This window comes from Micromonospora sp. CPCC 205546, from assembly GCF_036902715.1.
Taxonomy (GTDB): domain Bacteria; phylum Actinomycetota; class Actinomycetes; order Mycobacteriales; family Micromonosporaceae; genus Micromonospora.
Window position 1 is genome coordinate 1 of sequence record NZ_JBAKHL010000043.1, and the last position, 56,357, is coordinate 56,357.

Annotated in this window: 54 protein-coding genes; 29 read left to right on the forward strand and 25 right to left on the reverse strand. The window is 73.9% G+C overall.

What is annotated here, in order from left to right:
* The first annotated feature begins 122 nt into the window (after window positions 1-122).
* The gene (locus V6U77_RS19895) at window positions 123-629 is read left to right on the forward strand and encodes a hypothetical protein (protein WP_334607907.1); all 507 of its coding nucleotides are present in this window, start codon (window positions 123-125) and stop codon (window positions 627-629) included.
* Between the two features lie 9 nt (window positions 630-638).
* Complete coding sequence (gene pheA, locus V6U77_RS19900; protein WP_334607857.1) at window positions 639-1,592, forward strand: prephenate dehydratase; 954 nt, start codon at window positions 639-641, stop codon at window positions 1,590-1,592.
* Between the two features lie 94 nt (window positions 1,593-1,686).
* Here the strand turns inward: pheA and V6U77_RS19905 are convergent, their stop codons facing one another.
* The 3 genes from V6U77_RS19905 to V6U77_RS19915 all read right to left on the reverse strand — a co-directional run bounded on the left by V6U77_RS19905 (window position 1,687) and on the right by V6U77_RS19915 (window position 3,451).
* A complete protein-coding gene (locus V6U77_RS19905; RefSeq protein WP_334607858.1) occupies window positions 1,687-2,409 on the reverse strand; it encodes an AIM24 family protein in 723 nt (240 codons plus the stop codon).
* Between the two features lie 136 nt (window positions 2,410-2,545).
* A complete protein-coding gene (locus V6U77_RS19910; protein ID WP_172896728.1) occupies window positions 2,546-2,890 on the reverse strand; it encodes a metallopeptidase family protein in 345 nt (114 codons plus the stop codon).
* Between the two features lie 129 nt (window positions 2,891-3,019).
* Complete coding sequence (locus V6U77_RS19915) at window positions 3,020-3,451, reverse strand: OsmC family protein (RefSeq protein WP_334607859.1); 432 nt, start codon at window positions 3,449-3,451, stop codon at window positions 3,020-3,022.
* 111 nt (window positions 3,452-3,562) lie between these two features.
* On the opposite strand from V6U77_RS19915, the gene V6U77_RS19920 reads away from it, so the two are divergent.
* The 3 genes from V6U77_RS19920 (at window position 3,563) to V6U77_RS19930 (ending at window position 6,158) form a co-directional block, all read left to right on the forward strand.
* Window positions 3,563-4,351: a hypothetical protein gene (locus V6U77_RS19920; RefSeq protein WP_334607860.1), complete on the forward strand. Its 789-nt coding sequence runs from the start codon at window positions 3,563-3,565 to the stop codon at window positions 4,349-4,351.
* Window positions 4,352-4,524: 173 nt separating this feature from the next.
* Window positions 4,525-5,346 (forward strand): HAD family hydrolase, encoded by an 822-nt coding sequence (locus V6U77_RS19925; RefSeq protein ID WP_334607861.1) that lies wholly within the window; start codon window positions 4,525-4,527, stop codon window positions 5,344-5,346.
* Window positions 5,346-6,158: an HAD family hydrolase gene (locus V6U77_RS19930; RefSeq protein WP_334607862.1), complete on the forward strand. Its 813-nt coding sequence runs from the start codon at window positions 5,346-5,348 to the stop codon at window positions 6,156-6,158. Before V6U77_RS19925 ends, V6U77_RS19930 begins: the two co-directional genes overlap by 1 nt.
* A gap of 82 nt (window positions 6,159-6,240) precedes the next feature.
* Here V6U77_RS19930 and V6U77_RS19935 read toward each other — a convergent pair whose 3' ends face one another.
* Window positions 6,241-6,849: a bacterial proteasome activator family protein gene (locus V6U77_RS19935; RefSeq protein WP_334607863.1), complete on the reverse strand. Its 609-nt coding sequence runs from the start codon at window positions 6,847-6,849 to the stop codon at window positions 6,241-6,243.
* An 83-nt stretch (window positions 6,850-6,932) separates the two neighbouring features.
* Here V6U77_RS19935 and V6U77_RS19940 point away from each other — a divergent pair, with 83 nt between their 5' ends.
* Both V6U77_RS19940 and V6U77_RS19945 read left to right on the forward strand, forming a co-directional pair.
* A complete protein-coding gene (locus V6U77_RS19940) occupies window positions 6,933-7,730 on the forward strand; it encodes an alpha/beta hydrolase family protein (protein WP_334607864.1) in 798 nt (265 codons plus the stop codon).
* A 79-nt stretch (window positions 7,731-7,809) separates the two neighbouring features.
* Window positions 7,810-9,006 carry an ABC transporter substrate-binding protein gene (locus V6U77_RS19945; protein ID WP_334607865.1) on the forward strand — a complete coding sequence of 399 codons (1,197 nt, stop codon included), beginning with the start codon at window positions 7,810-7,812 and terminating at the stop codon, window positions 9,004-9,006.
* A gap of 81 nt (window positions 9,007-9,087) precedes the next feature.
* On the opposite strand, the gene ddaH is transcribed toward V6U77_RS19945, so the two are convergent.
* A complete protein-coding gene (gene ddaH / locus V6U77_RS19950; RefSeq protein ID WP_334607866.1) occupies window positions 9,088-9,921 on the reverse strand; it encodes a dimethylargininase in 834 nt (277 codons plus the stop codon).
* A gap of 59 nt (window positions 9,922-9,980) precedes the next feature.
* Here ddaH and V6U77_RS19955 point away from each other — a divergent pair, with 59 nt between their 5' ends.
* The gene (locus V6U77_RS19955) at window positions 9,981-10,439 is read left to right on the forward strand and encodes an Lrp/AsnC family transcriptional regulator (protein ID WP_334607867.1); all 459 of its coding nucleotides are present in this window, start codon (window positions 9,981-9,983) and stop codon (window positions 10,437-10,439) included.
* 85 nt (window positions 10,440-10,524) lie between these two features.
* The gene (locus V6U77_RS19960) at window positions 10,525-12,399 is read left to right on the forward strand and encodes a beta-propeller domain-containing protein (RefSeq protein ID WP_334607868.1); all 1,875 of its coding nucleotides are present in this window, start codon (window positions 10,525-10,527) and stop codon (window positions 12,397-12,399) included.
* Between the two features lie 74 nt (window positions 12,400-12,473).
* Here V6U77_RS19960 and V6U77_RS19965 read toward each other — a convergent pair whose 3' ends face one another.
* The 3 genes from V6U77_RS19965 to mobA form a co-directional block, all read right to left on the reverse strand.
* Window positions 12,474-13,580, reverse strand: a complete 1,107-nt coding sequence (locus tag V6U77_RS19965) for a T3SS (YopN, CesT) and YbjN peptide-binding chaperone 1 (protein ID WP_334607908.1) — start codon at window positions 13,578-13,580, stop codon at window positions 12,474-12,476.
* 80 nt (window positions 13,581-13,660) lie between these two features.
* Window positions 13,661-13,927 carry a DUF6457 domain-containing protein gene (locus tag V6U77_RS19970; RefSeq protein WP_334607869.1) on the reverse strand — a complete coding sequence of 89 codons (267 nt, stop codon included), beginning with the start codon at window positions 13,925-13,927 and terminating at the stop codon, window positions 13,661-13,663.
* A complete protein-coding gene (gene mobA, locus V6U77_RS19975) occupies window positions 13,924-14,625 on the reverse strand; it encodes a molybdenum cofactor guanylyltransferase (RefSeq protein WP_334607870.1) in 702 nt (233 codons plus the stop codon). Before mobA ends, V6U77_RS19970 begins: the two co-directional genes overlap by 4 nt.
* A gap of 50 nt (window positions 14,626-14,675) precedes the next feature.
* On the opposite strand from mobA, the gene fdhD reads away from it, so the two are divergent.
* Complete coding sequence (gene fdhD / locus V6U77_RS19980; protein ID WP_334607871.1) at window positions 14,676-15,545, forward strand: formate dehydrogenase accessory sulfurtransferase FdhD; 870 nt, start codon at window positions 14,676-14,678, stop codon at window positions 15,543-15,545.
* Between the two features lie 208 nt (window positions 15,546-15,753).
* Here fdhD and V6U77_RS19985 read toward each other — a convergent pair whose 3' ends face one another.
* Both V6U77_RS19985 and V6U77_RS19990 read right to left on the reverse strand, forming a co-directional pair.
* Entirely contained in the window at window positions 15,754-16,449 is a 696-nt protein-coding gene (locus V6U77_RS19985; protein ID WP_334607872.1) for a GAP family protein, read from the reverse strand.
* Between the two features lie 165 nt (window positions 16,450-16,614).
* Complete coding sequence (locus V6U77_RS19990; RefSeq protein WP_334607874.1) at window positions 16,615-17,121, reverse strand: VOC family protein; 507 nt, start codon at window positions 17,119-17,121, stop codon at window positions 16,615-16,617.
* Window positions 17,122-17,260: 139 nt separating this feature from the next.
* Between V6U77_RS19990 and V6U77_RS19995 the strand changes: the two genes are divergently transcribed.
* Window positions 17,261-17,992 (forward strand): AraC family transcriptional regulator, encoded by a 732-nt coding sequence (locus tag V6U77_RS19995; RefSeq protein ID WP_334607909.1) that lies wholly within the window; start codon window positions 17,261-17,263, stop codon window positions 17,990-17,992.
* A gap of 34 nt (window positions 17,993-18,026) precedes the next feature.
* Here V6U77_RS19995 and V6U77_RS20000 read toward each other — a convergent pair whose 3' ends face one another.
* The gene (locus V6U77_RS20000; protein WP_334607876.1) at window positions 18,027-19,064 is read right to left on the reverse strand and encodes a DUF4192 domain-containing protein; all 1,038 of its coding nucleotides are present in this window, start codon (window positions 19,062-19,064) and stop codon (window positions 18,027-18,029) included.
* 353 nt (window positions 19,065-19,417) lie between these two features.
* Here V6U77_RS20000 and V6U77_RS20005 point away from each other — a divergent pair, with 353 nt between their 5' ends.
* The 5 genes from V6U77_RS20005 (at window position 19,418) to V6U77_RS20025 (ending at window position 26,209) form a co-directional block, all read left to right on the forward strand.
* Window positions 19,418-20,332 carry a fructosamine kinase family protein gene (locus tag V6U77_RS20005; protein WP_334607877.1) on the forward strand — a complete coding sequence of 305 codons (915 nt, stop codon included), beginning with the start codon at window positions 19,418-19,420 and terminating at the stop codon, window positions 20,330-20,332.
* Complete coding sequence (moaA, locus tag V6U77_RS20010) at window positions 20,329-21,342, forward strand: GTP 3',8-cyclase MoaA (protein ID WP_334607878.1); 1,014 nt, start codon at window positions 20,329-20,331, stop codon at window positions 21,340-21,342. The genes V6U77_RS20005 and moaA overlap by 4 nt, the downstream gene beginning before the upstream one ends.
* A gap of 74 nt (window positions 21,343-21,416) precedes the next feature.
* Entirely contained in the window at window positions 21,417-21,656 is a 240-nt protein-coding gene (locus V6U77_RS20015) for a MoaD/ThiS family protein (protein WP_334607910.1), read from the forward strand.
* Window positions 21,657-21,669: 13 nt separating this feature from the next.
* Window positions 21,670-22,914, forward strand: a complete 1,245-nt coding sequence (locus tag V6U77_RS20020; RefSeq protein WP_334607879.1) for a metallophosphoesterase — start codon at window positions 21,670-21,672, stop codon at window positions 22,912-22,914.
* Between the two features lie 100 nt (window positions 22,915-23,014).
* The gene (locus V6U77_RS20025) at window positions 23,015-26,209 is read left to right on the forward strand and encodes a UvrD-helicase domain-containing protein (protein ID WP_334607880.1); all 3,195 of its coding nucleotides are present in this window, start codon (window positions 23,015-23,017) and stop codon (window positions 26,207-26,209) included.
* A 50-nt stretch (window positions 26,210-26,259) separates the two neighbouring features.
* Here the strand turns inward: V6U77_RS20025 and V6U77_RS20030 are convergent, their stop codons facing one another.
* Window positions 26,260-26,925 (reverse strand): prepilin peptidase, encoded by a 666-nt coding sequence (locus V6U77_RS20030; RefSeq protein ID WP_334607881.1) that lies wholly within the window; start codon window positions 26,923-26,925, stop codon window positions 26,260-26,262.
* 9 nt (window positions 26,926-26,934) lie between these two features.
* The gene (locus V6U77_RS20035; protein WP_334607883.1) at window positions 26,935-27,228 is read right to left on the reverse strand and encodes a hypothetical protein; all 294 of its coding nucleotides are present in this window, start codon (window positions 27,226-27,228) and stop codon (window positions 26,935-26,937) included.
* Between the two features lie 313 nt (window positions 27,229-27,541).
* On the opposite strand from V6U77_RS20035, the gene V6U77_RS20040 reads away from it, so the two are divergent.
* The 3 genes from V6U77_RS20040 (at window position 27,542) to V6U77_RS20050 (ending at window position 30,539) form a co-directional block, all read left to right on the forward strand.
* Window positions 27,542-27,976: an LppU/SCO3897 family protein gene (locus V6U77_RS20040; RefSeq protein WP_442934467.1), complete on the forward strand. Its 435-nt coding sequence runs from the start codon at window positions 27,542-27,544 to the stop codon at window positions 27,974-27,976.
* Between the two features lie 700 nt (window positions 27,977-28,676).
* The gene (locus V6U77_RS20045; RefSeq protein WP_334607911.1) at window positions 28,677-29,144 is read left to right on the forward strand and encodes a PT domain-containing protein; all 468 of its coding nucleotides are present in this window, start codon (window positions 28,677-28,679) and stop codon (window positions 29,142-29,144) included.
* Window positions 29,145-29,297: 153 nt separating this feature from the next.
* A complete protein-coding gene (locus V6U77_RS20050; RefSeq protein WP_334607884.1) occupies window positions 29,298-30,539 on the forward strand; it encodes an ATP-binding protein in 1,242 nt (413 codons plus the stop codon).
* Between the two features lie 49 nt (window positions 30,540-30,588).
* On the opposite strand, the gene V6U77_RS20055 is transcribed toward V6U77_RS20050, so the two are convergent.
* Window positions 30,589-31,143: a GNAT family N-acetyltransferase gene (locus V6U77_RS20055; RefSeq protein WP_334607912.1), complete on the reverse strand. Its 555-nt coding sequence runs from the start codon at window positions 31,141-31,143 to the stop codon at window positions 30,589-30,591.
* A 125-nt stretch (window positions 31,144-31,268) separates the two neighbouring features.
* On the opposite strand from V6U77_RS20055, the gene V6U77_RS20060 reads away from it, so the two are divergent.
* Both V6U77_RS20060 and V6U77_RS20065 read left to right on the forward strand, forming a co-directional pair.
* The gene (locus tag V6U77_RS20060) at window positions 31,269-31,814 is read left to right on the forward strand and encodes a DoxX family protein (RefSeq protein ID WP_334607885.1); all 546 of its coding nucleotides are present in this window, start codon (window positions 31,269-31,271) and stop codon (window positions 31,812-31,814) included.
* A 215-nt stretch (window positions 31,815-32,029) separates the two neighbouring features.
* Entirely contained in the window at window positions 32,030-33,472 is a 1,443-nt protein-coding gene (locus V6U77_RS20065) for a glycosyltransferase 87 family protein (RefSeq protein WP_334607886.1), read from the forward strand.
* Window positions 33,473-33,529: 57 nt separating this feature from the next.
* Here V6U77_RS20065 and V6U77_RS20070 read toward each other — a convergent pair whose 3' ends face one another.
* The 4 genes from V6U77_RS20070 to moaC all read right to left on the reverse strand — a co-directional run bounded on the left by V6U77_RS20070 (window position 33,530) and on the right by moaC (window position 36,244).
* Window positions 33,530-33,958, reverse strand: a complete 429-nt coding sequence (locus V6U77_RS20070) for a molybdenum cofactor biosynthesis protein MoaE (RefSeq protein WP_334607887.1) — start codon at window positions 33,956-33,958, stop codon at window positions 33,530-33,532.
* A complete protein-coding gene (locus V6U77_RS20075) occupies window positions 33,955-35,214 on the reverse strand; it encodes a molybdopterin molybdotransferase MoeA (protein ID WP_334607888.1) in 1,260 nt (419 codons plus the stop codon). Before V6U77_RS20075 ends, V6U77_RS20070 begins: the two co-directional genes overlap by 4 nt.
* 71 nt (window positions 35,215-35,285) lie before the next feature.
* On the reverse strand, window positions 35,286-35,756 hold the full coding sequence (locus V6U77_RS20080; protein ID WP_334607889.1) for a MogA/MoaB family molybdenum cofactor biosynthesis protein: 471 nt from the start codon (window positions 35,754-35,756) through the stop codon (window positions 35,286-35,288).
* A complete protein-coding gene (gene moaC, locus V6U77_RS20085; protein ID WP_334607890.1) occupies window positions 35,753-36,244 on the reverse strand; it encodes a cyclic pyranopterin monophosphate synthase MoaC in 492 nt (163 codons plus the stop codon). The genes V6U77_RS20080 and moaC overlap by 4 nt, the downstream gene beginning before the upstream one ends.
* A 697-nt stretch (window positions 36,245-36,941) precedes the next feature.
* Here moaC and V6U77_RS20090 point away from each other — a divergent pair.
* From V6U77_RS20090 to V6U77_RS20110, 5 genes are all read left to right on the forward strand, one after another.
* Window positions 36,942-39,461: a putative bifunctional diguanylate cyclase/phosphodiesterase gene (locus V6U77_RS20090; protein WP_442934465.1), complete on the forward strand. Its 2,520-nt coding sequence runs from the start codon at window positions 36,942-36,944 to the stop codon at window positions 39,459-39,461.
* Between the two features lie 35 nt (window positions 39,462-39,496).
* Window positions 39,497-40,801: a glycosyltransferase 87 family protein gene (locus tag V6U77_RS20095; RefSeq protein WP_334607892.1), complete on the forward strand. Its 1,305-nt coding sequence runs from the start codon at window positions 39,497-39,499 to the stop codon at window positions 40,799-40,801.
* 9 nt (window positions 40,802-40,810) lie between these two features.
* The gene (locus tag V6U77_RS20100) at window positions 40,811-41,443 is read left to right on the forward strand and encodes a phosphoribosyltransferase (RefSeq protein ID WP_334607894.1); all 633 of its coding nucleotides are present in this window, start codon (window positions 40,811-40,813) and stop codon (window positions 41,441-41,443) included.
* A 22-nt stretch (window positions 41,444-41,465) separates the two neighbouring features.
* Window positions 41,466-41,885 (forward strand): TFIIB-type zinc ribbon-containing protein, encoded by a 420-nt coding sequence (locus V6U77_RS20105; protein WP_334607895.1) that lies wholly within the window; start codon window positions 41,466-41,468, stop codon window positions 41,883-41,885.
* Window positions 41,886-41,994: 109 nt separating this feature from the next.
* The gene (locus V6U77_RS20110) at window positions 41,995-42,675 is read left to right on the forward strand and encodes a maleylpyruvate isomerase N-terminal domain-containing protein (protein WP_334607896.1); all 681 of its coding nucleotides are present in this window, start codon (window positions 41,995-41,997) and stop codon (window positions 42,673-42,675) included.
* Window positions 42,676-42,999: 324 nt separating this feature from the next.
* Here V6U77_RS20110 and dnaB read toward each other — a convergent pair whose 3' ends face one another.
* On the reverse strand, window positions 43,000-44,391 hold the full coding sequence (gene dnaB / locus V6U77_RS20115; protein WP_442934468.1) for a replicative DNA helicase: 1,392 nt from the start codon (window positions 44,389-44,391) through the stop codon (window positions 43,000-43,002).
* Between the two features lie 412 nt (window positions 44,392-44,803).
* Between dnaB and V6U77_RS20120 the strand changes: the two genes are divergently transcribed.
* Entirely contained in the window at window positions 44,804-46,453 is a 1,650-nt protein-coding gene (locus V6U77_RS20120) for a hypothetical protein (protein WP_334607899.1), read from the forward strand.
* Window positions 46,454-46,559: 106 nt separating this feature from the next.
* Here V6U77_RS20120 and rplI read toward each other — a convergent pair whose 3' ends face one another.
* The 4 genes from rplI to rpsF all read right to left on the reverse strand — a co-directional run bounded on the left by rplI (window position 46,560) and on the right by rpsF (window position 48,210).
* Complete coding sequence (rplI, locus tag V6U77_RS20125; protein WP_334607900.1) at window positions 46,560-47,006, reverse strand: 50S ribosomal protein L9; 447 nt, start codon at window positions 47,004-47,006, stop codon at window positions 46,560-46,562.
* 14 nt (window positions 47,007-47,020) lie between these two features.
* Complete coding sequence (rpsR, locus tag V6U77_RS20130; protein ID WP_007073789.1) at window positions 47,021-47,260, reverse strand: 30S ribosomal protein S18; 240 nt, start codon at window positions 47,258-47,260, stop codon at window positions 47,021-47,023.
* A 41-nt stretch (window positions 47,261-47,301) separates the two neighbouring features.
* Entirely contained in the window at window positions 47,302-47,838 is a 537-nt protein-coding gene (locus V6U77_RS20135; protein WP_334607901.1) for a single-stranded DNA-binding protein, read from the reverse strand.
* A gap of 81 nt (window positions 47,839-47,919) precedes the next feature.
* Window positions 47,920-48,210: a 30S ribosomal protein S6 gene (gene rpsF, locus V6U77_RS20140; RefSeq protein ID WP_121397433.1), complete on the reverse strand. Its 291-nt coding sequence runs from the start codon at window positions 48,208-48,210 to the stop codon at window positions 47,920-47,922.
* 640 nt (window positions 48,211-48,850) lie between these two features.
* Between rpsF and V6U77_RS20145 the strand changes: the two genes are divergently transcribed.
* Both V6U77_RS20145 and V6U77_RS20150 read left to right on the forward strand, forming a co-directional pair.
* Entirely contained in the window at window positions 48,851-49,642 is a 792-nt protein-coding gene (locus tag V6U77_RS20145; RefSeq protein ID WP_334607902.1) for a deoxyribonuclease IV, read from the forward strand.
* Window positions 49,639-52,131, forward strand: a complete 2,493-nt coding sequence (locus V6U77_RS20150) for a hypothetical protein (protein ID WP_334607903.1) — start codon at window positions 49,639-49,641, stop codon at window positions 52,129-52,131. Before V6U77_RS20145 ends, V6U77_RS20150 begins: the two co-directional genes overlap by 4 nt.
* A 48-nt stretch (window positions 52,132-52,179) precedes the next feature.
* On the opposite strand, the gene V6U77_RS20155 is transcribed toward V6U77_RS20150, so the two are convergent.
* A complete protein-coding gene (locus tag V6U77_RS20155; RefSeq protein ID WP_334607904.1) occupies window positions 52,180-53,685 on the reverse strand; it encodes a glycosyltransferase family 87 protein in 1,506 nt (501 codons plus the stop codon).
* A gap of 117 nt (window positions 53,686-53,802) precedes the next feature.
* Window positions 53,803-56,115, reverse strand: a complete 2,313-nt coding sequence (locus V6U77_RS20160) for a transglycosylase domain-containing protein (protein ID WP_442934466.1) — start codon at window positions 56,113-56,115, stop codon at window positions 53,803-53,805.
* Between the last annotated feature and the right edge of the window lie 242 nt (window positions 56,116-56,357).

The following is a 56,357-nucleotide window of genomic DNA, read 5'->3' on the forward strand; positions in this document are numbered from 1 at the left end:
GACTTGCGGGCCGGCCGCGCGCCCGCCCCGACCGGCCGTCGGGGCCGCCCCGGCCGGTCGTCGGCGCGCCGTGCCCGGCCCCGGCGCCGGAGGACCGCCGGGCGTGGGACGCCCGGCGGTTCGTGGCCGTCCTGCTGCTGGCCGCGCTGCCCCTGGTCGGCTGCGGCACCCCACCGGAGTTGCGCGGCCCCGCCCCGACCGCCGCCCCGAACCGCACCGCCGTCCCCACCGCGTCCAGCGCCGCACCGACACCCCCACCCGCCACGAGCCTGCCCGGGGCCGGGGCGGTCACCCCCACCGTCGACCCCGGCCTCGTCGCGGCCCCCTGCCCGGACGGCCCCTCGGGGGCCCGGATCGTCGACCTGGTGCGGGGCCGGGGTGGCGTGCTGCCCGACGGCGTCCGGGTCAAGGTGCGCACCGGGCCGCTCTGCGCCGGTGACTGGCACTACACGGTGCTCGAGGTGACCGGGCACGAGACGCTCCAGGTGGTCACGCAGGGCCGCCCGGGTGCTCCGCGCCTGGTCACCGCCGGCACCGACGTCTGCACCGCCGAGGTCCGCGCCGCCGGTCCGCCCGGCATCCGGACGCGCGTGTGCGACGGCGGGTCGCTCGGCGTACCGGGTGCGTAGGCTGTCGCCATGCCGGGAACACCGCCGACGCGCTTCGTCTACCTCGGACCCGAGGGCACCTTCGCCGAGCAGGCGTTGAACAGCATCCCCGCCGCCGAGCGGGGCAGCCGCACGCCGGCCCGCAGCGTGCCGGAGGCGCTGGAGGGCGTACGGACCGGGGAGGCGGACGCGGCCCTGGTGCCGCTGGAGAACTCGATCGGCGGTGCGGTCGGGGTGACCCTGGACGAACTCGCCGAGGGCGACCCCCTGGTGATCACCCGCGAGGTGATCCTGTCGGTCGAGTTCGTGCTCGCCGCGAAGCCCGGCACGAACCTCTCACGCGTACGCAGCGTCGCCGCCCACCCGCAGGCGTCCACCCAGTGCCGGGGTTGGCTGCGCGCGCACCTGCCCGACGCGGTCGTGGTCGACGTGCTCTCCAACGGCGCCGCCGCCGCGGGGGCCGCCGCCGGCGAGTACGACGCGGCGATCTGCGCCCCGATCGGGGCCGGTCGACACCGCCTCGACGTGCTCGCCGACAAGATCGCCGACCACCCGGACGCGGTGACCCGCTTCGCGCTGGTGTCCCGCCCCGGGCCGCCCCCGCCGCCGACCGGCGACGACGTGACGTCCCTGGCGGTCTACATCGCGCACGACCGGGTGGGCGCGCTGCTGTCGGTGCTGATGGAGCTGGCCGTCCGCGGGGTCAACATGAGCCGGATCGAGTCCCGCCCGACGGGGGAGGCGCTCGGCCGGTACGTCTTCTTCCTCGACTGCACCGGGCACGTGGCGGACGTACGGCTCGGCGAGGCGTTGCAGGGGCTGCGCCGGGTCTGCGCCGACGTGCGCTTCCTGGGCTCGTACCCCCGGCACCGGTTCTCCGGCGCGGGCGACCGGCCGGTGCCGGCCCCGGCCGGCCTCTCGGACGCCGACTACGCCGACGCCGCCGCCTGGCTGGCCCGGCTGCGCAGCGGCGACTTCGGCTGACGGCGGCCCCGTGACGGCACCCGCCCCCGACCGGAACGCGATCCGGCGGGGCCGGTCGACGCGGACGGGGGCGGTGCGACGAAGGTGGTGCGGGTCAGCTGAGCAGGCCGCCGAGGATCCCGCCCTGCTGCTCCTGGGTGCCGCTGCCCATGATGGGTGGCTCCTCGGAGGGCTGGACGACGACGAAGCCCTGACCGGCGAAGCTCATCGTGAACGACTCGCCGGTGCGTCGGCCGAGCAGCGTGCCGAGACCGAGCTGCTCGGCGCGGTGGTAGCCGGTCTGGAGGTTGGCCGACCAGCAGACCGCCGCCTGCGGGTCGACGTAGGTGGGGGCGTCGACGTTGAGCACCACCGGGGTGCCCTTGGTGGTGATGGCGATCCGGCCGTGACCGCTGAAGACGCAGTTGAACAGGCCGGACGAGGACGCCATCCCAGCCCCGCCGACCATCCGGATGTCGTACTGGAGGGTGGAGTCGAAGGCCAGCACGCTGGAGCCGTTGATGGAGAGCGCGTCGCCGGGCTCCAGGTCGATGACGTGCACGTCCTTGGCGAAGTCGGCGAGGAAGACGTCACCCCGGCCGACGACCTTCATCAGCGGGACGCCCTCGCCGGTCAGCTTCTGCTTGAGGAACTTGCCGAGCCCGCCGGAGCCGAGCGCCTGGAACTGCACCTGCCCCTGGTAGGCGACCATCGACCCGACCCGGGCCATCGCCTCGCCGTTGAGTTCGATCTTCAACATCTTGGAGTTCTGCAGCCGCATGCCGGGCTGCGCGGACTCCTTCTCAAGGTTCTCCGCCGAGAACAGCTCGCTGCGCATGGAAGTGCCTCCTGAGTTCGTGGTACCTGGACCGACGGTAGGCGACCCTGGCAACCGCCGACACCGACCGAGCGGCCCGCCGTGCCCACCGGTCCGGCGCCGCGGCCACCGGCCGCCCGTCGGGTGTCGCTGCCGGTCAGCCCCAGCCCAGCTCGTGCAGGCGGGCGTCGTCGATGCCGAAGTGGTGGGCGATCTCGTGCACCACCGTCACCGCGACCTCGTCGACGACGTCCTCGTCGTCGTCGCAGATGCGCAGGATGGGGTTGCGGTAGATCAGGATGCGGTCCGGGAGCACACCGGCGTAGTCCCAGCCCCGCTCGGTGAGGGCGTGCCCCTCGTAGAGGCCGAGCAGGTCCTCGCCCGGGGGCGGGTCGTCCTCCACGAGGATCACGACGTTGCTCATCAGGGCGAGGAGTTCCTCGGGCACCTCGTCGAGCGCGTCGCCGACCAGCTCCTCGAAGCGCTCGCGACTCATCTCCACCGGCACCCCGCCCATTCTGCCCCACACCACGGCCCGCCCGCGCCGGTCGGGACCGGCGGGCCGCCACGGGGCCGGCGCGGCTACCCGTGGCGACCCGCCGACGGCGGGACGGTCAGGAGGCGGGACGGGTCAGGAGGCGAGGCGGGCGGTCAGGCTGATCTGGGCGCCCGGGGCGAGCAGGCGGGAGATCGGGCAGTTGTCCTTGGCGGTCTCCGCGAGCTTGGCGAACTGCGCCTCGTCGATGCCGGGCACCTGGCCGACGGTGTCCAGCTCGATCCGGGTCACCGCCATTCCGGCGTCGGTCTTGTCGAGGTGGACCTTGGCGGTGGTCTCCACGGAGGTGGGCGGCGAGCCGGCCTCGGCGAGCGCCTTGGAGAACGCCATCGAGAAGCAGCCGGCGTGTGCCGCGCCGATCAACTCCTCGGGGTTGGTCCCCTCGCCCTCCTCGAAACGGGACTTGAAGGAGTAGTTCCCCTGCAACCCGCCCTTGCCGGTGCGGATGGTGCCGGACCCCTCGGTGAGGTTGCCCTGCCACTGTGCGGAAGCGGTACGGATAGGCATGCACCCGACGCTAGCCGAACGGGCAGCGGCCGGCGACCGTTCACGCTCCGCGTCGCCAGGTGCGTACTGTGTCATGATTCGGGCAGGCCCGCGAACGCGGAAGGGTGGCCGATGTCCCAGGAATCCCCCATCCCCCGGCAGGAACACCGCTCCGACGGTGCGGTCGTCCTGGAGTGGGGCACGGCGGAGCCGGACGGGCGACGCCGGTTCGGGCGTACGTTCTCGGGCCTGGGCCGGGACCGGCGGCTCCCGATGCTGCTCGCGGCGCTCGGCGCGGTGGCCGCCCTCGCCTCGATGCTCGGCGAGTGGCAGGTGATGACCATCCCCAACGCCGGGCCGCAGGGCAACACGCCGCTGCGGGTGCCGGGCGGGGTGTCCGACATCGGCGGCTTCGGAGTGGGCTACCTGGTCGGGCTGCTCGCCCTGGTCTGCGCGGTGGCGCTCACGCTGCGCGGCACTGTCGCGGTGCGCTCGAACGCCCGGCTCGCCGGGCTGGCCCTGGCCGCGGCGCTGCTGGGGCTGCTGGTCGCGACCGCCGCCTCGCTCGACGAGGCCGGGCAGCGGGTCTTCTTCTACTCGACCGACGACGGGTTCCGGGTCGAGTACGGCCGCGGCCTGGTGATGGCGTTCCTGGCCTGCGCCCTCTTCGGGGCGGCGTTGAAGCTGGCCCCCGCCCGGGTGGTCCCGTTCCCCCGCGAGGCGGGCGGCCACCGGGAGGCGGACGCGTCCCGGGAGCCGGACGGCGGGGACGAGGCAGCCGGCGGGGACGAACCCGGCACGACGGGCTGGCGCCGACGCGCTCGCGGGTCGCGGGACGCGGCGGACGACGGGCCCCCCGCCCCGGCCGACCTGACCGTCGGGCCGGCCGCCCCCTTCGCCCGGCCCGAACCCCGGGACTGACCAGCCGCGCCCTGACGCGCCTCCGGCAGTCGTCGTCCGTTGGCACGGCATTCGCCGGAACGCCATGGCCGGTGCCCGTTGTGCGAGGTACGGTTGCTGCCCGCCGTCACTAGGGGTCGAGGCACCGAGGACCGAGACGGCTGGCTGCGACGGCGGCGGGCGAAGGAGGAACGATGACCCGCCCGGGGCTGCCCAAGCTGATCGCCACGGATCTCGACGGGACGCTCGTCCGCAGCGACGAGACCGTCTCCGCGTACACCCATCAGGTGCTCGACCGGGTGCGGGCCGCCGGGATCCCGGTGGTCGGCGCGACAGGTCGCGGGCCCCGGCTGGCCGAGTTGACCCGCAACGACATCCGGGCCGCGGACTTCCTGGTGATGGCCGGCGGCGGCCGGGTCGTCGACCAGAGCGACCCCTCCGGGCCGGTGGTGCTGCGCGACGAGCGCCTCCCCGCCGAGGTGCTGGCCACGCTGCTGGCCGACCTGGAGGCGGCCGTCGGGCCGCTGACCGTGATGGTCGAGGCGTCGGACGAGCACGACGCCCCGCTCTGGGGCGACTACCACCCGAGCTGGCCCTACCAGGACGCGTTCGAGACGCGCAGCCGCGCCGAGTGCCTCTCCTGCGACGTGATCAAGGCGTTCGTCCGCACCGCCGACCACCACGTCGACGAGTTGCTGGCGGTGGCCCGGCAGATCGTCCCGCCAGGGGTCGCCACGCTCACCCAGGCCGGGCTGGGCTTCGTCGAGATCTGCCCGCCGGGGGTCGACAAGTCCACCGGGCTGACCGTGGTGGCGCAGCGCCTCGGCGTCGACCCGGCCGAGGTGCTGGTCTTCGGCGACATGCCCAACGACCTGCCGATGTTCGAATGGGCCGGCTGGGCCCGGGTCGCGGTCTCCAACGCCCACCCGACGGTGCGGGCCCTCGCCGACGAGGTGACCCTGCGCAACGACGACGACGGGGTGGCGGTCTACCTCGATCGGCTACTGTCCCGCTGATGGGAGAGGCACCACGGCTGATCGCCACCGACATCGACGGCACCCTGCTCAGGGACGACCGCACGCTCAGCCCGCACACCATCGAGGTGCTGGCCCGGCTGTCCGCGCGGGGCACGCCGGTCGTGCTGGTCACCGGCCGTCCCATCCGCTGGCTCAAGATGGTGTACGAGCAGCTCGCCGAGCCGCTGCCGGCGATCTGCGCCAACGGGGCGGTGGTCTACGACCCGGTCGCCGACGAGGTGCTGCGCGCCGACCCGCTCGCCCCGCAGCTCCTCGCCGAGGTGGCCCGGCGGCTGCGTGCCGAGGTGCCCGAGGTCAGCTTCGCGGTGGAGATCGTCGACAGCCGGCAGATGCGGCACGAGGCGCACTACCCGCTGCGCTGGGACGCCGACCACGACGCGATCCGGGCGGTCGAGACCCCCGAGGAGCTGCTGGCGGCGCCGGCGGTGAAACTGCTGGCCCGGTCCGCCGAGCAGGACCCCGACGCGTTCGTCGCGCTGGTGGCCGCGGCCCTGCAGGGGCTGGCCGAGGCGACCCACTCGTCGTACTCGGGGCTGGTGGAGATCTCCGCGGCCGGCGTGACGAAGGCGGCCGGGCTGGCGTGGTACTGCGCGCGGCTCGGCATCGACGCCCGGGACGTGCTCGCCTTCGGCGACATGCCCAACGACGTGCCGATGCTGACCTGGGCCGGGCGGGGGGTGGCGGTGGCGAACGCGCACCGTGCCGTCCTGGAGATCGCCGACGAGGTCACGGCGGCGAACTCGGCGGACGGCGTGGCGGCGTACCTGGAGAAGGTCTTCGGGGTGGGCTGAGCGTACGACCGGCGTCCCCGCCGGCCGCACACCCGGAAGAAGGGGCCGGACCGGGCCGGGTGACCCGATCCCGCCCGTACGGTCAGAGGTACTGGCCGGTGCTGTGCCCCTCGCCGCCCTGCGGCGGCTGGCCCATCCCCGGCATGCCCGGCAGGATGCCCGCGCCGGGGCCGCTGGGCAGCGCCTGCCGGCCGGAGCGCATCTGCTCCAACTGCACGCGGGCGGCCATCTGCTGCGCCACCAGGGCCGCCTGGATGCCGTGGAACAGACCCTCCAGCCAGCCGACGAGCTGGGCGTGCGCGATGCGCAGCTCACCCTCGCTGGGTGCCTTCTCCTCGGTGAAGGGCAGCGAGATGCGCTCCAGCTCCTCGCGCAGCTCGGGGGCCAGCCCCTCCTTCAGCTCGACGATCGACCGCTCGTGGATCTCCCGCATCCGGTGCCGGCTGGCGTCGTCGAGCGGGGCGGCCTTGACCTCCTCCAGCAGCTGCTTGATCATGCTGCCGATCCGCATCACCTTGGCCGGCTGCTCGACCAGTCGGGTGGGGTCCTCGCCGTGTGCCTCGTCGGTCTGCACGGTGCCGACGGGCCGCCCGTCCGGGCCGACCACCACCACCGTTCCGGAGCGACCGGTGCCATCCTGGCCCGGCTCGTCGTTGTGTCCAGCGGAGTGTGCTTCGGTCATGGGATCCATCTTTACCCAGCCGCGAGCGCCCATGCGCCCCGGGACCGGTCCCCGGCCCCGGAACCGCGGGTGATCCGCGCTACGGTCGGGCCATGCCCGCCGACCCCCGCGACGTGCTCAGCCGGCCCGCTCCGGCCCCCGACGTCACCGTCTCCTACGGCGACCACCCGGACCAGATCGCCGACCTGCGCCGCCCCGCCGGGTCGGGCCCGGCCCGGCGGCTCGTCGTGGTGGTGCACGGCGGTTTCTGGCGGTCCGGGTACGACCTGCGGCACACCGATCCGCTGGCCGTCGCGCTGGCCGCGCTGGGCCACCCGGTGGCACAGGTGGAGTACCGCCGGACGGGGCAGCCGGGTGGCGGCTGGCCCGGGACGCTGACCGACGTGCTGACCGGCGTGACGGAACTGCCCCGGCTCGCGGCCGAGGCGCTGCCCGGCCGGGTCGCCGCCGCAGCGCCGCTGCTGGTGGGCCACTCGGCGGGGGGACACCTGGCGTTGTACGTGGCGACGGCCGCCCCGGCCGCCGTCGGCGGCGTGCTGGCGCTGGCCCCGGTGTCGAACCTCGCGGAGGCGTACCGGCTGGATCTGGACGACGGGGCGGTGGCGGCGCTGCTGGGCGGCGGGCCGGCGGACGTCCCCGAGCGGTACGCCGACGCCGATCCACGTTCGTCAGTGCCGATTCCAACACGCACGGTAGTTATCCATGGTGCGCTGGACCAGCAGGTGCCGGTCGGGATGAGCCGGGAGTTCGTGGCCGCCAGCCGCGCGGCGGGCGGCGATATCCGCCTACTTGAGCTGCCGGAATGCGAACATTTCGGGCTCATCGATCCGCTGTCGGCGGCATGGCCGCAGATCACGGCTGCTTTTCGATCTCTCCAGGAAGATCGCTAAGCATTGACGCAGCGTCGCTGACCGGGTAGAACGCCGAGGGGGCGTGATCCGCCCTGCAACGTTCCCCGGAAGGAACTCGGTGTCGCAGATGAACCGCAGGCGGGCCCTCCAACTGCTGGCCGCGCTCGGTACGGCCGGACTGGTCGCCGGGTGCGGCACCGATGACGCCGACGGCGAGTCGGCCAGTCCGGGGAGCCCGATCAAGATCGGCCTCGTGGCGCCGACGAGCGGCGGCCTGAAGGCGATCGGCGACGAGATCACCAACGGCTTCCAGCTCTTCCTCGACCTCAACGAGAAGCTGCTGGGCGGGCATCCGACCACCCTGCTCACCGCCGACGAGGGCGAGAGCGTCAAGACCGGCAAGGCCGCCGTCGAGGGGCTGCTGAAGCAGGGCGTGCTCGCCCTCACCGGCGTGGTCGACGCGAACGTCATGTCGGGCATCCGGGACACCGTCGAGCAGGCCCGGGTCCCCCTGATCGGCTCCAACGCCTCGCCGTCGAGCCTCCAGAGCGTCGTCTACATCTGGCGGACCTCGTACGTGCTGGACGAGGCGGGGCGTGCGCTGGGCCGCTACCTGCGCGAACAGCTCGAACCGTCGGCCCGGCTGGCGATCATCGCACCGGACAGCGTCGGCAGTCAGGACGTGGTGCGGGGCTTCCGGCAGGAGTTCGGCGAGTCCGATCCCCGGATCAAGGACGCGGTGACCCTGACGGAGGTCTTCACCAACCCGTCGAAGACCGCGTACCGCGCCGACATCCGCAAGGCGCTGGGCCGGGACCCGTCGGCGGTGTTCTGCTTCTTCGCGGGACCGGCGGCGGTCGAGTTCATCAAGCAGCTGCGCCTCGAGGGCTTCACCGGCAAGGTCTACGCCCCCGGCTTCCTCACCGAGGGCGCGGTGCTGAGCACCGTCAAGGCCGAGGACGCGCTGGGCATCCAGACGGCGCTGAACTACTCGTCCGACCTGAACAACACGGCCAACCGCCGGTTCGCCTCGGCGTACCGCAAGAAGCACGGCACCTCGCCCACCACCTACGCGATGGCCTCGTACGACGCCGCCCAGGTGCTCGACCAGGCGATCCGGATCGCCGGCGGGTCACCCAACCCGCAGCAGGTCAACCTGGCCCTCGGCAAGATCGGCCAGATCGACAGCCCGCGCGGGGTGTGGCAGTTCAACCAGCCGCGTACGCCGCAGCAGAAGTGGTACCTGCGGGAGGTCCAGCTCGACGGCCAGGTCCTGTCCAACGTCCTGGTCACCGAACTGGCCACCCTCGGCTAGCCCCATCCAAGCCCCCACCCAGCCCCGCCCTCGCTGTCGGTCATGCAGTTGTGGTGGGGGATGGGCGAGCGGGGCGGGGGGTTAGGGGCGGAGTTCGGCGATGCAGCACTTCACGCTGCCGCCGCCCTTCTTCAGCTCGGCCAGCTCGACCGGGACGGGGTGGTAGCCGGCCGCCTTCAGCTTGCCGGCCAGCCGGGTCGCCTCGCTGTTGAGCACCACGTTGAGCCCGTCGCTGACCAGGTTCAGCCCGAAGGCCAGGGCGTCCTCGGCATCGGCGACCACCGCGTCGGGGAAGAGCTGCGTGAGCACCCGCTGGCTGGCGGCGGAGAAGGCGCCCGGGTAGTAGACGACGTTCCCGTCGTCGATCGAGGCGAGCGCGACGTCCAGGTGGTAGAAGCGCGGGTCGACCAGGCGCAGCGACACCACGGGTCGACCGAGCGCCTCCTGCGCCTCGGCGTGTGCCGGCAGCTCCGTACGGAAGCCGTGCCCGGCGAGGATCAGCCCGCCGTGCGCCTCCGGCAGGTACGCGAAGTCGCCCTCGCCCTCGTTGGTCTCGATGGGCGCGATGAACCGCCAGCCCTGCGACTCGTAGAACGCGCGGTGCGCGGCGGCCTCGGTGGCCCGCTGCTCGTGCTTGAACTGCGCGCCGTAGACCGTGCCGTCGACGACGAACGCCCCGTTGGCCGCGTAGACCATGTCGGGCAGGCCCCGTTCGGGGTTCAGCAGGTGCACCTCGTGGCCGAGACCGGCCAGGGTCTCCCGCAGCCGGTCCCACTGCTTGACCGCGAGCGCCGAGTCGACCGGGGTGGTCACGTCCATCCACGGGTTGATCGCGTACTCGACCGCGAAGTGCTCAGGCGAGCACATGAGATATGTCCGCTTTCGCGCGACTCGCTGCTGGTTCACGATGACCAAGGGTAGGTACCCTCGAACTTTGGTAACAGCCACAACCATTGCTTCCCAGAGGCGGAACGTTGCAGATAGATGCCGTCGACCAGCGGATCATTGCGTTGCTCGTCGCGGACGCCCGTGCCTCGTACGCCGACATCGGTCAGCGGGTGTCGCTCTCCGCCCCGGCGGTCAAGCGACGGGTGGACCGGCTGCGCGCGGCCGGCGTGATCCGGGGCTTCACCGCCGTCGTCGACCCCGCCGCCGTCGGCTGGACCACGGAGGCGTTCGTCGAGCTGTTCTGCGCCGGGCGGACCACGCCGGCCCAGATCGGGGTGGCCACCCGCCGGCACCCCGAGGTGGTCGGTGCGTACACCGTCTCGGGCGAGGCCGACGCGCTCGTACACCTGCGGGCCGCCGACATCGCGCACCTGGAGGCGGCGCTGGAGCGGCTGCGGGCCGAACCCTTCGTGACCTCGACCCGGAGCACCATCGTGCTCTCCCGGCTGGTCGAGTCCCCCGGCGTCGGCCCCTCCCCCCGCTGACCCTCGTCGGCCTCGCGGCCTGCGGAGGCCGGAAACCGGGCGTGGGAGCGGGAACCAGGTGTCGGCCGGGCGCGTCGAACCGGCCATGACACGGGGAGCCCCCATCTTCGCGGTCGGCACGCTGGCCGCGCTCACCCTGCTCGGCGGCAGTGCTTTCCCGGCGGTGCCGCCCGACCCACCGGCCCCGGGGCGGCTGACGGCCGCGCCGGTGCTGGTCTCCTACGACTCCTGCGCCCAGGCGCTGGCCGGGTTGCGTGCCGCCGCCGAGGCGTCCGTCGGCCCGTGGGGCTTCGGGCACGGCTGGCGCACCGGGGTCCCCTTCGGCGGCGTCGCCAAGAACGCCCGGGCATCGGTCGAGTCCACCCAGCCCGCGCAGGAGCACTCCACGACCAACGTGCACGAGGCGGGCGCGGACGAACCGGACCTCGTCAAGACCGACGGGCGACGGATCGTGACCGTCACCCGGGGCGTGCTGCGGGTGGTGGACCCGGCCGCCCGGCGGGAGACGGGCCGCCTCGACCTCAGGCGGGCGACGCCGGAGCTGACGTTGGGGGAGCAGGCCACCCTGCTGTTGCAGGGCGACCGGGCGCTGGTGCTGACCCAGGTGGGCCCGGACCTCAAGCCGGCGACCCGCGCCGCGCGGCCCCGTACCGCGCCGAGCCTGGTCCTGGTCGACCTCGCGGGCCCGCCACGGGTGCTCGGCACCTACCGGATGGACGGGGACCTCGTCGACGCCCGGCAGACCGGATCCACCGCGCGGGTCGTGGTCCGCACGCGCCCCCGGCTGGTCTTCCCGTACGCCGAGCGGGGCACCGACGCCTTGCGGACCGTCGCCAACCGGGCGGTGATCGCCAGGGCGGGGATGGAGGCGTGGCTGCCGACGTACGAGTGGACCGCCGGGGCGGAACGGCACACCGGCCGGGTCGGGTGCGACCGGCTGAGCCGGCCGCCCGTCCTGTCGGGTACGTCGATGCTGACCGTGCTGAGCTTCGACCTCGCCAGCGACCGGCTCGGTGACGGCGACCCGGTCAGCGTCGCCGCAGACGCCACCACCGTCTACGGCACCGGGAGCAGCCTCTACCTCGCCGGGGACCGCCCGGAGGTGGCCCGGCCCGGCTCGCCCCGTGAAGGCGTCTGGCGGCCGGGCCCGCAGGTCACCGAGATCCACCGGTTCGACACCGGCGCGCCCGGGCGTCCCCGCTACGTGGCCTCCGGTTCGGTGCCCGGTTCACTCGTCAACCAGTACGCCCTCTCCGAGTGGCGGGGTCACCTGCGGGTGGCCACCACCACCGGCGACGCCCGGGGCAGCCGGGCCGTCTCGGAGTCCGCCGTGTACGTGCTGCGCCCCGAGGGGAACGCGCTGGTCCGCACGGGCACGGTCACCGGCCTCGGCCCCGGCGAGCGGATCTACTCCGTACGCTTCCTGGGCGGCTCCGCGTACGTGGTGACGTTCCGGCGCACCGACCCGCTCTACGCGCTCGACCTGACCGACCCGGCCGCGCCCCGGGTCACCGGCGAGCTGAAGATCACCGGGTACTCGGCGTACCTGCACCCGCTGCCGGAGGGCCGGCTGCTCGGGGTGGGCCAGGAGGCCGACCGGCGGGGACGGACGCAGGGGCTCCAGGTCTCGCTGTTCGACGTCCGCGACCCGGCCCGCCCGACCCGGCTCGACCAGTGGCACGTGCCGAGGGCGTACTCCGCGCTGGAGCACGACACGCACGCCTTCCTGCACCACCCGGAGACGGGCCTGGTCGCCCTGCCGGTCGGCGACGACGTACGCCTGCTGCGGGTGTCCGGGACCGACATCGGCGAGGTCGGCACGGTCACCCACGCCGGCCCGTCGGGCCCGGTCCTGCGGTCGTTGCTGGTCGGGGACGTGCTCTGGACGGTCTCCGCCGCCGGCCTGCGGGCCACCGACCCGGCCACCGCCCGCAGCCTCGACTGGCTGCCCGTGACCTGATCCTCCCTCCCCGGCGGGTGGGGCCCGGTTCCTCGGGGTCTCCGGGCCCCACCCGTCACCAGCGGGGGCGTGGATCAGAGGTACATGCCGGTGCGGTGTTCGCCCTGTTCCCGCTTGACCGGTTTGTCGCCCTCGCCGAAGAAGCGCTTCCCGCCGAACTCGCCGTGCAGGCGGTCGTCCAGCTCGTCCGCGAGCCCGGTCATCACCTGGACGGCGAGCATGAGGTGGGTGGCCTGGAAGTTGCGGCCGAAGACGGGGATGGACGCCCACACGGTGTCGTCGGCGCAGTAGAGCCGGCCGATCGGCATCCGGTTGGTCAGCTCGGAGAGCTTGACGTAGAGCCGCTCGGTCGGCTCGACCTCGGTCAGCACGGGGGAGAAGACGTCCACCAGCGGCGGGTTGTCGCGGACCCGGACGAAGACCATCGCCGAGCCGGCACGGATGTTGATGTCACCGTCGGAGTCGATCTGCAACCGGTCCGGCTCCGACTTGAGCATGGTGGAGACGACCGTACGGACCTGCTCGGCGAGCGCGGCCACGTCGTGCTCGGGCGCCTGGGCCGCGGCAGCGGCGGCGAGCGCCTCGTCGAGGTCGGCCTCGACGTTGCGGTCGGGACCGAACTCGCTGCGCGCGGTGCCCAGCGGCTCCACCGGCAGCGGCTCGCCCCCGGCGTCGTGGATGAGGTAGACGAGGAACGCGGGGTGCGGGGCGCCGTAGACGTCGCGCAGCGTCCGGGTGAGCAGGGCCGCCAGCCGGGTCGCCTCGGCGGTGCCGCTGTCCAGCCCGAAGTGCTCGCCGGAGCCCTCCACCACCCCGGGCGGCGACCAGCCGAGCGCGATCATGTCCGCCACGGCGGCCCGGTCCAGCCGGTAGCCCTCGGGCAGGGTCGCGTTGCCGACCGCGCGGGCGGCCAGCCGGCCTCCCTCGCCGACGTCGATGCTGACGGAGTAGACCGCATCGCCGGTGCCGGAGGCGGTCGGGTCGAGGGTCAGCTCGACGTGCGTGCCCGTGGGCAGCGCCGCCAACCGCCCGGCCAGCGCCCGCGCGAACTCGTGCCAGGCCTGGGTCACCTTGGCCCGCAGGTCGGCAGTGCTGGGTTCGTCGAGCAGAATCGGCTCGTGGTGCGCCGGCAGGGTGCCGGGCGAGTCGCCGCCCGGCGCCGAGGGGTGGTCCGCCGTCATGATCGTCTCCATCCGTCAAGGTCACCCTACCCACGGGACGGGGGAGTCGAATCAGCCCGACCGTGATCGGACAGCGGAGGTCAGGCGGAGGTTCCGCCCGGTCGTTCGGCGCCGAGCCCGACCGGCCAGGAGGCGGCCAGCGCGCTGAGCCGGGCCGCGGCGCCGGCCGGGTCCGCGCCCCGCCCGACCGCCAGCCCGAGCAGGTACGCGGTGACGGGCGCGCCCGGTCGCAGCACCTGGTGCGCCACGTCCTTGGCCAGGTCGAGCACGGCCGGCACCGGCACCCGCGCGGGGTCCAGGTCCAGCTCGGCACAGGCCGCCGTCACCCAGTCGTCCATGACCGTCATCGCGTCCACTCCTCCGCCCGGCGTACGTCCTCGTCAGTGTCGCAGTCGAACCAGGGCGGCGGGCCGGCACCGGTCCACGGCACCTCGCACACCCGCAGCCCGGCCAGCAACGCCCTGATCGGTGCTCCCGCCAGCGGCGCGGCGGGGGCGTCGGGACGCCTGCCGGCGCGCTCGGCGGACCCGTCGGGACGCCTGCCGGCACGCTCGGCGGCGAGGCGGTCCAGGGCGGCGCGCAGCGGGGCTACCCGCCACACGCCGCAGAGGGTCTGCCGCCGCCCGTCGCCGTCGACGTAGCAGGCGCCGTCGTGGCCGGCGGCATCGTGACCGGTGCCGTCGTCACCAGCGGCGGCTAGACCGGCGGCGTCGAGATGGTCGAGCAACTCCCCGACCGCCGCGCGGGTGAGCAGGGGCAGGTCGGCGGCGAGCAGGGCGACCACCGGCGTACCGGGGTCGAGCAGGGCCAGCCCGGCCGCGGCGGCGGCGACGGGGCCGCCGCCCGGCGGTTCCTCCCGGGTCACCCGCACCCCGGCGGGCACCGGTCCGGGCGGGCCGACCAGGATGCGCGGCGCGGCGTCGGCCACCGCGGCCAGCACCCGGTCCCGCATGGGCAGGCCGCCGACCGTCCGGGCGGGCTTGTCCACGCCCCCCATCCGCCGCGCGGCCCCGCCCGCCAGCACCACCGCCGCGTACGCGTCCACCGGGCCACGGTAGCCGCGCGGCCGCCCGGGTCGGGGTGCAGGATGGCGGGATGGGACGGGCGACTGACCGGCGCGGCGTGCTCCGCATCGACCTCGACGCGGCGGCGACCGGCCGCACCTCGGTACGCCGGCAGGACAGCCTGGCCGTGGAGGAGCCGCTGGAGATCCGGGTCGGTGCGGCCGGCCCCGGCCGGCGACGGCCGCTCGCGGTGACCATGCGTACGCCCGGCGACGATCTCGACCTGGCGATCGGTTTCCTGCTGACCGAGGGGCTGATCCGCTCCACCGACGACGTACGCACCGCGCAGCTCTGCGCCGGCGCGGAGACGCCCAACACGTACAACGTGGTGGACGTGGTGTTGTCGCCCGGCGTGCCCGAACCCACCGTCGATCCGTCGCGGAACTTCTACACCACCAGCTCCTGCGGGGTGTGCGGCAAGGCGAGCATCGACGCTGTGCGTACCCGATCGGTCTTCGCGGTGGGCGACGACCCGCTGACGGTGCCGGCGGCGGTCCTGACCGCGCTGCCGGACCGGCTGCGCGCGGCCCAGCGCGGCTTCGACCGCACGGGCGGCCTGCACGCGGCGGGCCTGTTCACCGCCGACGGCGACCTGGTGGTGCTGCGCGAGGACGTCGGCCGCCACAACGCCGTCGACAAGGTGGTCGGCTGGGCGGTCCGTGAGCGGCGGCTGCCGCTGGCCGGGCACGTCCTGCTGGTCTCCGGGCGGGCGAGCTTCGAGCTGACCCAGAAGGCGTGGATGGCGGGGGTGCCGCTGCTCGCGGCGGTCTCCGCGCCGAGCACCCTGGCGGTGGAGCTGGCCGAGGAGGCCGGGCTGACGCTGGTCGGCTTCCTGCGCGGCGACGCGATGAACGTCTACGCCCGCCCCGACCGCGTGACCACCGCCGGAACAACCACCTGATCCCTGCGTCGTCGGAGTTCGAGGCGCCCCGCCACTACTCCAGGTAGTCGGGGACGCCGCCACGCGGTGGGACCTCGGCCACGGGCCTCGACGGCCGGTGGTGTGGTTCTCCCGCCTCGATACCACACAGGTATCTTTATGCCACACAGGTATCAGCGTTCCCGGCGGCAGTGGTCCACCAGTCTCCACGCGTCCTCTGAGATACGCCCTAGCCGAACAGCCCCAGCCGGAACGCGGCGTCGCGGGCCAGCAGGAAGCCGGCGATGCCGAGGATCCAGCCGAGCATGCTGCCGGAGGTCCGCATGATCCAGGCGTTGAGCCGGGCCAGCACCGGCTCGACCAGCCTCGGCAACGCCATCCGGGCCGCGAGCAGCAGCACCGCCGGCAGGACCATGACCAGGCAGTAGGCGGCCAGCAGCCCCACCATCTGCGCCGCGCCGAGCCCGGAGGTGGTCAGCAGGCCGACCGCGCCGAGGTACGGCAGCATCGTCGCCACCTCCGCGAGCGCGGCGAGCAGCGCCAGCCCGACCAGCCACCGCGCCGAGGAGTCGCCGGCGGTGGCCCGGTCCCGCCAGCGCAGCACGCCCCCGCTGCGCGGACGCCGCTTGCCGTCGTAGCGGAAGCTGAGCACGAAGAGCCCGACCCCGAGGACGAGCTGCGCCCAGAGCACCGGCCGGTTGTCCATCGCCCCGCCGAGGACGTCGGCCAGCCGGCTGCCGCCGAGGGCGAGCAGCAGCCCGACGCCGAAGTAGAAGACGGCGATCGTGCCGAGGTAGACGAGGATCCGGCGGGCGTTGACCGGCCCGGGGGCGAGCAGCAGCCAGACCGGGATGAAGAGGGTGCCGATGCTCGTGCTGTCGACCAGGGCCAGGCCGGCGAGCGACAGCAGCAGTCCGACGCTCATGCGGGGCTTACGATAGGTAGGGGCACCGAAACATTCTGCGGCGTCGTCGGTCCCGTCGGCTCGTCCCGGGGAACGAAGTTCCGGTACGTCTCTCGACGGAGACCGCCGGGCCGATGTTCTCGCCGCGGAATCAGCGCGGGCGGGCCCAGCCGGTGAAACGCTCGGTCAGCTTGCCTGGTTCTGCTGCTCTGCCCACTCGGCGACCCGCCGCGCGCTCTCCTCTTCGGAGAGGTCCTCGACCCGGGTCATGACCGACCACCGTACGCCGAACGGGTCCCGGATGCTGGCGAACCGGTCGCCGGACACGAACGTCGACGGTGCCTCACGAACGACGGCCCCGGCCGCCTCGGCACGGGCGACGACGGCGTTGACGTCCGGGCAGTAGAGGCCGATGGAGTAGCAGTCCTGGTCCCCTTCGGGCGCCGGGACGAGCCCGTAGTCGGGCATCGGCTCCCCGAGTTGCAGCAACCCGTGGCCGAAGTCGAGGACGGCGTGGGCCACGACGCCGCCCATCTCGGTCACGTCGACCACCCGCGCCCCGAAGATCTCGCGGTAGAAGTCGATCGCTCCGCGCGCATCCGGGATAGCCAGGAAGGGAGTCAGGCTGGTGGCGCCGCGCGGCGTACCGTTTGCGGTGTGCTCGCCATCGGCGGCTCGGCTCGTTGCAGTCATGGGACCGATCGTAGGAATGCCCAGCGTGGACCGGCTTGAAGATTCGCGACAGGTGCCCCCACCAGGCGCGACGAGCCCGCGTGGCGTCCTCTATCCGGCGCGGCTGCCCACGTTCGACCGGCTCACGGCGCCGGATGCGGTGACGCGGCTCGTGCGGTGGTTCTGGATTCCGGAGTGGCGGATCCAGCCGGGGCGGTCCTCCCGGCAGCACCTGATCGCCTTCCCCGCCTGCAATCTCGTCGTCGAGCCGGGTGCGGTCGGCTTCTCCGGACCGACGACCGGCAGTTCGTACCGTGATCTCACCGGGACCGGGTGGGCTGTCGGCGCCCTGCTGCGACCGGCGGCGGTGCCCCACTTCGTCGCGGACCCGGCGGCCCTGCGCGACAGGTACCAGCCCGTGGACCTGCCCGTCCTGCACGAGCGGGTGCACCGCGCCATGACCGGGCCGGGCGACCGGCGGACCCGACACCGCCGTGCGGTCGACGCGTTCGCGGGATGGCTCACCGACACGGTCCCACCGTCGAGCCACGAGGCGCTGCTGGCTAACGCGATGGCCGAGGTCATCGACTCCGATCCGACGATCCGGACGGTCGAGGACGCCGCCGTACGCCTGCGCCTGTCCACCCGGTCGTTGCAGCGACTCGCGAACCGATACGTCGGGTTGCCGCCGTCGGCGATGATCCGTCGGCGCCGACTGCAGGAGGCGGCCGAACGCCTGCGCACCGACCCGGGCACGACCCTGGCCGCCGTCGCCGCCGACCTCGGCTACAGCGACCACGCCCACCTCGCCAACGAGTTCCGGTCGGTCCTCGGCCTCACCCTGGGCAGCTATCGCCGACGAGTCATCCTCGATGAGGACGGCACAGCGTAGGGGGTGGCCGCCGGTGCGACCGTGCGTCGGTCGGTCAGCGCTCGCTGCGCCTGCGTCTGCGGCGGAGCACGCCGGGCGATCCGATCGCCGGCCAGCCGTCCAGTCGGGAGGGTGGCACGCCCCGGCGCAGCAAATCGTCGAGGAGCAGCGCCATCGAGTGGCCGGGGTGCTCGGCCAGGGCGCGTTCCAGGGCCACCGCCGCCAGCGCCCCCTGCCCCGCCCGCCACGCCGCGAACGCCAGCAGCGCGGCCGGCGCGGCGATCAACTCCGGCTCGGCCCGACGCAGCACGTCGGTCCAGAGCGCGATGTCCTCGTCCCGCCCGTCCGTGCGTTCCCAGGCGTGGTCGCGGACCGGCACGTGGGTCAGCAGCACGCTCAGCCAGGCGACCTCGTCGTCGGTGAGCCGCTGCCCGCGCCGGAGTCGACGCAGCGCGGAGCGTACGGCCGCCGTCCCCGCCGAGCGGACCGCCCGCCCGCCGCCCGGCTCGGTCGCGGGTTCGCGGTCGAGCAGGGCCGCCAGGCGCCGCTCGGCGCGGGCGGTGGCCCGGCGTACGGCCGAGCGAGCGGGACCGGTCACCGGGGCTACCTGCGCGACCAGGGCGGCCCGGTCGGGCAGGGCGACCTGGCCGGCGAAGACGGCCGCCGCGCTGACCTCGCTGGCCCCGACGTCGTAGGGGGTGCCCTCCGGCGGGCAGCACGTCGGCTCGGTGCAGAGGTACGACCAGTAGCGGCCCTCGGTGACGCGCAGGGCGTCGAGCACGGAGAGCCCGCAGGCGGCCAGCGCGGCGCGCACGGCGTCGACCGCCGGGGTGACCAGCGGCGCCGGACCGTAGCCGAGGACCGTGGCGGTCTCGGCGTGCTGCCGGGCGACGACGCCGGCGAGGTGCCCGGCGGGGTCGCGCGGGTCGGCGAGGTCGGGCAGGTCGGCGCGGGCGGCGAAGGTGATCCGGCGGCCCCGCATCGCCACCACGACGACGCTGTCGGCGGGGTGGAAGCCGAGCAGGTAGGGCACGGCGGCGATGAGGTCGGCGGGGGAACGGACGGCGAGCCGGGGGCGGTCGGTCGGGGTCATGTCTGGCAGCCTCCGACGCCGGCGGGTCACCCGCCGCCCCTGTGGACGACACGCGGTCCATCCACAGACACGGAGAGTATTTACCCAGCTCAAGCCAATCCCCGACCGCTGACGCCACCCCTCCTACGGGCACCGCCCGAACCACCGCCAGAGATCTTGGAGCGAAAAGGCCCCCCGAGGGGCCGAAACTTGCCAAGATTCACCACTGCCCCTCCCCGGCGGGGCCGGGCGGCAGGGCGGGGCCGGGCGGCAGGCGGGATCGGGCGGCAGGGCGGGGCCGGGCGGCAGGGCGGGGCCGGGCGGCAGGCCGTTTCCGGCGGGACCGGACGGCGTCAGGGGGCTACCTTGCCGTCATGGATCTGGCGTACCTGCGGGCGCACCCTGAGCACCTGCCGACCTTCCTGACCCACCAGCGGATCCGCGAGACGCCGGTCGCCGGCGGCGACATCTGCGCCGCGTCCCGGCTCACGCTGGACGACGGGCACTCGGTGTTCGCCAAGACCTGGCCGGAGACCGCCGCAGGACCGGCGCCTGAGGGCTTCTTCGCCGCCGAGGCGGCCGGCCTGCGCTGGCTGCGCGAGGCCGGGACGGTCGCCGTACCGGAGGTGATCGTGGCGCTGCCCGGGCTGCTCGCGCTGGAGTGGGTCGACCCCGGCGAGCCGACGCCCGAGGCGGCCGAGCGGTTCGGTCGCGAGCTGGCGGCCCTGCACCGGGCCGGGGCGCCGGCCTTCGGGGCCGACTGGACCGGCTTCGTCGGGTCCCTCCCGCAGGACAACCGGCCGGACGAGGGCCCCTGGTCGCGCTGGTTCGCCCGGCGTCGGCTGCTGCCCCACCTGCGTCGCGTGGTGGACGGCGGCGGGCTCACCGGCGTCGAGGCCACGCTGGTCGAGCAGGTCGTCGAGCGGATCGGGGAGTTCGGCGGGGACGAGCCACCGGCCCGGATCCACGGGGACCTCTGGCCGGGCAACGCGCTCTGGGGCGCCGAGGGCCGGGTCTGGCTGGTCGACCCGGCGGCGCACGGCGGGCACCGCGAGACCGACCTGGCGCAGCTCGCCCTCTTCGGCGGCGTGCCGCATCTCGACCGGATCCTCGCCGCGTACGCGCAGGAGTGGCCGCTGGCCGACGGGTGGCGGGAGCGGGTCCCGCTGCACCAGCTCCACCTGCTGCTGGTGCACGCCGCCCTGTTCGGTGGCGCGTACCGCGATGCGGTCGCCCGCACCGCCCGGTCGGCGCTGGCCGGGCTCGGGCGCGCTACCGTCGACTGGTGACCGCCGCCCCGCCGACCCACGGCGCCCTCGCCGACCGGTACGGCCGCGTCGTCCGGGACCTCCGGGTCTCCCTGACCGACAAGTGCAACCTGCGCTGCACCTACTGCATGCCGGCAGAGGGGCTGGCCTGGCTGCCTGCCCCGCAACTGCTCGGCGACGACGAGATCGTCCGGCTGGTCGGGGTCGCGGTGCGCCTGCTCGGCGTGACCGAGGTGCGGTTCACCGGCGGGGAGCCGCTGATCCGGCCGGGGCTGCTCAACATCGTGGCCGCCGTGGCGGCGCTGGAGCCGCGCCCCCGGATCTCGCTGACCACCAACGGCATCGGACTGGACCGGCTCGCTCCCGGGCTGCGCGCCGCCGGGCTGGACCGGGTGAACGTGTCGCTGGACACGCTGGATCCGCAGCGGTTCGCCCGGCTGACCCGGCGCCCGCGCCTGGCGGACGTGCTGGCCGGGCTGGCCGGGGCCGCCGCCGCCGGACTCACCCCCGTGAAGATCAACTCGGTGCTGATGCGCGGCGTCAACGACGACGAGGCGCCCGAGCTGCTCCGCTTCGCCCTCGCCCACGGCTACGAGCTGCGCTTCATCGAGCAGATGCCGCTCGACGCCCAGCACGGTTGGAACCGCGACACGATGGTCACCGCCGAAGGGATCCTGGCCTCCCTGCGCGGCGAGTTCGACCTGGTGCCCGACCCGGCGGAGCGCGGCGCGGCGCCGGCCGAGACCTGGCTGGTCGACGGCGGCCCGGCCCGGGTCGGCGTGATCGCCAGCGTCACGCGGCCGTTCTGCGGCGACTGCGACCGCACCCGACTGACCGCCGACGGGCAGGTGCGCGCCTGCCTCTTCGCCACGGAGGAGTCCGACCTGCGTGGCGCCCTGCGGGCCGGGGCGGACGACGACGAGCTGGCCCGGCGCTGGCGGGTCGCGACGTGGGGCAAGCGGGCCGGGCACGGCATCGACGACCCGGCCTTCCTGCAGCCCGCCCGGCCGATGTCCGCGATCGGAGGCTGACCGTGGCAGAACCGACGAGCCCGGCTGACACCGGGCCACCGGCCCAGGCGGACCCGGCCCGCGCCGGGGCGCGGCTGACCGTCCGTTACTTCGCGGGGGCGCGGGCCGCCGCCGGCCGGACGGAGGAGACCGCATCCGCCGGCCGGTCCCTGGACGAACTCCTCGTGGAACTGACCGACCGGCACGGCGAGCGGCTCGCCGCCGTCCTGACGGTGGCGAGTTTCCTGGTCGACGGCGTGACCTGTCATGATCGGCGGGCCCCGCTACCGGCCGGGACCACGATCGACGTCCTGCCGCCCTTCGCGGGTGGCTGAGGGAGGCGCACACATGCTGGCGGCACTGGCGTTCGTCGCCACCATGGCACTGATCACCGGCCTGATCCACCTCTACCTGTGGAAGCGCCTGGTGCGGGACACCACCGCCCCGGGGCGCTGGCGCCGGATCGGTGGGATCACCGCCCTGGTGCTCGCGCTGCTCGTACCGGCGACCATGGCCGGCACCCAGGCGGGCCTCTACTGGCTCGCGTGGCCGGGCTACCTCTGGCTCGCCGTCATGTTCTACCTGCTGGTCCTGCTGGTGGCGCTGGAAGTGCCGATGGCGGTGACGAAGCTCGTACTGCGCCGTCGGGTCGCCGCCGCGGAACCCACCGCCGCCGCGCCCGAGCCGGCCATGGTGGGCGCGGCGGGCCCGGCGGACCCGCCGGCCGCCGACGCCGTCGGGCAGCCCGACCACGACCCGGCCCGCCGGCTGCTGCTCGCCCGTGGGGCGGCGATCTTCGCCGGGCTCACCGCCACCGGCCTCACCGGGTACGGCATCCGCACCGCCCTCGGCCCGCCGCAGCTCGACCGGGTGCAGATCCCCCTGGCCAGGCTCCCCCGCAGCATGGACGGCCTGCGGATCGCCACCGTCTCCGACATCCACCTCGGCCCGCTGCGTGGCCGGGCGCACACCGAGCGGATCGTCGCCGCGATCAACCGCCTGGACGCCGACATCGTCGCCGTCGTCGGCGACCTGGTCGACGGCTCGGTCGCGGAGCTGGGCGAGGCGGCCGAGCCGCTGCGCGGCCTGCGCTCCCGGCACGGCAGCTACTTCGTCACCGGCAACCACGAGTACTACTCCGGGGTCGAGGAGTGGGTCCAGGAGCTGGACCGCCTCGGCCTGCGGGTCATGCAGAACGAGCGGACGGAGATCCAGGCCCGGGGCGGCGTGCTCGACCTGGCCGGAGTCAACGACGTCACGGCCGCCGGCACCGGCCTGGCGGCCCCGGCGGACTACGCCGCGGCCCTCGGCGACCGCGACCCGAACCGGCCGGTGGTGCTGCTCGCCCACCAGCCGGTCGCCGCGGTGGAGGCGGCGAAGTTCGGCGTCGACCTCCAGCTCTCCGGGCACACCCACGGCGGCCAGATGGTCCCGTTCAACCTGCTGGTGAAGCTCCAGCAACCGGTGGTCTCCGGTCTCGGCGAGGTCGACGGCACCAAGGTCTACGTCACCAACGGCGCCGGATTCTGGGGCCCCCCGGTCCGCGTCGGCGCCGAGCCGCAGATCACCCTGGTGGAGCTGCGCTCCCGCTGACCCATAGCGCGGGCGACCGGCGTTGTCCAGCACCGGATGCTCAGGTCACGGGTGTGCGTGGCGACGGGTGGGTAATGGCGCGGGCGTGACAGGATGCGGCGTGCCTCCGTTCAGTCCCGCACCCCCCGGCGGCCCTTCGCCGTTCGTCGCGGATCTGCACATCCACTCGAAGTACTCGCGCGCGTGCAGCCGCGACCTCACCCTGCCGAACCTCGGCTGGTGGGCGCGGCGCAAGGGCATCGGGGTGCTCGGCACCGGCGACTTCACCCACCCCGCCTGGTACGACCACCTCCGCGAGACGCTGCACCCCGCCGAGCCCGGCCTGCACCGGCTCAGCCCGGAGGCGGAGCGGGACATCGCCCGCCGGCTGCCGCCCCGGCTGGCGAGCGAGGCGGAGGCGGACCCCGTCCGGTTCATGCTCAGCGTGGAGATCTCGACGATCTACAAGCGCGACGACCGCACCCGCAAGGTGCACCACCTGATCTACCTGCCCGACCTGGACGCGGTGGCCCGGTTCAACACGGCGCTCGGGCGCATCGGCAACCTCGGCTCGGACGGCCGGCCGATCCTCGGCCTGGACTCCCGGGACCTGCTGGAGATCACCCTGGAGGCCAGCGCCGACGGCTACCTCGTGCCGGCGCACATCTGGACCCCGTGGTTCTCCGCGCTGGGCTCGAAGTCGGGCTTCGACGCGATCGCCGACTGCTACGCCGACCTCGCCGAGCACATCTTCGCCGTCGAGACCGGCCTCTCCTCCGACCCCGGGATGAACTGGCGCGTCGGCAGCCTGGACCGCTACCGCCTGGTGTCGAACTCGGACGCGCACTCGCCGCCGGCCCTGGCCCGGGAGGCCACCGTCTTCGCCACCACCCGCGACTACTTCGCCATCCGGGACGCCCTGCGTACCGGCGACGGGCTGGCCGGGACCATCGAGTTCTTCCCCGAGGAGGGCAAGTACCACGCCGACGGGCACCGGCTCTGCGGGGTCAACTGGTCGCCCGAGAAGACCCGCGCCGCCGGTGGCCGCTGCCCGGAGTGCGGCAAGCCGCTGACCGTCGGCGTGCTCAGCCGGGTCGAGGAGCTGGCCGACCGACCGTCGGGGCACCGCCCCGAACACGCCCGCGACGTCACCCACCTGGTGCCGCTGGCCGAGGTGCTCGGCGAGCTCAACAAGGTGGGCGCGCGGTCCAAGAAGGTCGAGGGGAAGCTCCACGAGCTGGTCGCCGCCCTCGGCCCCGAGCTGGAGATCCTCACCACCACCCCGCTCGACGAGATCGGCAGGGTCGGCGGGGAACTGCTCGCCGAGGGCATCGGCCGGCTGCGCCGGGGCGACGTGCGCCGCGTCCCCGGCTACGACGGCGAGTACGGCGTCATCACCCTCTTCGACCCGGCCGAGCTGGGCGGCGACGCGGGCGGTGCCCAGGAGACGCTCTTCGACGTACCCGTGCCGGCGCAGCGCACTCCCACGGAGCCGGCGCCGAAGCCACGGACCAGGCGCCCGGCGGCGACCAAGGCCGAACCGAAGCGCAAGGCCGTGCCGCCCGCGCCGCCGCCCCCGATCGCGCCCGCGCCCTCGCCGCACGAGCCGTTCGAGCCGATGCTCGCCGGGATGGAGGAGGTCGGCACCGGCCTCCTCGACCGCCTGGACGCCATGCAGCGGGTGGCCGCCTCCGCGCCGGGCGGCCCGCTGCTCATCGTCGCCGGGCCGGGCACCGGCAAGACCCGGACGCTGACCCACCGGATCGCCTACCTCTGCGCGGAGCTGAACGTCTTCCCGGAGCAGTGCCTGGCGATCACGTTCACCCGGCGGGCCGCCGAGGAGCTGCGGCACCGCCTCGACGGCCTGCTCGGGCCGGTCGCCGAGGACGTCACCGTCGGCACCTTCCACTCGCTGGGCCTGACCATCCTCCGGGAGAACGCCGACGCCGTCGGCCTGCCGGCGGACTTCCGGATCGCCGACGACACCCAGCGGGCGGAGGCCCGCGCCGAGGCCGGCACCGACGACAGCGCCTACGCGGCGCTGCTGCGCAAGCAGGACCTGGTGGACCTGGACGAGCTGCTGACCCTGCCGGTCGCACTGCTCAGGGCCGACAAGAAGCGCGTCCGGCACTACCGGGAACGCTGGCGGTGGATCTTCGTCGACGAGTACCAGGACGTCGACGAGGTGCAGTACGAGCTGCTGCGCCTGCTCAGCCCCGCCGACGGCAACCTCTGCGCGATCGGCGACCCGGACCAGGCCATCTACTCGTTCCGGGGCGCCGACGTCGGCTACTTCCTGCGCTTCTCGCAGGACTTCACCGACGCCCGGCTGGTCCGGCTCAACCGCAACTACCGTTCCTCCGCGCCGATCCTGGCCGCCGCCGTGCAGGCCATCGCGCCGTCGTCGCTGGTGCGGGGCCGTCGGCTCGACCCGGCCCGGCTCGACCCGGAGGCCCCGCTGGTGGGTCGCTACCCGGCGGCCTCCGTCGCCGACGAGGCGGACTTCGTCGTACGCACCATCGACGAGCTGGTCGGCGGGCTCTCCCACCGGTCGCTGGACTCGGGGCGCATCGACGGCCGTTCCACGTCGCTGTCCTTCTCCGACATCGCGGTGCTCTACCGCACCGACGCGCAGGCCGCGCCGATCGTGGACGCGCTGGCCCGGGCGAACATCCCGGTGCAGAAGCGCTCGCACGACCGGCTGCGGGACCGGCCCGGGGTGGCCGCCATCGCCCGCGAGCTGCGCCACGCCGACGGGCTCGACGGTTCGCTGGTCGCCCGGGTCCGGCTGGCCGGGCAGGTGCTGGCGGAACGCTTCGCCGTGCCGACGCTGGACGGTGCCGGCACCGTACGCCCCGAGGACGTCCGCTCGGCCGTCGACCTGCTCACCCCGCTGGCCCGGCGCTGCGGCGACGACCTGCCGCTGTTGTTGTCCCAGCTCGCCACCGGGGCGGAGGTGGACGCGCTCGACCCCCGTGCCGAGGCCGTCACGCTGCTCACCCTGCACGCCGCCAAGGGGCTGGAGTTCCCGGTGGTCTTCCTGGTCGGTGCCGAGGACGGGCTGCTCCCGTTGCGTTGGCCCGGCAGCACGCCCGACGAGGACGCGGTCGCCGAGGAACGGCGGCTCTTCTTCGTCGGGCTGACCCGGGCCCAGGACCGGCTGTACGTGACCCACGCCGCCCGGCGCAGCCGGCACGGCACGGAACGCGAGTGCGCCCCGTCGCCGTTCCTCGACGTCATCGACCCGGGCCTCTTCGAGCGCTTCGGCGAGGCCGAGGCCCGCCGCCCCCGCGACCGCCAGCTCCGCCTCATCTGACCGATCCCGCCGGCAGCGCGCCGGTGGTCGTCGCGGCTCCGGATGCCCCGTCAGGCGACCAGGGCGGCCAGCCAGGCGCCGGCGAGCAGGGCCGGGCCCAGCGGGAGCGGGGTGTCGCGACGCACCCTGCCGGCGACCAGCAGGGCGAGCACCACCACGCCGTGCAGCAGGTGCGGCAGGAGCAGCCCGAGCGCCAGGGACGACCCGCCGAGCCAGCCGAGCGGCAGGCCCAGGACGGCGGCGAGCTTCACGTCGCCGAAGCCCAGCCGGGAGCCGGGCAGCAACGCCAGCAGCACGTGGCAGGCGAAGCAGAGCACGGCCCCGGCCGCCGCGCCGAGCAGCCGCCCGACGCTCCCGGTGGTCAGCGCCGCGCCGGTCAGGCCGACGGCGGCGACCAGCGCGGCGGTGCCGACCAGCGGGTCGGGCAGCCGCAGGCAGGCCAGGTCGACGAGGGCGAGCACCTGCCCGACGGTCGCCAGCCCGAGGAGCGCCGGCAGGGCGGGGTCGGTCCCCAGGGCCGCCCCGAGCCCGGCGAACACCACCGCCCCCGCCGACGCGCCCCACCCGGCCCCCGGTCCGGTGGCGCGCGGTGTGGCGGCGCGCGGTGTGGCGGCGCGCGGTCCGGCGGAGGTGGCGAAGTGGTGGGCGGCCCGGGGCGCGGCGAGACCGGTCAGGGCGCCGAGCAGCGCCACGCACACCAGCAGCCCGGTCGACACGGGCGGACGCTACCGGCGCGACGGCTCCGACGTGGTGCCCCCGGCGGGACGTCGGGGTCTCTCTGTGCTCACCACGACTGCCAAGCCGGCGACGATGACCGCGCCGCCGAGCACCACCCGCGCGGCGACCGCCTCGGCGGCGACCAACGCGCCGAGCGCCACCGCGACCACCAGCAGCAGCGCGGTCCGGAGCGGGCCGGCCGGGCGGCGCCCGTGCGCCCGGTTCCGACGATCGGTCCGGCCGCGGTGCCGGCGGAGGCCGGCTGCGGTGCACTCGGTGGAGGTGGGCTCATCGGTGGACACGCTACGGTGGCCTGGGCGTCGGCGGCCCTCGTTGGCGGCCGGCTTCTCACCACTCGCACGGGAGGCGTGCATGGCGAACTACGGAGCACCGGGTCACGGGGACCCGGACCCGTGGCACGGGCGGCGCCCCGACGAGTCGTACGGCCCGCCGGCCGGCCCCCGGCGGGACGGCTGGGATGAACCGTACGGCCCTCCCGGCGCGCCCCCGTACGCCTCCCCGGACGACGGCACGGCCGTCGCCTCTCCGTACGCCGCGGGCCCCGTCCCGCCCCCGCAACGCCGACGTGGCCGGGCGGCTCCGGTCGCGGCGGTACTGGTCACGGTGGTGCTCCTGGTGCTGGTGGGCGGGGCCGCGGTGCTCTACCTGCTCGACCAGGACGACAGTGCGCCCGTCGCCACGCCGAGCGAGCCCGCGCCGGCGGCGCGGACCGATCCGCCCGACGTGCCGGCGAGTGCGGCGGCCGCCGCGCCGAGCCCCCCCGCCGCCCCCGAGTCCTCGGCCGATCCGCGCTTCGTCAAGGCCGGCCAGTGCGTCCGCAACGCCGGCCCGGCCGGTGGCAAGCCCAAGCTGCTGATCAGTGCCTGCGCCCCGCAGACGTACGAGGTGCTGCGTCGGATCGACGGGGCGACCAGCGGCGAGAAGGACGCGGCGGCGAAGTGCGCCAAGGTCGACGGCTACACCAACTGGTACTTCTTCGACAGCGAGCTGGACACCCTCGACTTCGTGCTCTGCCTCAAGCAGCGCTGAGCACCGCACCCCCCGATCCATCGGACTCCCGAACCACCGCACCCCGAGCGGCCCCACCCCTGAGGAAGAGATGACGACCTACGGATCACCCGCGCAGCCGGACGACCCCTACCAGCGCCCGCCCGGCACCCCGGGCGGCCCGCCACCCATCGACCCGACCCTGCCGGAGTGGGGTCAGCCGCCCGCCGCCGGACAATGGGGCCAGCAGCAGTACCCGGGCGGCGACCCGCAGTGGGGCCAGCAGCAACCGGGGAGCGACCCGCAGTGGGGCCAGCAGCAGTACCCGGGCGGCGACCCGCAGTGGGGCCAGCAGCAACCGGGGAGCGACCCGCAGTGGGGCCAGCCGTCCGGCGGTGAATCGCCGGCCAACCCGCAGTGGGGCCAGCCGGACCCGATGTGGAACCAGCCCGCGCAGCCGCCGGCCCCGGACCCGGGCTACCCCCCGCCGCCGACCTCCGGGGCCGGATACCCGCCCCCCGGTTCCGGGGCGGGTTATCCACCACCCAGCTCCGGGGCGGGCTACCCAGCGCCCAGCTCCGGGGCGGGCTACCCGCCGGCCGGGCCGTATCCGCCGGCGGGGCCGGTGCCGACACCGGCGCCCGGAGGTCAGTGGGGCGCCCCGCCGCCACCGCTGCCCGGCGGTTACGGGATGCCGCTGGGCGCCGCGCCGGCGCAGAAGAGCGGCGGCGGCAAGGTCGCGCTGGTCATCGGCCTGGTGGTGGTGCTCCTGCTCTGCCCGTGCGTCGGCCTGGCCGGCTGGGCGTTCTGGCAGGGCGGCGACGACGAGGACCCGATCGCCGCCCCGACGGTGAGCGCCTCCGCCGCCCCGACGGGACAGCCGACGGGCCAGCCGACGCCGGAGCCGACGGACGACCCGACGATCGAGCCGACCGACGAGCCCAGCGCGGCGCCAACCTCCGCCAGGCCGAGCCCCACCACCAGGAGGGACTTCGCCAAGGGCGACTGCGTGGTCAACGACGGCACCGCGAGCAAGGCCAAGCTGCGGAAGGTGCCCTGCGGTCCCAACACCTACGAGGTGCTGCTGCGGATCCCGGGCACGGCGGACGGCAGCCGGTGCAAGACCCGGGCCCCGGAGGCGACCGCGAACTACGTGCACGACAACTCGGTGGACTTCCTCGACTACGTGCTCTGCCTGAAGAAGCGCTGAGCACCGGAACCGATCGGCAAAACTAGGGCTGTCTAGCGTGGATGCTAGACAGCCCTAGTTTCTTGTCGAGACGATCCGGGTGGCCCGACACGCCGGTTGCCCCATCTACGCATGTCTAGTCCCGCAGCTAGACGGCCCGATACTGTGCGATGCGTGGATCCGGTCCGCAACCCGTACGCCCCGGGCGCCGGCCAGCGTCCCCCCGAGCTCGCCGGGCGGGGGCGCGAGCTGGACGTCTTCGACGTCGTGCTGGAGCGCATCGCCCGGGGCCGGCCCGAACGCAGCCTGATGCTCACCGGCCTGCGCGGGGTCGGCAAGACGGTGCTGCTCAACACCCTGCGCTCCCAGGCGATCAACCACCTCTGGGGCAGCGGCAAGATCGAGGCTCGGCCGGACCAGTCGCTGCGCCGCCCGATCGCCGCCGCGCTGCACATGGCCGTCCGGGAGTTGGCGCCCCGGCACCGCGCGCCCGACCGGATCGACGCCTTCCTCGGCGTGCTCAAGGCGTTCGCCCAGCGGACCGCGCCGACCGGTCGCGGCAACGCCGCCCCGAAGCTGCGCGACCGGTGGCAGCCCGGCATCGACGTCCCCGCGGCCAGCGGCCGGGCCGACTCGGGCGACATCGAGATCGACCTGGTCGAGCTGCTCACCGACGCCGCGGCGGTGGCCGCCGACGTCGGCACCGGAATCGCGATCTTCATCGACGAGATGCAGGACCTCGGCCCGGAGGACGTCTCCGCTCTCTGCGCCGCCTGCCACGAGCTGTCCCAGCTCGGCGCGCCGCTGATCGTGGTCGGCGCCGGGCTGCCGCACCTGCCGGCCGTGCTCAGCGCGGCCAAGTCGTACTCGGAGCGGCTCTTCCGCTACCAGCGCATCGACCGGCTCGACCGGATCGCCGCCGACCAGGCGCTCTGCGCCCCCGCCGACCGCGAGGAGGTCGAGTACGAGCCGAAGGCCCTGGACCTGCTCTACGAGAAGTCCGGCGGCTACCCCTACTTCGTGCAGGCGTACGGGAAGGCGACCTGGGACCACGCGCCCCGCTCACCGATCACCGCCGCCGACGTACGCGTCGCCGCGCCCGAGGCCGAGGCCGAACTCGCCGTGGGCTTCTTCGGCTCCCGCTTCGAACGGGCCACCCCGGCCGAGCGCGAGTACATGCGGGCCATGGCCACGCTGTCCCTGGTGGAGGGCGAGGTCGACGGCGGGGGCCGCGACGACATGGACGCGGCGGTGCCGACGGCGGAGATCGCCCGCGCGCTGGGGCGCAAGCCGGCCAGCCTCTCCCCGGCCCGGGACGCGCTGATCAAGAAGGGCCTGATCTACTCCGGTGAGCGCGGCACGGTCGCGTTCACCGTGCCCCACTTCGGCCGTTACCTGCGCACCCAGCCGGCCTGACCGGCCGCGAGGAGCGTGTGGCGGGAACCGTCGGCGTGCAGGGCGGGCGTCAGACCTTGGACCAGGGAGGCGGGAAGAGCACCTCGCCGCGCGGCGGCGGGCCTTCGCCGCTCGTGCTCGGCGGCAGCACCAGCGCCTGCCACGGGTCGCCGAGGCCCGACCAGGGGCTGGTCAGGCCCATCCGGTCGGCCCGGCCGAAGCCGAACCGCTGGTAGTAGGCCGGGTCGCCGAGCACCACCACCAGCCGCTCGCCCAGCTCGGTGGCCGCCTCCAGGGCGGCCTGCACCACCGACGTGCCGAGCCCGATGCGCCGCCGGTGCGGCGCGACCGCCACCGGGCCGAGCGCCAGCGCCGGGGCCGTGTGGTCGTCGGACGCCACCCGGACCCGGGTGAGCAGGGCGTAGCCGACGACCTCGCCGCCGTACTCGGCGACCATCGCCAACTGCGGCACCCAGGCGTCGCTGTCGCGTAACTCCTCGACCAGCCGGACCTCCGGCGGCGTGGACACGTCGGGACGGGCGAACGCGGCGGCCAGCACCCGTCGGACCGCACCGGTGTCGGCGGGGTCCTCGGGTCGCAGCCGCAGCGTCGTCACGCCGGGCACGTTACCCGTCACAGGCGGTCCATCAGCGACGGTCGCTCGGATCGGCGTGGCGCGACGTGTACGCCCGCCGATCCGGATCGGCCGTTGCGGGGGTAGTCGGGCCGGCGACGGGGTATGACTGACCCATGACGCCCGTACGTTCCCTCGCCCGCGCCATGCTGAGCGGCATCTTCGTGGTCAGCGGGTTCAGCAACCTCCGCAACCCCGGGCGGCTGGTCCCGGCCGCGAAGCCCGTGACGGACCGGGTGACCCCGCTGCTGGAGAAGGCCGACCCCCGCATCCCCACCGACACCGAGACGCTGATCCGCGTCAACGCGGCGGTGCAGGTCGGCGCCGGACTGATGCTCGCCACCGGACGGTTCGCCCGCCCGGCGGCGTTCGTCCTGGCCGGCACGCTGGTCCCGGTGACCCTCGCCGGGCATCCCTTCTGGAACAACGACGATCCGGCGGGGCGGCAGAACGACCAGGTCCACTTCCTGAAGAACCTGGGCCTCCTCGGCGGGCTGCTGCTCGCCGCCGCGGACACCGGCGGCAAGCCCGGGCTGCGCTGGCGGACCGGCCACCGGATCGGCCATTCCCGACGTTCCGTGCAGCGAGCCGTCCGTACCGCCCGCAGAGAGGCCCGGATCGCCGTACGATCAGCAGCAACGGCCCGACGACTGCCGGGCTGACCTGCGTCGATACCTCCCTCCGGCCCGCCCCTCACGTGCCAACGCCGCGAATCACCTGAACCACCCGACAGGCGTTAACGCGGTGGAAATGTCAAAAACATGTGTGGGATCGGACACGGTCGCATAACGCGGGAGGCATTAACGTGAGGCGCCGTTCTAGGCTCCGTGCAGGACCTGGACGGATAGGACGACCTTGGTACGGGGGTGGCGACGCCATGCCGGCGACCGTCGGTAGACGGGTGGATCGCCTCGCCCCAGTCCGTCGCGTGACGCGGGGGATCGATCGTAGGACCGTCGTACGGGCGGGTGTCGTGGCCGCCGTCGCCTATGCCGCATGGCTCGCCATCGGCGCCTTCGGGCGACCGTACAACTTCTTCGACATGAAGATCTACCACGGCGCGGTGGTGTGGTGGGCGAGCGGTCACGAGCTCTACGAGTTCATCGCACCCGGCACCACCCTGGGCTTCACGTACCCGCCCTTCGGTGGTCTGGTGATGCTGCCGATGGCGCACCTGCCGGTCGAGCTGGCCGGGATGGTCAACGCGCTCGCCAGCGTCGCCGCCCTGGCCATCGTGCTGGCCGGGCTGCTACGTCCGATCGTCGACCGGCTCGGCTGGCCCCTGTGGTTCACCGTGGGGATCGCGACGCCGCTGGCGGTCGCCGTCGAGCCGGCCCGGGAGACCCTCGGCTACGGCCAGGTGAACCTGCTCCTCTTCGCGCTGATCATGGCGGATCTGGTCGGCCTGCGCTGGCGGTCGCGCCGGGGCACACACGTCGCCCCCACCGACGGCCCGCTGCTGCGGTTCGTCTACAGCGGCGCCTGGGCCGGCGTCGGCATCGGCCTGGCCACCGCGGTGAAGCTGACCCCGGCGCTGTTCATCGTGTACCTGATGATCACGCGCCAGTGGCGCGCGGCGGCCACCGCGGTCGGCACGGTGATCGCCGTGACGCTCGGTTCCTTCGCGGTCGTCGGCACCGAGTCCCGGGCCTACTTCGGCGGCGTGCTCTGGCAGACCGAGCGGGTCGGGGCGGCCGACATGACGCCCAACCAGTCGCTGGCGGGGCTGCTGGCGCGGCTCTACGACTCGATCGAGACGCCCGGCCTGCTCTGGCTGGCGTTCTCGGTGCTGTTGCTGGCGGTCGGCCTCTCCCGCGCCGTCAACGCCCGCGCCGACGGCGACGAGCTGACCGCGTTCACGCTCGTCGGCCTCACCGCCAACGTGATCAGCCCGATCTCCTGGACGCACCACCTGGTCTGGGTGATCCCGGCGGTCATCGTGCTGGCCGACGCCGCCGTACGCCGCCGCGAAGCCAGTCGCGGGCTGGCGCAGCGGGCCGGTCAGGGCGCGTACGGCGGGCCGCCCGGGGTCACCGGGCTGCGCTCGCCGATCTGGTACCCGACGCTGACCGGGCTGCGGCACGGCGTCGCCGCGATCGGGCTCTACCTGCTCTTCCTGATCTCGCCGATCTGGCCGTACGAGCACCAGCTCCCCGAGGTGTCCCACTACCAGGACGGCCTCTTCGGCGCCCTGATGGAGAACTCGTTGGCGCTGGCCCTGATCGTGCTGGTCGCGGCGCTGCCCTGGCGCCCCGGCGCCGAGCCGGCCTTCTACGCCGACCGGTTCGGCCGCCAGGCCGCCCCGGGCGCGCGCCGCTGACCCGAGGCGCGCGCCGCTGACCCGAGGCGCGCGCCGCCGACCGGAGGGCGTGCCCCCTCAGGGGCAGTTCACCCACTCCTCGGTGCCGTCGGCGAAGACCTGCCGCTTCCAGATCGGCAGCCGCGCCTTGACCTCGTCGACCAGCCGGGCGCAGGCCGCGAACGCGGCGGCCCGGTGGGCGGTGCTGACGGCCGCCACCAGGGCCGCGTCGCCGATGGCGAGCGGGCCGACGCGGTGCGACACCGCGACCGCGTAGACGTCCGGGTCGGCGGCCACCTCGGCCGCGACCTCCCGCAGGATCCGCCCGGCGCTCGGGTGGCCCTCGTACTCCAGGCTGGTCACCACGCGGCCGTGGTCGTGGTCGCGGACCACCCCCTGGAACGAGACCACCGCGCCGGCCCGGCGGTCCGCGACCGCCGCCTCGTGCGCGGCGAGGTCGAGCGGCCGGTCGGTGACCTCACCGAACGTCGCAGCCGATGCCGTCACCACGCACGCTCCCCGGGCAGCAGCGGCAGCGGCACGACCGGAACCCGGTCGCCCGGCTCGCCCGAGGTGCCGGGGCGGATGACGGCGAACCCGTCGGCGCCGGCCAGCCCGCGCAGCATCGCCGAGCCGACGTGCCGGACCGGGTGGGCGGTGCCGGCGGTCCGGTCCACCCGGACCAGCGCCAGGTGGGTGTAGGCGCCCCGGCCGCGCACCGGCTCGGCGAGCGTGGCGTGCGGCAGCACCGGCATCGGGCGACCCGCCAGGCCGGCCAGCAGCGGGGCGACCAGCGAGACCAGGGCGACGATGGCGGACTGCGGGTTGCCGGGCAGCCCGGCGACGAACCGGACCCGGCCGTCGGCGTCGGCGAGCCGCGCCAGCAGCATCGGGAACCCGGGCCGCACCGCCACCGTGTTGACGACGTAGTCGGCGCCGAGCGCCTCCAGCGCCGGATGCAGGTGGTCGACCGGCCCGTGCATCGTGCCGCCGGTGGTGCACACCAGGTCGGCGGTGGCCAGCGCGGCGCGCAGCGCCGCCACGTGCGCGGGGAGCGTGTCCGCGACCGGTCCCACCACGTCCGAGGGGCGGACCACGCAGCCGTACCGGCGCAGCCAGGCCGGCACCGCCGGCCCGAGCGCGTCCCGCACCCGCCCCGCGGCGGGTGGGCCGGTGGTCAGCAGCTCGTCGCCGAAGACCAGCAGGGCGGCGCGGGGCTGCCGCCGCACCAGCAGGCGGTCGTGCCCGCAGGAAGCGGCCAGGCCGATGAGCGCGGGGTCCACCGGCGTGCCGGCGGGGACGAGTTCCTCCCCGGCGTACGCCTCCTCGCCCGGCTCGCGCCACTCCGGTGCGGGCCGGGGCGTGCCCTCGACCAGCCCCTCCGCCGTAAGGCGGGACTCCTCCACCCGCAGCACGGCCGTCGTGCCCTCCGGCACCATCGCACCGGTGGCGATCTCGACCGTCGTCCCGTCGTCGGTCAGCGGGGCCGGGGTGCCGCCCGCCAGCACCCGCCCGACCGGCCGCCACGGTCCGGTGCCCCGCACCGCCCAGCCGTCGACGCTGGAGGTGGGGAAGGCGGGCAGGTCCGTACGGGTCGCCAGCGGCTCGGCGAGGGTGTGCCCGTCGATCTCGGCGAGCGGCCGGCTGACGGCGGGGAGCGCGGCGGCCAGGCCGACGGCGTACACCCGGGACCGGGCCTCCTCCCACCCGGCGGGCGGGGGCGCGCTGACCGGCTCGGCGGCTGGTGCGGTTTCCGTGCTCACCCGCCGAGCCTAACGGTGCGCCCCGCCCGTCGCGCCGCCAGCGGCACCGCGCCCACCGGTTGGCCGCGTCGTCAGTGGTCGCCGCCGCGGAGCTGGTCGACGGCGTGGGTGAGGATCGGACCGAGCACGGCGAGGCCGTCCCTGGCCCCGCCGGTCGAGCCGGGCAGGTTGACCACCAGCATCCGGCCGACGACGCCGGCGAGCCCCCGGGAGAGCGCGGCGGCGGGGACCTTGTCGCGGCTGTGCGCCCGGATCGCCTCGGCGATGCCGGGGATCTCGTGGTCGAGCAGCGCCCGGGTCACCTCGGGGGTGCGGTCGGAGGGGTTGATCCCCGTGCCGCCGCTGGTCAGCACCACGTCGATGCCGTCGGCCAGGGCGGCGCGCAGCGCCTCGCCCACGGGCTCGCCGTCGGGCACCACCACCGGCCCGTCCACCTCGCAGCCGAGGTCGCGCAGGCCCGCCACGAGCAGCGGACCGCTGGTGTCCGCGTACACCCCCGCGGCGGCCCGGTTGGACGCCACGACCACCCGCGCCCGGATCACGGCCGTTCCTCGGGTCGGACCCACAGGCCGGTCTTGCCGCCCTCCTTGCGCAGCACCCGGACCGCCTCCACGCTGGCCGCCGGGTCGACCGCCTTCACCATGTCGACCAGCGCCAGCCCGGCGACCGCCACCGCCGTCAGCGCCTCCATCTCCACGCCCGTGCGGTCCGCCGTCCGCGCGGTGGCGGTGATCTCCACGGTGTCGTCGGTGAGCGTCAGGTCGACCGTGACGCCGTGCAGGGCGATCGGGTGGCAGAGCGGGATCAGGTCGGGGGTGCGCTTCGCGCCCATGATGCCGGCCAGGCGGCCGACCGCCAGCGCGTCGCCCTTGGGCAGCCCGTCGCGGCGCAGCAGCTCGACGACCTCGGGCGTGGTGCGGAGCAGGCCGGCGGCGACGGCCAGGCGGCCGGTGACCGCCTTCGCGGAGACGTCGACCATGCGGGCCGCGCCCGCCGGATCGACGTGGGTGAGCTGCGCGGGATCGGTCACGCCCGCGAGCCTATCTTCCGGTACGCACGGCGAGCCCCACGCGCCTCGGTCCGGAGCCGGGCCGCCTCGTCGCTCTCCAGGTGCAGAAGCCGGGTCGCCGGCCGTGGCGCGTCCCGGCCACCGGGCTGCGCGGCGCGTGGGTCCGTGCCGCCGTCCGCTCACCCGGCTGCCGTCGCGATGTGTGCCCGCGGCAGCGATTCCGTAACCGAATGATCAATCAGAAGTCGGCGTGCGGGCACAGAATATCCAGCGATTCGCCACCTCACCCACCGTAGCGGTAACGCGGCGACAACACGCGGTGGAGGTGACCATTGTCCGCTGGCGGACGGGGGTTAGCGACCACCGGCAATTCGACCGATGGAAGACCTCTCCCTTTCCTGCTGAGATGATCAGGCACGGCCGACGCCACACCCGCACGGGCGCCCCACCTGCGCGCTCTGTCCAGGCTGGATGGACAGAACGTCACAAGACATAGCAGGCTTGGCTAATATTGCGCATACCGACATTTATTCCTTCGCAATGGCTCCTTACGCTCTTAAGCTCCTCCCCAACGCAGTAACGGCATCCAGATGCCCAATCGCCGAAGGAGGATCACCCGATGCGCAGCACCGAATGGAACTGAGCCTTAGCGCGGAGAGAACCCACCGGGTACGCTGCCGGTCATTGAGGAATGACGGTCAGCGACAGGTGAGGCGGGGTGAGCGGGACCACGAATCGTCGCCAGGACGCCGATCCACGCCTGCTGACACTCGTGAGCGTGGCGATGGCGGCAGCGAGCGTCGTCGCGATCATCGCCCTCTCCGCAGCCCTACGCACTCCGCCGCGCTCCGTGGGCGGCGCGGCGACGATCGTCGCCATCGCGCTGATGACCGCCTTGGGCGCGGTGGTCAAGGCACCGGTCCGGATCCGCTCGACCACCCTCGCGATCGCATGGGTGGAGACCGCCATCGTCATCGGACTGGCGGTGGCCCCGGCGCCCTGGGTGATCCTGGCGACCGGAGCGGGAGTGGCCTGCGCGTCCGTCACCCGGCTGCCGCCCATCAAGACCGTCTTCGGAGTCGCGAAACACACCCTCGTGGCAGGCGGCGCCGCGGCGATCATCGTGCTGCTGGGCGACCGCTGGCCAGCCCCCGACCTGTGGGGTCTGGTCGTCCAACTGGGCTTCGTCTACGTGGTGGCCGCCCTGCTGGACGACGTACTGGCGATCCCGGTCATCGCCGTCGCCTCCGGCACCCGGCCCTGGGACCAGTTCCGAGCTGACCTCGACCTCCGGCTGGCGGGCATCGGTGTGCGGTACCTCGTCGCCCTCGCCACCCTGCTGATCCTCCGCGCCGACCCGCTGATGCTGCTCGCCGTGCCGCCCCTGGTCCTGAGCCTGCACCTCGCCTACTCGACCCGCGTCCGCGGACGCACCGAGCAGCAGGCGTGGCAGCGCCTGGCCCGCACCACCGACGCGCTGAACGTGGTCGACCTGGACAAGGTCCTCACCACCGCGGTCACCCAGGCCGCCGAGCTGTTCTCCGCCGACGAGGTGGAGATCGAGCTGCGCGACGGCGGCCGGACCGTCCGCGGTGGCGCGGTCGCCATCACGTACGACGGGCCGGCCGGCCAGCCGACCTCGGTGGACGGCACCGTGGTCCCCGCCGCGCTCGAGGGACACGACCGGACCGTCGACGTGGGCGTGCTGCGACTGCGGTTCCGCGGGCCCGTGGAACTCTCCGAGCGGGAGCGCTACACGCTGCGCACCTTCGCCTCGGCGCTCTGCACGGCCGTGCGCAACGCGCAGGCGTACGCCGAGCTGGCCCGGGTCGCCGACGAGCACGCGTACGCCGCCGCCCACGACGCGCTGACCGGGCTGGCCAACCGCCGGCACCTGCTCGACCGGGGCAGCGAACACCTCGGCACCCGGCACGCCGACGGAGTGACCGCCCTGGTGCTGATCGACCTCAACCACTTCAAGGAAGTCAACGACACCCTCGGGCACGCCGCCGGGGACCAGGTCCTGGCGCAGGTCGCCGAGCGGCTGCGCGACGCCGCCCAGGAAGGCGACCTGGTGGCCCGCCTCGGCGGCGACGAGTTCGCCGTACTCCTGCGGGGCCTGCCGGCCCCGGCGGTGGCCGCGCACCGCGCGGAGACCCTGCTCGCCACGCTGCACGAGCCGTTCGACCTGGACGGCATGCGGATCAGCGTCGAGGCCAGCGGCGGCATCGCCGCCGCACCCGCCACCGGGGGCATGCCCGAGCTGCTGCGCCGCGCGGACGTGGCGATGTACCAGGCCAAGCGGGCCGGGCAACGGACCTCGACGTACGCCCCGAACCGCGACACCGCCGACCTCGGCCGGCTCACCCTCGGCGGCGAACTGCCGCGCGCCGTCGCCGACCACGAATTCACCGTCAACTTCCAGCCCATCGTCGACCTCGGCAGCGGCCGGGTCACCGGCGCGGAGGCCCTCGCCCGCTGGCACCACCCCACCCACGGCATGATCGATCCGCTGCGGTTCCTGGAGGCCGTGGAACGCTCGGGCCTGCTCCCCGCCTTCGCCGAGGCGATCCTCGACCAGGCCCTGATCGCGGCGGGCAGCTGGCGCGACGCCGGCTTCGACGTGCCCGTCGCGGTCAACGTCTCGCCGCGCAGCCTCCTCGACGCCCGCTTCCCCGGCTCCGTGCTGGCCCGGCTGCGGGCCCACGACCTGCCCCCCGACCGGCTGGTGCTGGAGCTGACCGAGACGCTCACCCTCAGCCAGCTCGACGTGGTCGACCGGGTGCTCAGCCGGCTGCGCGACGAGGGCGTCCGGCTGGCGCTCGACGACTTCGGCACCGGCTACTCCTCGCTGTCGCTGCTCTCCCGCATCCCCGTGCACGAGCTGAAGATCGACCGCAGCTTCGTCACCGCCATGGAGAGCTCCGCCGAGGCCGCCGCCGTCATCCGTTCCACCCTCGACCTGGGTCGCAGCCTCGGGCTCGACGTGGTGGCCGAGGGCGTGGAGAGCGAGCCCCAGCGCCGGGCCCTCTGGGAGCTGGGCTGCGCTGCCGGTCAGGGACACCTCTTCGCCCGGCCGATGCCCGCCGGCACGCTCCTCGCGGCGTTCCGGCGTGGCTCCGGGGGCAGCCCCGGCACGCTCGCCCCTCCGCTGCACGACGCGGGAGCCGTGATCCGGCTCGCCCCTGGCCGCCGCCAGGCCGGGCGTGGCCGCACCGACCGCCACCTGCCCGCCTGACGCGGCGGCACGCGCCTGCTGCCAGACTGGCCCGCGTGACCGCCGCCCCGACCGCCCGCCGCCGTGGCTGGCAGCTGATCGACTCCGCCGCCGGCGGCCTCGCCCTCGACCTCGGCCTGTACGCCGTGTCCGCGGTGTTCGCCGCGGTCACCGCCGCCACGTCCACCCTGGTCCCGCACCGCGCCTGGGGCGCCGTGGCCGCCGTCGGATACCTCCTCGCCGCCCTCGCCGCGAGCGGCCAACTCCTGGCGCGCCGCCGCGACCCCGGATCGCCGCTGTCCGGGCTGCGGGCCCGCTGGGCGGTCACCGGGCTCGCCTGGGGCACCGTCGCCCTGCTGCCGCTCGCCTGGCAGAGCGTCCAACGGGCCGGCGGACGCACCGACCGGGCGCAGGAGGAGGTGCTGGTCGTCGAGGAGTCCGGCCGGCGGCTGGTCGACACGGGCACCCCGTACCTCGGGCCCGACGCGATCGCCGCCCTGCCGCCCGGCGAACAACTGCTCGGCTACACCCCGTACCAGCCGGGCATGGCACTGTTCGGGCTGCCCCGGGCCGCCGTCGACGCCTGGTGGACCGACGCCCGCGTCTGGTTCGCCGTCGGCACCGCGCTGGCGCTCGCCCTGGCCGTCCGCGCCCTCACCCGCGGCGTGCACCGGAGCGCGGACGACCGCGCCGGCGCCGCCCTCCTCCGGGGCGTACAGGCCGCCACCGTCCTGCCGATCTGCGCGCTCACCCTGGCCACCGGCGGCGACGACCTACCCGTACTCGCGCTCTGCCTGCTCGCCCTCGCCCTCGCCGCCACCGGCCGGCCCGGCCGGGCCGGCCTCGCGGTCGGCCTGGCCGGGGCACTGAAGCTCTTCGCCTGGCCGGTCGCCCTCGTGCTGATCGTCTGGGGACTGACCCGGCGGGCCGGCCTGCGGGTCGCCGCGGGCGCGCTCGGCCTGCCCGCCGCCGCGCTGCTACCGGCCCTGCTCGTCGACCGCGACGCGCTGGTCGAGAACGTGCTCCGCTTCCCGCTCGGGCACGGCCTGGTCACCAGCCCCGCGCAGTCGCCGTTCCCGGGCCACCTGATCGCCACCGCGCTGCCCGCCGGCCGCGCCGTCGCCGTCGCCCTGCTGCTCGCCGCCGGGCTGGCCATCGCCGTCCGCCTCGCCCGCCGCCCGCCCCGCACCGCCGTCGCCACCGCCCTGGTCTGCGGGTACGGCCTGCTCGCCGCGATCCTGCTGATGCCCACGACCCGCTTCGGCTACCTGCTCTACCCGCTCGCCCTCCTCGCGTGGGCCCCCGCTCTGCATTCCCCGGTTTCCGGCAACCCGCGGGCGCGGGACGGCGACACGGCGTAGACCTGAGGAATGACCACCTATCGCGACCGCGAAGAGGCGGGCCGGACGCTCGCCGAACGGCTCACCGCGCTCATCGGTGAACCCGACGTCACCGTGCTCGGGCTGGTACGCGGCGGCGTGCCCGTGGCCCGGGTGGTCGCCGAGCGTCTCGGCGCGCCCCTCGACGTGCTGGTCGTCCGGAAACTCGGCATGCCGTGGGCGCCCGAGGTGGCCTTCGGCGCACTCGGCCCCGACGGCGTACGGGTCCTCAACGACGTCGTGGCCAGCCGGCTCACGGAGGGCGACGTCGCCGAGGTCGTCCGCCACGAGCAGGCCGAACTGGAGCGGCGCGAGCGGCTCTACCGCGCCGGCCGGCCACCGCTCGACCTGACCGGCCGCACCGCCGTGATCGTCGACGACGGCCTGGCCACCGGGGCCACCGCCCGCGCCGCCGTCCAGGTCGCCCGCCACCTCGGCGCCCGCCGGGTCGTGGTCGCCGTCCCGGTCGGCTCGCAGGAGGCGTACGAGATGCTGGCCGCCGAGGCCGACCAGGTCGTCTGCGCCCAGCACCCGCCGGAGTTCATGGCGGTGAGCACCTACTACGAGGACTTCCACGAGGTTTCCGACTCGGAAGTCACGCAAGCGCTGACAGCAACCGCGTGACCGGACCGGGTACGGTCGGAGGATGAGCCTGACCTGTCCCAAGTGTCACGGAGAAATGCGCCAGTACGAGCGCAGCGGCGTCGTCATCGACCAGTGCGGCGAGTGCCGGGGAATCTTCCTCGACCGCGGCGAGCTGGAGAAGCTGTTCGAGGCGGAGGCCAACTGGAGCCGCCAGCAGGGCCAGGCGGCCCCGGCGCAGCCCGCCCAGCAGCAGGGCGGCTACCCCGGCCAGCCGAGCCACCAGCAGGGCGGCTACCCGCCCCCGCCGCCCCCGCCGCCCGCCCCCGCCCCGCACCAGCCGGGCTACGGCGCCGTCCCGCCCCCGCCGGCGCACGGCTACCCGCCGGCCCCCGCGTACGGACACGGTCAGCAGCACCACGGCTACCACGGGCACTACAAGCGCAAGAAGCACAAGAGCTTCCTGGACGAGATGTTCGGCTGAGCCACCCCGTCGACCGGGCCGGCGCCTCGACCGGCCCGGTCACCCGTGGTTCCGCACGCCTCCGCCGTTCACCGTGCCGACCGGCAACGGCCGTGCGACGCTGCCCTGCATGACGCCGCACACGCTGCATCACCCGCTGGCGCAGGCGTACGACGGAATCACCCGGGTCGTCGCGGACCTCGACGACGCCGACCTGCAGCGGCTCACCCGGTGCCGGGGCTGGCTCGTCGCGGACCTGCTCTTCCACGTGCTCTGCGACGCCCAGCGGGCGCTGGTCGCGCTGGCCAGCCCCGTCGACGGTCCGCCCGACGTCGACGACGTGAGCTACTGGCACGCGTTCCCGCCCAGCGAGGACGAGGACGGCGCCCGGCACGCCTGGTGGGCCCGCCGCTCCGCCGCCGCCTTCGACCGCCCGCGCGGGATCGTCCGGCTCTGGACCGAGACCGCCCCCGCCGCCGTACGCGCCGCGAGCGCGGCCGATCCCGACGGCCACGTCACCACCCAGGGGCACGTGCTGCGGCTGCCGGACCTGCTCGCCACGCTGACCACCGAGGCCGTCGTGCACCACCTGGACCTGGTGCTCGACCTGCCCGACGCGCCCCTGCCCGGCACCCTCGCGACGGGTGTCGCGGTGGCCACCATGGACGGCCTGCTCAGCGACGACGCCGTCCGACCGGCCGCGTGGAGCGACGCCGACTACCTGCTGAAGGCGACCGGGCGGGTGCCACTCACCGACCGCGACGAGCTCGAACTCGGCGAGGTCGCCGGCTGGTTCCCCCTCCTGGGCTGACCCGCGCAGACATCGCCGGGGCGGCAGTGGATTCAGCTCTGTCGGGTCGATCCGGGGAGTTGCCCGCTGCTGCCATTATCCGTTCGGCTGTCTCCGCCTTACGCGGGAGAGCGGTGGTGGCGTCGCGGTGAAGGACCTCGGAGCGTTGGTCCTCCGTCAGCTTGCCGACGACCCTCGCAGGTATCCCTCAACGCCGCAGCAAGCCACGAATCGCCTGGCGTGAGACACCGTTCGAGCGGGCGATACTGCTGAGGCTCTCGCCGGCCAGAGCACGCTCGATGACCTCGTCCCTGGCAGCATCCGTCATCCGTGCGCCGGTCTGCCTCACACGATGGCCATGTCGACGAAGCGCGACAGGTGGAGCTGCGCGGCCACCGTCACCGTGTCGGTGGGGCCATTTCTGTGCTTGGCAACTATGAAATCCGCCTCCCCGGCCCGCGGTGACTCCTTGTCGTAGTAGTCGTCGCGGTGCAGCAGGATGACCACGTCGGCATCCTGCTCAATTGAGCCAGATTCACGCAGGTCGGACAGCTGCGGTCGCTTGTCGGTGCGCTGCTCCGGGCCACGGTTCAGCTGGCTCACCGCGATCACCGGGCACTCGACCTCCTTGGCGAGCAGCTTCAGGCCACGGGAGAGGTCCGCGACCTCCTGCTGCCGGCTCTCGGTGCGCTTTGGGGAGGTCATCAGCTGGAGATAGTCGACCACGATCAGCTTGAGGTCGTGCCGCTGCTTGAGGCGGCGCGCCTTGGCCCGGATCTCCATCAGGTTCATGCTCGGCGTGTCGTCGACGAAGAGCGGCGCCTCGCTGATCTCCCCCATGCAGCGGGCGAGCTTGGTCCAGTCGTCGTCGGAGAGCTGGCCGCTGCGCAGGACGTGCAGCGGCACCCGCGCCTCGGCCGAGAGCAGGCGCATGACGATCTCGACCTTGCTCATTTCCAGGGAGAAGATGGCTGACGCCTGATTTGCCCTGATGGCAGCATTTCGGGCAAAGTCCATACTTGCGGTCGATTTTCCCAACCCGGGGCGTCCGGCAACGATCACGAGCTGCCCCGCGTGCAGGCCGTTGAGCAGGCGGTCCAGGTCGGTGAAGCCGGTCGGGACGCCGGTCATCACGCCGCCCTGGGCACCCACCGCCTCGATCTCGTCCAGCGTCGGCTGGAGCATGTCGGCGAGCACGGCGAAGTCCTCGCTGACGCGGCGCTCGGTGACGTCGTAGACCGCCTGCTGGGCGAGGTCGACGATGTCGTCGACGTCGCGGCTGCCGCCCTGACCCGTGCCGTAACCCAACTGCACGATCTTGGTGCCGGCCTCGACCAGGCGGCGCAGGACCGCCCGCTCGCTGACGATGCGGGCGTAGTACGCCGCGTTCGCGGCGGTGGGCACGCTGGCGATCAGGGTGTGCAGGTAGGGGGCGCCGCCGATGCGGACGAGATCGCCGGAGTCCGCCAGGGCCGCCGCCACGGTGATGGAGTCGGCCGGCTCACCCCGGCCGTAGATCTCCAGGATGATGTCGAAGATGGTGGCGTGCACCGGCCGGTAGAAGTCGTTGGTCTTGAGGATCTCGACGACGTCGGCGATCGCGTCCTTGGACAGCAGCATGCCGCCGAGGACGCACTGCTCGGCGGCGACGTCCTGCGGCGGGGTCTTGTCGAACTGGCCGTCGCGCTGCGGCGGCGCGGACGCCTGCCCCCCGCTCGAACGCGAGTCCGCCCGCATGTCGTCGGTGACCGACACGGGTTCCCCCTCCACTGCGTCGGATCCGGATTCAGCCCTACCGCCGGGGTACGACAACCTCGACCTGCCGGTCGATCGGGGGGTCATCGCGCGGCCGGTCGGGGGCCAACCATACGGAACCCGAGGTCAGCCCCTCAACCACACCGGTGGACGAGCCTCGGGACAACCTGTGGACGCCGGTGGACGAGCATGTGCGCAGGGTGTGCACAGCCTGTGGACAACGGCTGGGGAATTCTCCGGCGCAACGCCCTGAGCTGCGACAACGCAATCCCCAGCCTGTGGACAGGAAGTTTTCGGTCGAACTACGGCATCGAACGTCCCGTACTATCTCCAGCGAACGGCTACACCTGCACAGCGGATTGCGCCATCGGTTGAGAAGGGTCACGCTCCGGCCGTGAGTAACCGGGACTGGGGACGCGGAGAGGACGGTCCGCGCGAGCGACGGCCGGTCGCCCCCTGGCACGATCCCGCCGACCCGGCACCGGTGGACTCCCCCGAGCGCGGTCCCGCCCGGCACCGCACGCCGAGCCGGCGTCGGGCCGTCGAACGCGGCCAGCGGGAGCCGGTCGACACCTACCTGCCGCGTTGGGCGCTGGAGTCGGGAGTCCGCAGCGCGGACGGCGGCGGCCGACACGCCGCGCCCGACGACGAGGTGCAGGTGGAGGTCGGTCGACCGTCGTCGGACGACACGGCACGGCGGAGCACCGGGAGCACGGGCAGTTGGCGTCGGGTCAGCGGAACGGGCCGGCGCGACGCGCCGGCGCTCGGCGCGGCCCCGCAGTCGGAGCACACCGGTGAGTGGACGTTCGAGCACCTGCGGGAGCGGGGATACGCCGGGCGTCGACGAGCCGAGGACGACCCCGTGTCGGCTCCACCACCGCCGACCCGGCCGAGGCGCCTGCCGTCGCAACGTCCACAGGTCGTCTGGTCCGGGCTGGAGGAGGAGGCGGCCGGGCCCGTGCCCGACCGGGAGGCCCGCCGGAGCCGGTGGGCGGCGGAGGACCGGCCGGCCGTCGACCCGTGGGACCGGGAGTCGCTGGCGGCCGCGTCCGAGCCGCCGTCCTCCCGTCTCCCCACCGTGGACGCGTGGGACGCGTCGGGTGTGCACGCGTGGCGTCCGGCCGGTGAGGTCGACCGCTGGGAGCATCCCGGCAGCGGCCGGCGGGACCGCACCGACGGGACCGGCCGGTGGGACCGACGCGACGACACCGGGCGGTGGGGCAGACCCGACGACACCGGACAGTGGAATCGGCCCGGCGACACCGGGCAGTGGGACCGGTCCGGCGAGGCCGGGCAATGGGACCGGCCCGACGACACCGGGCAATGGAACGGGCCCGACGACACCGGACAGTGGGAGCGGTACGCCGACGGCGGCGACGGGGACCGGACCGCGCCGGGCTCCGGCGGGGGTGCCGGGGAGGGGTGGCCCTGGCCGGGGCAGGACGAGCGGGACCAGGGTTTCTGGTCGGACACCCGGCTGGCCGGCGACGATCCCCGGTGGGCGGATCCGTCGGTGTCGGCGCCCCGGTCGCCGGTGGTGCCCTACTCCGCGCCGCGACCGCGTACGGCTTCGGGTCGGCGGGGGGCGGGACCGGTCGGGGCCGCGACGGCGACGTCGGCCGCCCGACGTCGGGCTGCGACCGCCGGGCCGCAGGGCCGGAGCCGGCGCATCGAGGACGACCTGCTCGACCCCGATCAGGGCGGGCCGTGGCGGCCGCTGTTCTACACGTTCGTCTGCTATCTGGTGCCGGCGGTGCTGGTCTTCGTCTGGTTGTTGACGTTGGACGGTCAGGTGCCGGCGGGGTGCGTCACGGACATCAATGGTGGAGGCTGCGACTCGCCCCGGTCGAGGGCGCTGGGTTCGCTGGCGTCGGGTCTGCCGCGCTTCGGACTGGCGCTGGCGTGCAGCCTCGTCGTGGCGCTGCTGCTGCGGCGGGTCGGGACGACCTGGCGTTCGGCCAGTGTCGCGCTGGCGGCGGCCGTGGTCGGCGGCGGCCTGTCGACGGTGATGATCAGCGCGGTGACCGGTCAGCCGATCGGCTGAGCCGCCATCACGGGTCGCGCGCCGCAGGAGTGTGTCACCGGCCGTACGGCGGACAGGGCCCGCACCGGTCGGTGCGGGCCCTGTCCGTGGTGCCGGGGGTGAGGTGTCAGCCCTGAACGACGTTGAGGTCGAACGTGGCGCTCACCTCGGGGTGCAGCTTGATCCGCACCGGGTAGGAGCCGGTCGACTTGATCGGACCGGACAGCTCCAGCCGACGACGGTCGAGGACCGGACCGCCGGCGGTCTTGACGGCGTCGACGATCTCGGCCGGGGTGACCGAGCCGAAGAGCCGACCACCGTCGCCGGCGCGGGCCTTCAGGTTGACCTTGAGGCCCTCGAGCTGGCCCTTGACCTCGTTGGCGTGGCCGAGGTCACGGATCTCCCGGGCCGAGCGGGCCCGCTTGATGACCGTGACCTGCTTCTCCGCACCCTTGGTCCAGGCGATCGCGAAGCCCTGCGGCAGCAGGTAGTTACGGCCGTAGCCGTTCTTGACCTCGACGATGTCGCCCGGGGCACCGAGGCCGGACACCTCCTGAGTCAGGATGATCTTCATATCGGTGCCTCCTCTCAGCGGGCCGTGGCCGTGTACGGCAGGAGCGCCATCTCGCGGGCGTTCTTGACCGCGCGGGCGATCTGCCGCTGCTGCTGCGAGGTCACGCCGGTCACCCGCCGAGCGCGGATCTTGCCGCGGTCGGAGATGAACTTGCGCAGCAGCGCGGTGTCCTTGTAATCGATGTAGGTGATCCCGTCCTTGTCGAGCGGGTTCACCTTCTTCTTCGGTTTGCGAAGTGCAGCGGCCTTGGCCATTGCTCGTGCTCCTGGTTTGCGATCGCGGGCGCTCGGCGCCATTAGAACGGAGGCTCCTCGTCGAAGTTGCCGCCACCCGAACCACTGCGCGAGGGTGCCGGTGCAGCCGAGGCCCAGGGGTCGTCGAAGTTGCCTCCGCCGCCGCCCTGGCCACCTCCACCACCGCCGCCGAAGCCGCCGCCACCGCCGCCGGAGCGGGACATCTTCTGCACCTTCGCCGTGGCGTAGCGCAGCGACGGGCCGATCTCGTCGACCTCGAGCTCGATGACGGTGCGCTTCTCGCCCTCGCGCGTCTCGTACGACCGCTGACGCAGCCGACCCGAGACGATCACGCGGGCGCCCCGCTGGAGCGACTCGGCGACGTGTTCCGCCGCCTGCCGCCACACGGTGCACGCCAGGAAGAGCGGCTCGCCGTCCTTCCACTCGCCGGAGGCCTTGTCCATGAACCGGGGCGTCGAAGCGACCCGGAACTTGGCGACCGCGGCACCGGAGGGGGTGAACCGCAACTCGGGGTCATCGGTCAGGTTGCCGATGACCGTGATGGTGGTGTCTCCTGCCATGACCATCTCCTCGCGCACTCATCAGTACTGCCGTACAGGCTCTCAGAGCCCTCCGACAGCACCGGTGAGGCTGATCCGGGTGGACCGGGATTGAATGCTTTAGCGCATCTCCGGCCGAATGACCTTGGTGCGCAGCACGGACTCGTTGAGCCGCAGCTGGCGGTCCAGCTCGGCCACCGCTGCGGGCGTCGCCTGCAGGTCGATGACGGCGTAGATGCCTTCGGCCTTCTTGTTGATCTCGTACGCGAGGCGCCGGCGGCCCCACACGTCGGTCTTCTCCACCGAGCCACCCGCGGTCCGGATCACGTTCAGGTACGTGTCGAGCGACGGGGCGACGGTGCGCTCCTCGAGGCTGGGGTCGAGGATCACCATGACTTCGTAATGACGCAAGACGTGCTCACCTCCTGTGGGCTAAGCGGCCACGGTCCTTCCGTGGCAGGAGGTCGTGCGTCGTGGCCCACGCCGGTTCCGGGGGAACCCGGCCGGACGCGGACAACCGGACCAGGATAGCCGGTCCGGACGATCATGCCCGAGGTGGCCGGCGGATCCCTCCCACGGGCGCGATGCGACGGGGGCCCGCGTCGACGTCGCTGTCGATGCGGGCCCCCGTACCAGAGGCCGCGGGGCGTCCCGTCCGCATTCCTTGGGTGGGACCTGGGGAGGAACGACCACACCGATGAGGTTGGACCGGGGACGCCCCGCGGAGCTTTATCGTGTTGTTACCTGACGTTACAACGGCTCTTGCCCCTTGTTGGGAGGATTGGCGGAATTCTCCGACAAATTTCCCGATGGGCCAGCTTCCGTCAGGGCGGGTTCCCGCCGCGCCGGGCCGCGCGACGGGTCCGTCCCCGCTCGGGCGGTGCGACGCGCCCCCGTGGGCCGACCAGCGACCGTCCGGACGACTGCGATGGCAACCGTGGATCCCACTCGCATCAACGACCACCGACGCCGGGAGGTGACGCGCGCGCGGCCGGCGCGTCCGCCACCGCCGTCGTCCCCGCTGTCGGCGGCGCGACGTAGGCTCCCGTGCATGCGTATCGGAGCCCACGTCGATTCGACCGACCCGACCGCGGAGGCGACCGCCCGAGGGGCCGAGGCCGTGCAGTTCTTCCTCTCCGACCCGCAGGGGTGGAAGGCGCCGAAGCCACGGGAGGACGCGGACCGGCTACGGGCCGCGGACGTCGACCTCTACGTGCACGCACCGTACGTCGTCAACGTCGCGACCCTGAACAACCGGATCCGGATCCCCAGCCGCAAGCTGCTGCTCGGCCACGCCCAGGCGGCCGCCGCCATCGGCGCGAAGGGCCTGATCGTGCACGGCGGGCACGTCAACGCCGGCGACGACCTGGCCGTCGGCTTCGACAACTGGCGCAAGACCTTCGCGTACGCGGCGGACTCCGGCGGCTTCGGCGTGCCCGTCCTGATCGAGAACACCGCCGGCGGTGACAACGCCTGCGCGCGGCGGCTCGACGCGCTCGCCCGGCTCTGGGACGCCATCGGCGACCACGAGGTGGGCTTCTGCCTGGACACCTGCCACGCCCACGCCGGCGGCGAGGAGCTGCTCGGGCTCGTCGACCGGGTCAAGGCGATCACCGGCCGGATCGACCTGGTGCACGCCAACAACTCCAAGGGCGCGTTCAACTCCGGCCAGGACCGCCACGACAACCTCGACGGCGGCACGATCGACCCGGAGCTGCTGGTGGCGGTGATCCGCGCGGCCGGCGCACCGGTCATCGTCGAGACCCCGGGCGGCGCCAAGGGCCAGGGCGCCGACATCGCCTTCCTGCGTGACCGGCTGGGCACGGGGAGCCCGGCGGCATGACGACCGGACAGTCCGCCGCCGGCAGCTTCCGCCCCGACACCGCCGCCGCGCCGGCCGGCGGCGACGTCGCGCCGGTCGGACCCGCCCCTGGGCCGGCCGCACCGGGCGCCCCGGCGGGCTCGGCCTCCGACCGGGCCGGCACCACCGGCGGTACGCGCACCGCGGCGGACGCCACGGACCAGGCCGGCACCACCGGCACCACCGGCGGTGCGGTCGCCGGCGGGGAAGAGTCCGCCAGAGGCGCTGCCGGCCCAGCCGACCCGGCCACGAAGGCCGACACTCCCGCCAGGACGAACGCCGCGCGGAAGACCGGCACGGCCGGCGCGGCCGGGTCCAAGACCGGCACGGCCGGCGCCACGACCGGCGAGGCCGGGTCCACGACCGGGACGGCGAGATCCGATACCGGTGGAGCCCGGTCCAGCGCCGACGCGGCCCAGGCTGGCGGAGCCGCAGAAGCCGACGCGAGCGCGACCGCGAGCGGCAAGACCGACAAGGCTGGCGCGGCCGACAAGGGCGCGGCCGAGACCGGCGCGGGCGACAAGGGTGGGCCCGGGGCTGGCAAGGGCGGGCCTGCGGCCGGCGCAGCGGGCAGGACGGACAGCAAGCCCGGCGCAGCCGGTACGGCCGGGGCCGGCACCGAGGCGGGCAAGGGCGACGACAAGGGTTCCGCTGACAAGGGTTCCGCCAAGGAGGACGCCGGCGGGGAGGGGAAGCCGGACCGGTGGGAGGCCTTCGCGTCCGCCCCCGAACCGGTGCCCTCCCGGCTCGGACGGGCCGCACGGGCGGTCGGCCGCCTGCTGATCCACGAGTGGGCGCTCGCGGCGCTCGCCTCGCTGGCGCTGGCGGTGCTGCTGACCTGGCCCACGTTGCGTTACCCGCGGCACACCCTGCCGCAGGACTACTGGGACCCGAGCCTCCAGGCGTGGCAGATGGCCTGGTCGGGGCACATCCTGCTGACCAACCCGGCGCAGCTGTGGCAGTCGAACACCTTCTTCCCGGAGCCCTGGAGCTTCGCCTTCTCCGACACCCTGCTCGGGTACGCCCCGGCGGGCATGATCGGCACCGGCCCCGAGGCCGCGGTGCTCCGCTACAACATCATGTTCGTGCTGGCCCACGCGCTCGCCACGCTCGGGGCGTACGCGCTGGCCCGGCAGCTCGGCGCGGGCCGGATCGGCTCCGCGGTGGCCGGGGCGAGCTTCGCGTACGCGCCGTGGCTGCTGGCCCAGGCCGGGCACCTGCACGTGATCTCCAACGGCGGCATCCCGCTGGCGTTGGCCATGCTCGCCCGGGGCCACGGCTGGTCGCTGCGACACGGCTACCGGCCCGAGCGCCGGCACGACGGCTGGGTCTACGCCGGCTGGCTGGTCGCCGCCTGGCAACTCAGTCTCGGCTTCGGCATCGGGCTGCCGTTCGCGTACTTCCTTGCCGGGACCGTGCTGGTCGCGGCCGTCACCTGGTTCCTGCGGCGGTGGGTCGTCCGGCCGGTCAAGCGCCCGTTCGGCCGCCGGCTGCTGATCGCGGACCTGGTCGGCGGCCTGCTCTTCGCCGGCGTCGGCGCGTTGCTGGCCATCCCGTTCTTCACGGTGGCGCAGGCGCACCCGCACGCGGAGCGCTCCATCGGCGACATCTCCATCTTCTCGCCGCCGGCGAGCGGCTTCTTCACCGCGCCCGCGGAGTCACGGGTCTGGGGTGGGCTGCACGAGGGGGCGAGGGCGTTGCTGCCCTGGCACCCGGAGATGACCCTGCTGCCGGGCTTCGTGCTCTACGCCCTCGCCGCCGGCGGGCTCTTCTTCTCGGTCTGGAAGCTGCGCCACCGGCTGCTGCTGCTCGCCGGGGTGGTGGTGACGATGGTGCTCGCCATGGGCACCCGCTTCTTCGACGGCACCTTCACCTACGTGCCGTTGTTCGAGCACCTGCCCGGCTGGAACGGCCTGCGTACGCCGGGTCGGCTGATGCTCTGGACGACGCTGCTGCTCGGGCTGCTCGCGGCGGGAGCGGTCAGCGCGTTCGCCACCCGGGTCCGGGAGATCTCCGCCGAGCGGATTCCCTCCTGGCCGAGCCCGTGGCTGCGGCTGGCCACGCTGCTGCCGCTGGTGCTGGTGATCGGCGAGGGGCTGAACTCCACGCCGCACCCGATCGTGCCGCCCCAGCCGGCCGCGATGCGGACGGTGGACGGGCCGCTGCTCGTGCTGCCGAGCAGCCAGAACCTCGACCAGCCGGTGATGCTCTGGTCCACCAGCAAGTTCCAGGACGTGGTCAACGGGGGCAGCGGTTTCACCCCGCGCCAACTCGACGACGTACGCCGGGTGACGCTCTCCTTCCCCGACCAGACCAGCGTCGACTACCTGCGCGTCCTCGGCGTCCGCAACGTGCTGCTGCTGCGCGACCACATCGTCGGCACGCCGTGGGAGATCACCGTCGACGCACCGGTCGACGGGCTGGGCATCACCCGCGAGGAGATCGGCGACGTGGTGGTCTACCGTCTCTGACCGGCGTTCTCCCGGCCGTCGGGGTCGCCCCCGACGGCCGGGAACCGGTCAGACGGCGGCGGGCGTCGGCTCGGCCGGCGCCGTCCGGCGACGTCGCCAGCGGTCGAGCCAGGGCGCGTCCGGGGCGCCGTCGAGCAGCCCGCCGTCCGGGTCGTCGGCGTAGGTCCGCCGCACCGGGTCGAGTTCCGGCCGCAGGATCTCCCGGACGACCAGCACGCAGAGCACGACCACGGTGGCCAGGCGCAGGGTCGACGCGAGCACGAAGACGCCCTCCGGGAAGACCGGCTTGCTGGTCGCCGCGCCGAGCAGCTCACCGTAGAAGGCCACGAAGTAGCAGACCTCGGCCACCTGCCAGGCCAGGAAGGCGCCCCACTTCGGGCGGGCGAGCACGACCAGCGGCAGCAGCCAGAGCACGAACTGCTGCGACCACACCTTGCTGAAGATCAGGAACGCGGCGACCACCAGGAACGCGAGCTGGGCGAGCCGGGGCCGGCGCGGGGCCAGCAGCCCCAGCGCGCCCACCCCGAGGCAGGCGAGCCCGAAGAGGGCGTACGACAGGGTGTTGAGCGTGGGGATGTTGAGGTTCAGCCACTCGAACGGCCCGAGGTCGGCGGGGTTGCCGCTGCCGACCTTGCCATCCAGGTAGCGCCCGATGTACCAGAGGGTGCCCCAGTCGATGGGTCGGGTCGAGTTCAGCTCGAAGAAGCGGTCCCAGTTCTCCCGGTAGGGGATGGCGACCGGCAGGTTCACGAGGACCAGGGAGACGAGGGCGGCGCCGAAGGCGGTGAGGGCGGCGCGGAGCCGTCCGGCGCGCAGCCCCAGCACCAGGATCGGGCCGAGGATGAACAGCGGCCACATCTTGGCCGCCCCGGCGAGGCCGAGCAGGACGCCGGCCGCCAGCGGGCGGCTGCGGGCCCAGGCGAAGAGGCCGAACGCGGCCAGGCCGATGGCGAGCAGGTCCCAGTTGACCGTGGCGGTGAGCATCAGCGCGGGGGCGAGCGCGAAGAGGGCCGCGTCCCAGGGTCTGCTCCGGCGCAGGGCGAGGATCACCGCCACCGTGGCGACGGCCAGCGCGCCGAGGACCAGGGCGTTGAGGTTGTAGAACCACATGCCCTGGTTGAGCCCCGGGTCGTTCTGGCCGAGGGCGTGCACGGGCAGGCCGAGGGCGCCCATGAAGTAGCCGGTGAGCACCGGGTACTCGACGGGGTGGTCCTGGTAGGGGACGGCGCCCTCGTTGAGCCGCTCGGCGTAGTAGAGCGCCAGCACGTCGGTGTAGCAGAACCGGGTGTACTGCACGTTGTTCTGCCAGGCGCCGTCCTGACAGGGCGACTTCTGCACCCAGTGCAACGCCAGGGTCAGGCAGACCAGGGCCAGGACGATGCGGGCCGCCGTCCAGAACCTGTTCTCTCTTCCCACTGGCCGGTCCAGCGCGACGGCATGGTCGCCCAGCGGGCCGCCGATGGCGCCGGAGACGCCCCGGACGAAGCCGTCGGAGCGGGACGGATGGTCAGGGGCACCGGCGTCGTCGATGCCTCGCGTCGACTGCGTGCTCATGAGGGTGCATCCTGCCGTACATCTGGCCCCCGCGTCCCGTCCTGCTCACGACACGTCCGTAACCGGAACGCCGACGGCGGCCGGAGAGGTGCTCCGGCCGCCGTCGTCGTTCGTCGATCAGTCGTTGTCCGGTCGGGGTGTCAGGCTCGGTAGCAGCCCGCCGCCGCCGCCGTCCCGGCCGGGACGCGGATCGGTCGGCGCGGTGGGCGCGGTGGGCCCGCCGGGGCCACCAGGGCCGCCAGGCCCACCAGGGCCGCCCGGAGGGTTGTTGCCGCCGTTGTTCCCGCCGCCCGGCGGGCAGAGCAGGCCAAGTGGACCGCAGTTCGGCGGGCCCGGCGGAGGCGGCGGGGGCGGGGGCGCCTCACCGTTGCCGGTGGTCGGGTCGCCGACGTTCGCCGCAGGCGGGAAGTCCTTCTTCTCCCATTTCTTGGCCTTGTGTGCCTCGTCCATGAACCGTTCCCAGATGGTGCCCGGCAGGTTGCCGCCACTGATCTTGTCGCCGTTCTTCAGCTTGAGCGGCTTGCGGTCCTTGACGTTGCCGACCCAGACGGCGGTGGCGATCTGCGGGGTGTAGCCGATCATCCAGGCGTCGCCGTTGTCGTCGCTTTTCGCCTTGAGTTCCCAGGTGCCGGTCTTGGAAGCGGCCTTCCGGCCGTCGTCGAGCTGGTGGTTGACCTGCGCCGGGTACCGCTCCAGCACCGAGGTCACGTCCGCCACGACGTCCTTGTCGATGCGCTGCTCACCCTTGAGCGAACCCTCGTCGGCGATCTTCTTCCACTTGCCGGTCACCTCGTCCCGCTTCTCGACGGAGAAGAGGAAGTGGGCCTTGTGGTAGCGGCCCTGGTTGGCGAAGGTGGCGACGCCGTTGGCGTGGTCCAGGACGGTGATCGGATACTGGCCGTAGCCGACGACGTGGAAGAACGGGTCCGGCGCGATGTCCTTCGGATCGGTCTTGGTGAGGTCGTAGCCCTTCGGCGGGTTGGTGTCCGACCGCCACATCATGCTGACCCCGGCCTTGGCCGCCATGTCGACGACCTTGTCCGGGCCGATGTCCTGGCTGACGTGGTAGAACGGCACGTTCAGCGACTTGAGGGTGGAGTCCGTCAGGGTGCAGGAGTTGCCGCACTTGGGGTTGTCCACGCCGGCGTTGCTGACCTTGAACTTGGTGCCTTCGGGTGTGAAGGCCCTGCCCTTCCAGCGCGACTCGAGTGCCTTGCCCGCCTTGAGCGCCGCCGCCAGGGTGTAGATCTTGAAACTCGAGCCCGGCGGGTGACCGCCGTAGGGGTTGCCGGAGGCGTCGATGTTCCTGCCGGCGTAGTCGGTGCCGGTGCCGTTGTCGCCGCCGTAGTAGGCGAGCACGCGACCGTTCTTCGGATCGATGGCGACCACCGCCGCCATCAGGTTCGGCGGCTGGCCGGCGAGCTCCGACCCCTTGGCCTTGCGCTGGGCGGTCTCAACCGCCGCGTCCTGGATCTTCGTGTCGATCGTGGTGCGGATCTTGTAGCCGCCCGACATGAGCGCCTGGGAACAGAGCGGCTTGGCGTCGGTGACCTGATCCTCCTTGTCGACGCAGATGCCCTTGTCCCGCATCTCCTGCTTGATGTAGTTGATGACGTTGCCGTACGGGGTGTTGACGCCGTAGTCGATGCCGGCGCCACCCTGGTTCGGCTTCCTCAGCGTCTTGGTCGGGTACTCGGCCAGGGTGGGCGCCGCCGGCTTGCCCGGGGCGTTCAGCCAGCCCTCGGCGACCATGCCGTTGATCACGTACTCCCAGCGGGACTTGGCGTCGGTGGGGTTGACCGCGGGGTCGTAGCCCCTGTGGCCCGCGTTGGCCTCCGGCTGCTTGATCAGCGCGGCGAGGACCGCGCCCTCGGCGACGCTCAGCTTGTTCGCCGGCTTGCCGAAGTACGTCTGCGCTGCCGCCTCGATGCCGTGCGCGCCCCGCCCGAAGTAGATGATGTTCAGGTAGTGCTGCATGATCTGCGGCTTGGTGTACTCGTCGTTGAGCTTGGAGGCGAGGATCGCCTCCTTGACCTTGCGGGCGTAGGTGTCGTCCTTCAGGTGGTCGAACGCGTTGCGGGCGTACTGCTGGGTGATCGTCGAGGCGCCCTGCTTGTCGCCGCCGGAGACGTTGTTCCACGCGGCCCGGACGATGCCCTTGTAGTCCACACCCGAGTGCTCGTAGAAGTTACGGTCCTCGGCCGCCGCGACCGCGTCCTGCACGTGCGTCGGAATCTGGTCGATGGTGACCAGGGTCCGGTTCTGCGTGCCGACCTTCGCGATGACGGTCTTGTTGTCGGCCGCGTAGAAGGTGGTCGCCTGCGGCGGTGTGGTGTCCTCCGGGAGGACGACGTTGGTCGAGTAGTAGGTGAAGCCGACGACGCCGAGCCCCGTGAGCATGATGAAGACGGCGAAGGCGGCGATCAGCATGTTGACCCGCTTGCGCTTCTTCGCCCGCGACGCGCCGGCCGGATCACCCCCGCCGCGCGCACGCCGACCGGGGCCCGTCGGCCCCCCCGGACCGCCAGGGCCGCCCGAGACAGGAGAGACGCTCGCCCGCGCCGTGGCCCGGCCGCTGACGCCGCCGACAGCCGCCGACCCGACGCTGGCCCGGCCGGCCGGGGCGGCGCCGACGGCGGAACCCACCGAGGCGCGGCCGGCCGGCCCGCCGG

Excerpts from the sequence above, each read along its gene's own strand:
- V6U77_RS19960 (WP_334607868.1), top strand. The coding sequence starts at position 10,525 with ATGACACGGGGAGCCCCCATCTTCGCGGTCGGCACGCTGGCCGCGCTC.
- V6U77_RS20150 (WP_334607903.1), top strand. The coding sequence starts at position 49,639 with ATGACGACCGGACAGTCCGCCGCCGGCAGCTTCCGCCCCGACACCGCC.
- V6U77_RS20005 (WP_334607877.1), top strand. The coding sequence starts at position 19,418 with ATGGATCTGGCGTACCTGCGGGCGCACCCTGAGCACCTGCCGACCTTC.
- V6U77_RS19965 (WP_334607908.1), bottom strand. The coding sequence starts at position 13,580 with ATGACGGCGGACCACCCCTCGGCGCCGGGCGGCGACTCGCCCGGCACC.
- V6U77_RS19970 (WP_334607869.1), bottom strand. The coding sequence starts at position 13,927 with ATGACGGTCATGGACGACTGGGTGACGGCGGCCTGTGCCGAGCTGGAC.
- V6U77_RS19920 (WP_334607860.1), top strand. The coding sequence starts at position 3,563 with ATGTCCCAGGAATCCCCCATCCCCCGGCAGGAACACCGCTCCGACGGT.
- V6U77_RS20105 (WP_334607895.1), top strand. The coding sequence starts at position 41,466 with ATGAGCCTGACCTGTCCCAAGTGTCACGGAGAAATGCGCCAGTACGAG.
- V6U77_RS20145 (WP_334607902.1), top strand. The coding sequence starts at position 48,851 with ATGCGTATCGGAGCCCACGTCGATTCGACCGACCCGACCGCGGAGGCG.
- V6U77_RS20060 (WP_334607885.1), top strand. The coding sequence starts at position 31,269 with ATGACGCCCGTACGTTCCCTCGCCCGCGCCATGCTGAGCGGCATCTTC.
- dnaB (WP_442934468.1), bottom strand. The coding sequence starts at position 44,391 with ATGCGGGCGGACTCGCGTTCGAGCGGGGGGCAGGCGTCCGCGCCGCCG.
- V6U77_RS19940 (WP_334607864.1), top strand. The coding sequence starts at position 6,933 with ATGCCCGCCGACCCCCGCGACGTGCTCAGCCGGCCCGCTCCGGCCCCC.
- V6U77_RS19915 (WP_334607859.1), bottom strand. The coding sequence starts at position 3,451 with ATGCCTATCCGTACCGCTTCCGCACAGTGGCAGGGCAACCTCACCGAG.
- V6U77_RS20020 (WP_334607879.1), top strand. The coding sequence starts at position 21,670 with ATGCTGGCGGCACTGGCGTTCGTCGCCACCATGGCACTGATCACCGGC.
- V6U77_RS20110 (WP_334607896.1), top strand. The coding sequence starts at position 41,995 with ATGACGCCGCACACGCTGCATCACCCGCTGGCGCAGGCGTACGACGGA.
- V6U77_RS19935 (WP_334607863.1), bottom strand. The coding sequence starts at position 6,849 with ATGGATCCCATGACCGAAGCACACTCCGCTGGACACAACGACGAGCCG.
- V6U77_RS20000 (WP_334607876.1), bottom strand. The coding sequence starts at position 19,064 with ATGACCCCGACCGACCGCCCCCGGCTCGCCGTCCGTTCCCCCGCCGAC.
- V6U77_RS20155 (WP_334607904.1), bottom strand. The coding sequence starts at position 53,685 with ATGAGCACGCAGTCGACGCGAGGCATCGACGACGCCGGTGCCCCTGAC.
- V6U77_RS20065 (WP_334607886.1), top strand. The coding sequence starts at position 32,030 with ATGCCGGCGACCGTCGGTAGACGGGTGGATCGCCTCGCCCCAGTCCGT.
- V6U77_RS20100 (WP_334607894.1), top strand. The coding sequence starts at position 40,811 with ATGACCACCTATCGCGACCGCGAAGAGGCGGGCCGGACGCTCGCCGAA.
- fdhD (WP_334607871.1), top strand. The coding sequence starts at position 14,676 with ATGGGACGGGCGACTGACCGGCGCGGCGTGCTCCGCATCGACCTCGAC.
- V6U77_RS19905 (WP_334607858.1), bottom strand. The coding sequence starts at position 2,409 with ATGCGCAGCGAGCTGTTCTCGGCGGAGAACCTTGAGAAGGAGTCCGCG.
- V6U77_RS19985 (WP_334607872.1), bottom strand. The coding sequence starts at position 16,449 with ATGAGCGTCGGACTGCTGCTGTCGCTCGCCGGCCTGGCCCTGGTCGAC.
- V6U77_RS20160 (WP_442934466.1), bottom strand. The coding sequence starts at position 56,115 with ATGCTGATCGCCGCCTTCGCCGTCTTCATCATGCTCACGGGGCTCGGC.
- V6U77_RS19930 (WP_334607862.1), top strand. The coding sequence starts at position 5,346 with ATGGGAGAGGCACCACGGCTGATCGCCACCGACATCGACGGCACCCTG.
- pheA (WP_334607857.1), top strand. The coding sequence starts at position 639 with ATGCCGGGAACACCGCCGACGCGCTTCGTCTACCTCGGACCCGAGGGC.
- V6U77_RS19990 (WP_334607874.1), bottom strand. The coding sequence starts at position 17,121 with ATGACTGCAACGAGCCGAGCCGCCGATGGCGAGCACACCGCAAACGGT.
- rplI (WP_334607900.1), bottom strand. The coding sequence starts at position 47,006 with ATGAAGATCATCCTGACTCAGGAGGTGTCCGGCCTCGGTGCCCCGGGC.
- rpsR (WP_007073789.1), bottom strand. The coding sequence starts at position 47,260 with ATGGCCAAGGCCGCTGCACTTCGCAAACCGAAGAAGAAGGTGAACCCG.
- V6U77_RS19925 (WP_334607861.1), top strand. The coding sequence starts at position 4,525 with ATGACCCGCCCGGGGCTGCCCAAGCTGATCGCCACGGATCTCGACGGG.